This is a genomic window from Dactylosporangium sp. NPDC049140, from assembly GCF_040648435.1.
Genome location: NZ_JBEZDS010000023.1, coordinates 93,871 through 148,040, shown reverse-complemented (window position 1 = coordinate 148,040; position 54,170 = coordinate 93,871). Strand labels below are relative to the sequence as shown.

57 protein-coding genes, 11 tRNA genes and 1 pseudogene (1 of these 69 running past the window's edge) are annotated in these 54,170 nt (G+C 72.0%); 26 read left to right on the top strand and 43 right to left on the bottom strand.

Translation table 11 applies throughout. The features are described 5' to 3' along the window. The 3 genes in view from AB0B76_RS32020 to AB0B76_RS32010 are tightly spaced (at most 25 nt apart) and all read left to right on the top strand, a layout consistent with a single transcriptional unit that may run on beyond the window. Window positions 1-1,043: the 3' portion of a maltokinase gene (locus tag AB0B76_RS32020; protein ID WP_360382434.1), read on the top strand. The gene continues 295 nt to the left of window position 1, outside the view; the window shows 1,043 of its 1,338 coding nt (coding positions 296-1,338); its start codon lies off the left edge, out of view; the stop codon is at window positions 1,041-1,043. An 8-nt stretch (window positions 1,044-1,051) separates the two neighbouring features. Beyond that, complete coding sequence (gene glgB, locus AB0B76_RS32015) at window positions 1,052-3,160, top strand: 1,4-alpha-glucan branching protein GlgB (RefSeq protein WP_360382432.1); 2,109 nt, start codon at window positions 1,052-1,054, stop codon at window positions 3,158-3,160. A gap of 25 nt (window positions 3,161-3,185) precedes the next feature. Then, window positions 3,186-3,626, top strand: a complete 441-nt coding sequence (locus tag AB0B76_RS32010; RefSeq protein WP_360382430.1) for an SRPBCC family protein — start codon at window positions 3,186-3,188, stop codon at window positions 3,624-3,626. Window positions 3,627-3,691: 65 nt separating this feature from the next. On the opposite strand, the gene AB0B76_RS32005 is transcribed toward AB0B76_RS32010, so the two are convergent. Then, entirely contained in the window at window positions 3,692-4,534 is an 843-nt protein-coding gene (locus AB0B76_RS32005) for a nuclear transport factor 2 family protein (RefSeq protein WP_360382429.1), read from the bottom strand. A 21-nt stretch (window positions 4,535-4,555) separates the two neighbouring features. Here AB0B76_RS32005 and AB0B76_RS32000 point away from each other — a divergent pair, with 21 nt between their 5' ends. Both AB0B76_RS32000 and AB0B76_RS31995 read left to right on the top strand, forming a co-directional pair. Further along, window positions 4,556-5,371: a serine hydrolase gene (locus AB0B76_RS32000; RefSeq protein ID WP_360382427.1), complete on the top strand. Its 816-nt coding sequence runs from the start codon at window positions 4,556-4,558 to the stop codon at window positions 5,369-5,371. 10 nt (window positions 5,372-5,381) lie between these two features. Next, entirely contained in the window at window positions 5,382-6,209 is an 828-nt protein-coding gene (locus AB0B76_RS31995; protein WP_360382426.1) for a transglutaminase domain-containing protein, read from the top strand. Window positions 6,210-6,226: 17 nt separating this feature from the next. On the opposite strand, the gene AB0B76_RS31990 is transcribed toward AB0B76_RS31995, so the two are convergent. Further along, window positions 6,227-6,514, bottom strand: a complete 288-nt coding sequence (locus AB0B76_RS31990; RefSeq protein ID WP_360382424.1) for a GGDEF domain-containing protein — start codon at window positions 6,512-6,514, stop codon at window positions 6,227-6,229. A gap of 298 nt (window positions 6,515-6,812) precedes the next feature. Here AB0B76_RS31990 and AB0B76_RS31985 point away from each other — a divergent pair, with 298 nt between their 5' ends. The 3 genes from AB0B76_RS31985 to AB0B76_RS31975 are packed head-to-tail and all read left to right on the top strand — an operon-like array spanning window position 6,813 to window position 8,832. Further along, the gene (locus AB0B76_RS31985) at window positions 6,813-7,577 is read left to right on the top strand and encodes a C40 family peptidase (protein WP_360382422.1); all 765 of its coding nucleotides are present in this window, start codon (window positions 6,813-6,815) and stop codon (window positions 7,575-7,577) included. Between the two features lie 40 nt (window positions 7,578-7,617). Then, window positions 7,618-8,169, top strand: coding sequence for a hypothetical protein (locus AB0B76_RS31980; protein ID WP_360382421.1), 552 nt, complete (start codon window positions 7,618-7,620; stop codon window positions 8,167-8,169). A 24-nt stretch (window positions 8,170-8,193) separates the two neighbouring features. Beyond that, window positions 8,194-8,832, top strand: a complete 639-nt coding sequence (locus AB0B76_RS31975) for a GNAT family N-acetyltransferase (RefSeq protein WP_360382419.1) — start codon at window positions 8,194-8,196, stop codon at window positions 8,830-8,832. Window positions 8,833-8,842: 10 nt separating this feature from the next. Here the strand turns inward: AB0B76_RS31975 and AB0B76_RS31970 are convergent, their stop codons facing one another. Continuing rightward, window positions 8,843-9,541 carry an SDR family oxidoreductase gene (locus AB0B76_RS31970; protein WP_360382417.1) on the bottom strand — a complete coding sequence of 233 codons (699 nt, stop codon included), beginning with the start codon at window positions 9,539-9,541 and terminating at the stop codon, window positions 8,843-8,845. Window positions 9,542-9,586: 45 nt separating this feature from the next. Between AB0B76_RS31970 and AB0B76_RS31965 the strand changes: the two are divergent. The 3 genes and pseudogenes from AB0B76_RS31965 to AB0B76_RS31955 all read left to right on the top strand — a co-directional run. Next, window positions 9,587-9,949, top strand: a pseudogene (locus tag AB0B76_RS31965) (methyltransferase domain-containing protein); the annotation flags it as partial. 100 nt (window positions 9,950-10,049) lie between these two features. Further along, window positions 10,050-10,400, top strand: coding sequence for a hypothetical protein (locus AB0B76_RS31960; RefSeq protein ID WP_360382457.1), 351 nt, complete (start codon window positions 10,050-10,052; stop codon window positions 10,398-10,400). Between the two features lie 38 nt (window positions 10,401-10,438). After that, on the top strand, window positions 10,439-10,960 hold the full coding sequence (locus tag AB0B76_RS31955; RefSeq protein WP_360382416.1) for an LURP-one-related family protein: 522 nt from the start codon (window positions 10,439-10,441) through the stop codon (window positions 10,958-10,960). Between the two features lie 122 nt (window positions 10,961-11,082). On the opposite strand, the gene AB0B76_RS31950 is transcribed toward AB0B76_RS31955, so the two are convergent. The 12 genes from AB0B76_RS31950 to AB0B76_RS31895 form a co-directional block, all read right to left on the bottom strand. Further along, a tRNA-Cys gene (locus AB0B76_RS31950) sits at window positions 11,083-11,154 on the bottom strand. 5 nt (window positions 11,155-11,159) lie between these two features. After that, a tRNA-Arg gene (locus AB0B76_RS31945) sits at window positions 11,160-11,232 on the bottom strand. A 4-nt stretch (window positions 11,233-11,236) separates the two neighbouring features. Beyond that, window positions 11,237-11,318, bottom strand: a tRNA-Tyr gene (locus tag AB0B76_RS31940). 63 nt (window positions 11,319-11,381) lie between these two features. Beyond that, window positions 11,382-11,457 (bottom strand) — tRNA-Asn (locus tag AB0B76_RS31935). Window positions 11,458-11,463: 6 nt separating this feature from the next. Next, window positions 11,464-11,539: transfer RNA gene (locus tag AB0B76_RS31930), tRNA-Met, on the bottom strand. 2 nt (window positions 11,540-11,541) lie between these two features. Beyond that, window positions 11,542-11,614: transfer RNA gene (locus AB0B76_RS31925), tRNA-Lys, on the bottom strand. 4 nt (window positions 11,615-11,618) lie between these two features. After that, a tRNA-Glu gene (locus AB0B76_RS31920) sits at window positions 11,619-11,693 on the bottom strand. Between the two features lie 18 nt (window positions 11,694-11,711). Beyond that, window positions 11,712-11,785, bottom strand: a tRNA-Leu gene (locus AB0B76_RS31915). 3 nt (window positions 11,786-11,788) lie between these two features. Beyond that, window positions 11,789-11,866 (bottom strand) — tRNA-Gly (locus AB0B76_RS31910). A 19-nt stretch (window positions 11,867-11,885) separates the two neighbouring features. Next, a tRNA-Asp gene (locus AB0B76_RS31905) sits at window positions 11,886-11,957 on the bottom strand. 5 nt (window positions 11,958-11,962) lie between these two features. Next, window positions 11,963-12,034 (bottom strand) — tRNA-Ala (locus tag AB0B76_RS31900). A 140-nt stretch (window positions 12,035-12,174) separates the two neighbouring features. Further along, the gene (locus AB0B76_RS31895) at window positions 12,175-12,342 is read right to left on the bottom strand and encodes a hypothetical protein (protein ID WP_360382414.1); all 168 of its coding nucleotides are present in this window, start codon (window positions 12,340-12,342) and stop codon (window positions 12,175-12,177) included. A gap of 53 nt (window positions 12,343-12,395) precedes the next feature. Between AB0B76_RS31895 and AB0B76_RS31890 the strand changes: the two genes are divergently transcribed. Together AB0B76_RS31890 and AB0B76_RS31885 are read left to right on the top strand one after the other, a co-directional pair. Next, window positions 12,396-12,887 (top strand): HAD domain-containing protein, encoded by a 492-nt coding sequence (locus AB0B76_RS31890; protein ID WP_360382413.1) that lies wholly within the window; start codon window positions 12,396-12,398, stop codon window positions 12,885-12,887. A 25-nt stretch (window positions 12,888-12,912) separates the two neighbouring features. Next, entirely contained in the window at window positions 12,913-14,469 is a 1,557-nt protein-coding gene (locus AB0B76_RS31885; RefSeq protein WP_360382411.1) for an LLM class flavin-dependent oxidoreductase, read from the top strand. A gap of 28 nt (window positions 14,470-14,497) precedes the next feature. Here AB0B76_RS31885 and AB0B76_RS31880 read toward each other — a convergent pair whose 3' ends face one another. Both AB0B76_RS31880 and AB0B76_RS31875 read right to left on the bottom strand, forming a co-directional pair. Continuing rightward, on the bottom strand, window positions 14,498-15,457 hold the full coding sequence (locus tag AB0B76_RS31880) for an SDR family NAD(P)-dependent oxidoreductase (protein ID WP_360382409.1): 960 nt from the start codon (window positions 15,455-15,457) through the stop codon (window positions 14,498-14,500). Then, window positions 15,454-16,371 carry an SDR family NAD(P)-dependent oxidoreductase gene (locus tag AB0B76_RS31875; RefSeq protein ID WP_360382407.1) on the bottom strand — a complete coding sequence of 306 codons (918 nt, stop codon included), beginning with the start codon at window positions 16,369-16,371 and terminating at the stop codon, window positions 15,454-15,456. Before AB0B76_RS31875 ends, AB0B76_RS31880 begins: the two co-directional genes overlap by 4 nt. Before the next feature lie 97 nt (window positions 16,372-16,468). Between AB0B76_RS31875 and AB0B76_RS31870 the strand changes: the two genes are divergently transcribed. Then, the gene (locus AB0B76_RS31870) at window positions 16,469-17,038 is read left to right on the top strand and encodes a helix-turn-helix domain-containing protein (protein WP_360382405.1); all 570 of its coding nucleotides are present in this window, start codon (window positions 16,469-16,471) and stop codon (window positions 17,036-17,038) included. 9 nt (window positions 17,039-17,047) lie between these two features. Here the strand turns inward: AB0B76_RS31870 and AB0B76_RS31865 are convergent, their stop codons facing one another. Further along, a complete protein-coding gene (locus AB0B76_RS31865) occupies window positions 17,048-17,620 on the bottom strand; it encodes a histidine phosphatase family protein (RefSeq protein ID WP_360382404.1) in 573 nt (190 codons plus the stop codon). Between the two features lie 36 nt (window positions 17,621-17,656). On the opposite strand from AB0B76_RS31865, the gene AB0B76_RS31860 reads away from it, so the two are divergent. Further along, on the top strand, window positions 17,657-18,346 hold the full coding sequence (locus tag AB0B76_RS31860; RefSeq protein WP_360382402.1) for an HAD hydrolase-like protein: 690 nt from the start codon (window positions 17,657-17,659) through the stop codon (window positions 18,344-18,346). Here the strand turns inward: AB0B76_RS31860 and AB0B76_RS31855 are convergent. The 3 genes from AB0B76_RS31855 to AB0B76_RS31845 all read right to left on the bottom strand — a co-directional run bounded on the left by AB0B76_RS31855 (window position 18,327) and on the right by AB0B76_RS31845 (window position 21,135). Beyond that, a complete protein-coding gene (locus tag AB0B76_RS31855) occupies window positions 18,327-18,773 on the bottom strand; it encodes an Lrp/AsnC family transcriptional regulator (protein ID WP_360382400.1) in 447 nt (148 codons plus the stop codon). The two genes, AB0B76_RS31860 and AB0B76_RS31855, sit on opposite strands and share 20 nt — an antisense overlap. Window positions 18,774-18,803: 30 nt before the next feature. Further along, on the bottom strand, window positions 18,804-19,940 hold the full coding sequence (locus AB0B76_RS31850; protein WP_360382399.1) for an acyl-CoA dehydrogenase family protein: 1,137 nt from the start codon (window positions 19,938-19,940) through the stop codon (window positions 18,804-18,806). Window positions 19,941-20,022: 82 nt separating this feature from the next. Further along, a complete protein-coding gene (locus tag AB0B76_RS31845; protein WP_360382455.1) occupies window positions 20,023-21,135 on the bottom strand; it encodes a Xaa-Pro peptidase family protein in 1,113 nt (370 codons plus the stop codon). Window positions 21,136-21,281: 146 nt separating this feature from the next. On the opposite strand from AB0B76_RS31845, the gene AB0B76_RS31840 reads away from it, so the two are divergent. Together AB0B76_RS31840 and AB0B76_RS31835 are read left to right on the top strand one after the other, a co-directional pair. Continuing rightward, entirely contained in the window at window positions 21,282-22,232 is a 951-nt protein-coding gene (locus AB0B76_RS31840) for a sensor histidine kinase (RefSeq protein WP_360382397.1), read from the top strand. 10 nt (window positions 22,233-22,242) lie between these two features. After that, window positions 22,243-23,157, top strand: coding sequence for a 5'-3' exonuclease (locus AB0B76_RS31835; protein WP_360382395.1), 915 nt, complete (start codon window positions 22,243-22,245; stop codon window positions 23,155-23,157). Here AB0B76_RS31835 and AB0B76_RS31830 read toward each other — a convergent pair. The 3 genes from AB0B76_RS31830 to AB0B76_RS31820 form a co-directional block, all read right to left on the bottom strand. Then, window positions 23,149-25,626, bottom strand: a complete 2,478-nt coding sequence (locus tag AB0B76_RS31830) for a glycogen/starch/alpha-glucan phosphorylase (protein ID WP_360382394.1) — start codon at window positions 25,624-25,626, stop codon at window positions 23,149-23,151. The genes AB0B76_RS31835 and AB0B76_RS31830 overlap by 9 nt on opposite strands. 297 nt (window positions 25,627-25,923) lie before the next feature. Next, entirely contained in the window at window positions 25,924-26,901 is a 978-nt protein-coding gene (locus AB0B76_RS31825; protein ID WP_360382393.1) for an MHYT domain-containing protein, read from the bottom strand. A gap of 90 nt (window positions 26,902-26,991) precedes the next feature. Beyond that, window positions 26,992-29,733 (bottom strand): DEAD/DEAH box helicase, encoded by a 2,742-nt coding sequence (locus AB0B76_RS31820; RefSeq protein WP_360382392.1) that lies wholly within the window; start codon window positions 29,731-29,733, stop codon window positions 26,992-26,994. Between the two features lie 78 nt (window positions 29,734-29,811). Between AB0B76_RS31820 and AB0B76_RS31815 the strand changes: the two genes are divergently transcribed. Next, complete coding sequence (locus AB0B76_RS31815) at window positions 29,812-30,519, top strand: HAD-IA family hydrolase (RefSeq protein WP_360382391.1); 708 nt, start codon at window positions 29,812-29,814, stop codon at window positions 30,517-30,519. A 120-nt stretch (window positions 30,520-30,639) separates the two neighbouring features. Next, on the top strand, window positions 30,640-31,014 hold the full coding sequence (locus AB0B76_RS31810) for an Hsp20/alpha crystallin family protein (RefSeq protein WP_360382390.1): 375 nt from the start codon (window positions 30,640-30,642) through the stop codon (window positions 31,012-31,014). Between the two features lies 1 nt (window position 31,015). On the opposite strand, the gene AB0B76_RS31805 is transcribed toward AB0B76_RS31810, so the two are convergent. From AB0B76_RS31805 to AB0B76_RS31780, 6 genes are all read right to left on the bottom strand, one after another. Next, the gene (locus AB0B76_RS31805; protein ID WP_360382389.1) at window positions 31,016-31,909 is read right to left on the bottom strand and encodes a diacylglycerol kinase; all 894 of its coding nucleotides are present in this window, start codon (window positions 31,907-31,909) and stop codon (window positions 31,016-31,018) included. A gap of 63 nt (window positions 31,910-31,972) precedes the next feature. Next, complete coding sequence (gene tatC, locus AB0B76_RS31800; protein ID WP_360382387.1) at window positions 31,973-32,911, bottom strand: twin-arginine translocase subunit TatC; 939 nt, start codon at window positions 32,909-32,911, stop codon at window positions 31,973-31,975. An 80-nt stretch (window positions 32,912-32,991) separates the two neighbouring features. Next, window positions 32,992-33,258: a Sec-independent protein translocase subunit TatA gene (gene tatA / locus AB0B76_RS31795; protein WP_360382386.1), complete on the bottom strand. Its 267-nt coding sequence runs from the start codon at window positions 33,256-33,258 to the stop codon at window positions 32,992-32,994. A 191-nt stretch (window positions 33,259-33,449) separates the two neighbouring features. Continuing rightward, on the bottom strand, window positions 33,450-33,701 hold the full coding sequence (locus AB0B76_RS31790) for a hypothetical protein (RefSeq protein WP_360382384.1): 252 nt from the start codon (window positions 33,699-33,701) through the stop codon (window positions 33,450-33,452). Window positions 33,702-33,711: 10 nt separating this feature from the next. After that, window positions 33,712-34,659: a WYL domain-containing protein gene (locus AB0B76_RS31785; RefSeq protein ID WP_360382383.1), complete on the bottom strand. Its 948-nt coding sequence runs from the start codon at window positions 34,657-34,659 to the stop codon at window positions 33,712-33,714. Further along, the gene (locus tag AB0B76_RS31780) at window positions 34,656-35,654 is read right to left on the bottom strand and encodes a WYL domain-containing protein (protein ID WP_360382381.1); all 999 of its coding nucleotides are present in this window, start codon (window positions 35,652-35,654) and stop codon (window positions 34,656-34,658) included. Before AB0B76_RS31780 ends, AB0B76_RS31785 begins: the two co-directional genes overlap by 4 nt. 107 nt (window positions 35,655-35,761) lie before the next feature. On the opposite strand from AB0B76_RS31780, the gene AB0B76_RS31775 reads away from it, so the two are divergent. Then, window positions 35,762-36,844: a DUF3866 family protein gene (locus AB0B76_RS31775; protein ID WP_360382379.1), complete on the top strand. Its 1,083-nt coding sequence runs from the start codon at window positions 35,762-35,764 to the stop codon at window positions 36,842-36,844. 122 nt (window positions 36,845-36,966) lie between these two features. On the opposite strand, the gene AB0B76_RS31770 is transcribed toward AB0B76_RS31775, so the two are convergent. From AB0B76_RS31770 to rfbA, 5 genes are read right to left on the bottom strand one after another with little or no spacing between them, the layout of a single operon-like run. Continuing rightward, complete coding sequence (locus AB0B76_RS31770) at window positions 36,967-37,548, bottom strand: hypothetical protein (RefSeq protein WP_360382377.1); 582 nt, start codon at window positions 37,546-37,548, stop codon at window positions 36,967-36,969. Next, window positions 37,545-37,754, bottom strand: a complete 210-nt coding sequence (locus AB0B76_RS31765; RefSeq protein WP_360382375.1) for a hypothetical protein — start codon at window positions 37,752-37,754, stop codon at window positions 37,545-37,547. The genes AB0B76_RS31770 and AB0B76_RS31765 overlap by 4 nt, the downstream gene beginning before the upstream one ends. 36 nt (window positions 37,755-37,790) lie before the next feature. Next, window positions 37,791-39,149 (bottom strand): Pup--protein ligase, encoded by a 1,359-nt coding sequence (gene pafA / locus AB0B76_RS31760; protein WP_360382373.1) that lies wholly within the window; start codon window positions 39,147-39,149, stop codon window positions 37,791-37,793. A 35-nt stretch (window positions 39,150-39,184) separates the two neighbouring features. Then, entirely contained in the window at window positions 39,185-39,784 is a 600-nt protein-coding gene (locus tag AB0B76_RS31755) for a dTDP-4-dehydrorhamnose 3,5-epimerase family protein (protein ID WP_360382371.1), read from the bottom strand. 33 nt (window positions 39,785-39,817) lie between these two features. After that, window positions 39,818-40,687 carry a glucose-1-phosphate thymidylyltransferase RfbA gene (rfbA, locus tag AB0B76_RS31750; protein WP_360382370.1) on the bottom strand — a complete coding sequence of 290 codons (870 nt, stop codon included), beginning with the start codon at window positions 40,685-40,687 and terminating at the stop codon, window positions 39,818-39,820. Between the two features lie 95 nt (window positions 40,688-40,782). Here rfbA and rfbB point away from each other — a divergent pair, with 95 nt between their 5' ends. The 4 genes from rfbB to AB0B76_RS31730 are packed head-to-tail and all read left to right on the top strand — an operon-like array spanning window position 40,783 to window position 43,694. Further along, window positions 40,783-41,775 carry a dTDP-glucose 4,6-dehydratase gene (rfbB, locus tag AB0B76_RS31745; protein WP_360382369.1) on the top strand — a complete coding sequence of 331 codons (993 nt, stop codon included), beginning with the start codon at window positions 40,783-40,785 and terminating at the stop codon, window positions 41,773-41,775. Next, entirely contained in the window at window positions 41,772-42,617 is an 846-nt protein-coding gene (rfbD, locus tag AB0B76_RS31740) for a dTDP-4-dehydrorhamnose reductase (RefSeq protein WP_360382367.1), read from the top strand. Before rfbB ends, rfbD begins: the two co-directional genes overlap by 4 nt. Continuing rightward, window positions 42,614-43,006 carry a DUF2304 domain-containing protein gene (locus tag AB0B76_RS31735; protein WP_360382366.1) on the top strand — a complete coding sequence of 131 codons (393 nt, stop codon included), beginning with the start codon at window positions 42,614-42,616 and terminating at the stop codon, window positions 43,004-43,006. The genes rfbD and AB0B76_RS31735 overlap by 4 nt, the downstream gene beginning before the upstream one ends. Further along, the gene (locus tag AB0B76_RS31730; protein WP_360382364.1) at window positions 42,993-43,694 is read left to right on the top strand and encodes a glycosyltransferase family 2 protein; all 702 of its coding nucleotides are present in this window, start codon (window positions 42,993-42,995) and stop codon (window positions 43,692-43,694) included. The genes AB0B76_RS31735 and AB0B76_RS31730 overlap by 14 nt, the downstream gene beginning before the upstream one ends. Window positions 43,695-43,747: 53 nt before the next feature. On the opposite strand, the gene prcA is transcribed toward AB0B76_RS31730, so the two are convergent. The 5 genes from prcA to arc all read right to left on the bottom strand — a co-directional run bounded on the left by prcA (window position 43,748) and on the right by arc (window position 49,313). After that, entirely contained in the window at window positions 43,748-44,614 is an 867-nt protein-coding gene (gene prcA / locus AB0B76_RS31725) for a proteasome subunit alpha (RefSeq protein WP_360382362.1), read from the bottom strand. A gap of 50 nt (window positions 44,615-44,664) precedes the next feature. Further along, window positions 44,665-45,504, bottom strand: a complete 840-nt coding sequence (gene prcB, locus AB0B76_RS31720) for a proteasome subunit beta (RefSeq protein WP_360382360.1) — start codon at window positions 45,502-45,504, stop codon at window positions 44,665-44,667. Between the two features lie 146 nt (window positions 45,505-45,650). Then, the gene (locus AB0B76_RS31715) at window positions 45,651-45,866 is read right to left on the bottom strand and encodes a ubiquitin-like protein Pup (protein WP_360382358.1); all 216 of its coding nucleotides are present in this window, start codon (window positions 45,864-45,866) and stop codon (window positions 45,651-45,653) included. Window positions 45,867-45,912: 46 nt separating this feature from the next. Further along, complete coding sequence (dop, locus tag AB0B76_RS31710; protein WP_360382356.1) at window positions 45,913-47,430, bottom strand: depupylase/deamidase Dop; 1,518 nt, start codon at window positions 47,428-47,430, stop codon at window positions 45,913-45,915. Window positions 47,431-47,546: 116 nt separating this feature from the next. After that, window positions 47,547-49,313: a proteasome ATPase gene (arc, locus tag AB0B76_RS31705; RefSeq protein ID WP_360382354.1), complete on the bottom strand. Its 1,767-nt coding sequence runs from the start codon at window positions 49,311-49,313 to the stop codon at window positions 47,547-47,549. Between the two features lie 197 nt (window positions 49,314-49,510). Here arc and AB0B76_RS31700 point away from each other — a divergent pair, with 197 nt between their 5' ends. Then, entirely contained in the window at window positions 49,511-49,813 is a 303-nt protein-coding gene (locus tag AB0B76_RS31700; protein WP_360382352.1) for a ferredoxin, read from the top strand. A gap of 54 nt (window positions 49,814-49,867) precedes the next feature. On the opposite strand, the gene AB0B76_RS31695 is transcribed toward AB0B76_RS31700, so the two are convergent. The 3 genes from AB0B76_RS31695 to AB0B76_RS31685 are packed head-to-tail and all read right to left on the bottom strand — an operon-like array spanning window position 49,868 to window position 52,570. After that, entirely contained in the window at window positions 49,868-50,437 is a 570-nt protein-coding gene (locus AB0B76_RS31695) for a hypothetical protein (RefSeq protein ID WP_360382350.1), read from the bottom strand. Then, a complete protein-coding gene (locus tag AB0B76_RS31690; protein ID WP_360382348.1) occupies window positions 50,415-51,362 on the bottom strand; it encodes a tRNA (adenine-N1)-methyltransferase in 948 nt (315 codons plus the stop codon). The genes AB0B76_RS31695 and AB0B76_RS31690 overlap by 23 nt, the downstream gene beginning before the upstream one ends. Then, window positions 51,359-52,570, bottom strand: coding sequence for a site-2 protease family protein (locus tag AB0B76_RS31685; protein WP_360382347.1), 1,212 nt, complete (start codon window positions 52,568-52,570; stop codon window positions 51,359-51,361). The genes AB0B76_RS31690 and AB0B76_RS31685 overlap by 4 nt, the downstream gene beginning before the upstream one ends. 71 nt (window positions 52,571-52,641) lie before the next feature. Here AB0B76_RS31685 and AB0B76_RS31680 point away from each other — a divergent pair, with 71 nt between their 5' ends. Further along, the gene (locus tag AB0B76_RS31680) at window positions 52,642-53,487 is read left to right on the top strand and encodes a RecB family exonuclease (protein ID WP_360382345.1); all 846 of its coding nucleotides are present in this window, start codon (window positions 52,642-52,644) and stop codon (window positions 53,485-53,487) included. The last annotated feature ends 683 nt before the right edge of the window (window positions 53,488-54,170 follow it).

Genomic DNA, 54,170 nt, shown 5'->3' with positions numbered 1-54,170 from the left:
TCATCGACACCGGCGCGGTCGTCGACGGGGTCCGGTTCGTGCCCGAGCCCGGGGTGGCGCTGCCGGTCGACGCGCCCGCCCGCATCTCCGGCGCCGAGCAGAGCAACACGTCCGTCGTCTTCGACAGCGCCGCGATCCTCAAGGCGTTCCGCCGCGTCACCGCCGGGGTGAACCCCGACCTCGAGCTCAACCGCGTGCTCGCCCGGGCCGGCTGCCCCAACGTGGCCCGGCTGCTGGGCGCGATCGAGAGCACCACCCCCGAGGGTGAGCACCTGGCCCTGGCGATGGTGACGGAGTACGCGCAGAACTCCGCCGAGGGCTGGGCGATGGCCACCACCAGCGCCCGCGACCTGTACGCCGAGCACGACCTGAACCCCGACGAGGTCGGCGGCGACTTCGCCAGCGAGTCCAACCGGCTCGGCGAGGCCGTCGCGCACGTGCACGGTACCCTCGCCGCCGAGCTGGCCACGCAGAGCGCTCCCCCGCCGGTCGAGTCGATGCTGGCCCGCCTCGACAGCGCCATGCGCGTCGTGCCCGACCTCGAGCCGTTGGCCGGCCAGATCGCCGCCATGCTGCGCACCGCCGGCGAGGAGCCGGTGCGCACCCAGCGCATCCACGGCGACCTGCACCTCGGCCAGGTCCTGCGGACCCCCGAGTCGTGGTTGCTGATCGACTTCGAGGGTGAGCCCGGAGTGGCGGTGGAAGAGCGTCTGAAGCCGGATTCGGTACTGCGGGACGTCGCCGGCATGCTGCGCTCCTACGAGTACGCCGCCTTCCAGCTCCTGCTCGGCCAGGAGGACGACGAGGAGCTCGCCCGCCGGGCCCGGCAGTGGGTCGACCGTAACCGGGACGCATTCTGCGACGGCTATGCTGCCGCCGCCGGGTACGACCCGCGCGACGACCGTGCGCTGCTGCGCGCCTACGAGCTGGACAAGGCGGTCTACGAGAGCGCGTACGAGGCTCGGCACCGGCCGGGCTGGCTGCGGATCCCCCTGCAGTCGATCGAGCGCATGCTGAACGGTTCCGACCTGACGACAAGGTGAGCACTCCTATGAATCTCGACGACCTCATCGCCGGCCGGTCCCACGACCCGCACGGCATCCTCGGCGCGCACCCCGGCCCGGACGTGACAGTCATCCGGGCCGTACGCCGCGGTGCCGCGGACGTGGCCGCCGTCGTCGACGGCGAGCGCTACCCGATGACCCAGGTGCACGGCGAAGGGGTGTTCGAGGTCGAGGTGCCGGGGGTCGTCAGCGACTACCGCATCGACGCCGACGGCACGCTGACCGACGACCCGTACCGGCACCTGCCGACCCTCGGCGACCTCGACCTGCACCTCATCCAGGAGGGCCGGCACGAGCGGCTGTGGACCGTCCTCGGCGCCCAGGTGCGCCCCGGCGGTGTCGCGTTCGCGGTGTGGGCGCCCAACGCCCGCGGTGTGCGGGTCGTCGGCGACTTCACCGGCTGGGGCGCGCACGACGGGCTGCCGATGCGTTCGCTCGGCGGCAGCGGCGTGTGGGAGCTGTACGTCCCGGACGCGGGCGCCGGCCAGAAGTACAAATTCCGGCTCCTGACCCCCGACAACGACTGGGTGGAGAAGGCCGACCCGCTCGCCCAGCACACCGAGCTCCCGCCGGCCACCGCGAGCGTCGTCTACAGCTCGGCGTACGACTGGAAGGACGCCGACTGGATCGCCGCGCGCGCCGAGCGCCGCACACACGAGGAGCCGGTCAGCATCTACGAGGTGCACCTGGGCTCGTGGCGGCCCGGCCTGTCCTACCTGGAGCTCGCCGACCAGCTCACCGAGTACGTCAAGGACATGGGCTTCACGCACGTGGAGTTCCTGCCCGTCATGGAGCACCCGTTCGGCGGCTCCTGGGGCTACCAGGTCACCGGCTACTACGCCCCGACCGCGCGCTTCGGCTCGCCGGACGAGTTCCGCCACCTGGTCGACAAGCTCCACCAGGCCGACATCGGCGTCATCCTCGACTGGGTGCCCGCGCACTTCCCCAAGGACTCGTGGGCGCTGGCCCGGTTCGACGGGACGCCGCTGTACGAGCACGGCGACTGGCGCCGCGGCGAGCACCCGGACTGGGGCACGCTCATCTTCGACTTCGGCCGCAGCGAGGTGCGCAACTTCCTCGTCGCCAACGCCCTGTACTGGTGCGAGGAGTTCCACGCCGACGCGCTGCGGGTCGACGCCGTAGCCTCGATGCTGTACCTGGACTACTCCCGCGAGGACGGGCAGTGGGCGCCGAACCAGTACGGCGGCCGGGAGAACCTCGACGCGATCTCCTTCCTGCAGGAGGCGAACGCGACCGTCTACAAGCACCACCCCGGCATCATGATGATCGCCGAGGAGTCGACGGCCTGGCTCGGCGTCACCCGCCCGACCGACTCCGGCGGCCTCGGCTTCGGCTTCAAGTGGAACATGGGCTGGATGCACGACACGCTGACGTACGTCGCGAAGGACCCGATCTACCGCCAGTACCACCACAACCAGATGACGTTCGCGACCGTCTACGCGTGGAGCGAGAACTACGTCCTGCCGATCAGCCACGACGAGGTCGTGCACGGCAAGGGCTCGCTCGTGGGCAAGATGCCCGGCGACCTGTGGAAGAAGATCGCCAACGCGAGGGCGCTGCTGGCGTACATGTGGTCCTTCCCCGGCAAGCAGCTGCTCTTCATGGGCTGCGAGCTGGGCGACGAGCAGGAGTGGAGCGAGGAGCGCGGCCTGGACTGGGGCCTGGTGCAGGACCCGCTGCGCGGCGGCCTGCAGCACCTGGTGCGCGACCTCAACGCGGCGTACCGCCGCACGCCGGCCCTTTGGAGCCAGGACATCACGCCGGACGGCTTCCGCTGGATCAACAACGAGGACTCGGGCGGCAACGTGTTCTCGTACCTGCGCTGGGGCGGCGACGGCTCGGTCGTGGCGGTGGTGGTGAACTTCGCGGCGCACCCGCACTACGGCTACCGCATCGGCCTGCCGTTCACGGGCCGCTGGCTGGAGATCCTGAACACGGACGCGGACGTCTACGGCGGCTCGGGCGTGGGGAACATGGGCTCGGTGGAGGCGACGGGGCAGCCGCACAACGGCCTGCCGGCGTCGGCCGAGATCCGGATCCCGCCGCTGGGCGCCCTGTGGCTCAAGCTCGGTTAGTTCCGGCGGGTCGTACGCTGCCCTCATGAGCGTGGATTTCCGCGACACCATCACGATCGCGGCCCCGGCAACGGTGGCCGGCGACATCATGAAGGCGGTCCAGGACTGGCCGTCCTGGACCGCGTCGGTGTCCCATGTGGACCGCAAGGCGACGGGCCCCCTGACGACGGGCGAGACCGTGGTGGTGACCCAGCCGAAGCTGCGCCCGGGCACCTGGACGGTGACGAGGGTCGACTCCAACGGCTTCGAGTGGTCCTCGTCCTCGGTCCCGGGCGTACACAACATCGGCGGCCACTGGGCCGTCGACAACGGCGACGGAACGTGCACGGCCGAGCTGACCTTGTCCTTCGCGGGCCCCTTGGCCAGGGCGGTAACCGTCTTCTACGGCAGCCTGATCCGTAGATACATCCGGATGGAGGCCGAGGGCCTGCGCAAGGCCGCAGAGGCGGTGGCCGGCGGAGAGTGACGGTTCCGGACCGTCTTGCCCGCGAGCCTGGACCCGATGCCGATCTTCGGGGAGCTGTTCGCCGCTCAGCCGCCCGCCTGAGCCTCCATCCGCACCACGCGCCCCTCCACCACCGTGAAGACGTCCGTGGCCACGGCCGTGTGCTCGGTACCGTCGGCCAGCACCCCGTGCACGCGGTGCACGACGACGATGGAGTCCCCGGCGCGCGCCGCCGCCGGCGACGAGTGCAGCTCGCGCCAGCTGTCGTAGGACGCCTGCAGGTACCGGGCGACCGCTGCGCGCCCGTCGTGGCGGCCGCCGTCGGGGAACTCGTCGGGCTCGATCCACACCACGTCGGGGGCGAGGTCGCGCACGGCGGCGGCGATGTCGCCCGCGGCGAAGGCGGCGTAGGCGCGCAGCACGAGGTCGATGTCGGGGTCCATGGGCACAATGCTGTACGAGCCCTGCGGTGTCGTGTGCGCCGGCGCGGGCCGGTTCGTGTTCGCTGTGTGCGAATGCACCCGCGCGCCCGACGGGCCGCGGCGCGAGATGACCGGGAACGGGACGAGGCGGATCGGCGGCGGCGGTACCGTCAGGCGGCCCGACCCCCACCGCACCCACAGCGCCTCGCGCCCGGCGGCCGCCTCGGCGGCGAGCTTGTCCAGGGTGCGCCTCCGGTCGGCGTGGTCCACCTCGATGACGAGCGGCGGCGCGGACGGCCGGGCGACGCCGACGTCGACGACGGAGAACTGCTGCTCGTACGGCGGGGGCAGCGGCACGACACTGCGCGCCCGGCGGTACGCGCGCCAGCCCGAGGCCGTCGCCCACTCGACGGTCGCGGCGATGAGCAGCTCGGTGACCTCGTCGGTGCCGCGGTCGGCGAACGTGAGCCGGTCCAGGTGTTCCTGCAGCGCGGCCACGACGTCCATGGCAGGAACCCTAAACTGCCGATGATGGCCCTCGTTCACGTCCGCCGGGCGTACGCACGGCAGAAGCGCCGCGCGGGCGGGGACTGGCACGCCCGGATCACCCTCGGGTCCACCGTCGCGGTCGAGGACGACGACGAGCGGCTCATCAAGGGGTACAGCATCCAGAAACTGGCCCTCGCCTGCGCCCTGCTGGCCAAGGCCGACCGCGGCGAGCTGGATCCGGGCCGGCGCGTGCGCCTCGAAAGAGCCGACGTCATCGGCGGTTCCGGGTTGTACCATCTGCAGCCCGTCCACGGCGACGAGCTCACGGTCGCGGGCGTCCTCACGGCGCTGCTGCTCGTGTCCGACAACACCGCGGTGCGCCTGTGCGGGCGGCTCGTCCCGGGCCCGGAGGTCAACGAGATCCTCGCCTCGCTGGGGTTCGCCCGCACCCGTGTCGAGCCCACCGCCGACCCGGCCCGCTTCTTCCTCGGCGACACGACCGCGCGCGAGACCCACGACCTGCTCGCGCGCCTGGCCGCGGGCACGCTGCTGAGCCCGCAGAGCAGCGCGTTCATGCTGGGCGTGCTGCGCGCGGCGGCCGGCTACCACGACGGCGTGCGCCGCGACCTGTCCGGCCCGGCCCGCGCCCGCGTGGCCACGAAGCACGGCGCGGACCGCGACACCCGCGGCGCGGCCCGGCACGAGGCCGGCGTCTTCTTCGCGGAGGACGGCACCCCGGCCGTGGTGTACAGCCTGTTCGCGGACGGTCTGCCGGCCGCGGCCGACTACGGCCCGACCCACCCGGCCGTCCGCGCCCACGCCGCGCTAGGGCGGATCATGCTCGGGAGTTGCTAGGTTCATTTTTATGTTGCAGCGGTACCGCGAGCAGTCGCGCTTCAGCGACCCCGGCCGGTTCGGCGAGCTCCTTGACGAGCTGCCCACCGACGTGCCCGGGCTGATGGCGGTGGTGCGCAACCTGGTCGTGCACTACCGGGCGTCCGGGATCGCGTTCGACGGGGGGCGGCTCGCCGAGATCGACTCGCGCTGGGTCGCCCGGATGCTGGAGCTCGACCAGGGGCGGTTCCCGCTGCCGCTGCGCGAGCCGCGGCCCGTGGAGCAGCGGGTGCTGGGCTGCTGCCGCGACTTCACGCTGCTCACGATCGCGGCGCTGCGCCGGCGGGGGGTGCCGGCGCGCAGCCGGGTCGGGTTCTCGCCGTACTTCGCCGAGGACTGGAACTACGACCATGTCGTCGCCGAGTACTGGAACGGCACGCGGTGGGTGCTCGCCGACGCGCAGCTGGAGCCGGGAGATTACCCGTTCAACACCGCGGACCTCCCGCAGTTCATCACCGCCGCGCAGGCGTGGACGGCGCACCGGCGCGGGCTGATCGACGCGGACCGCTACGGCGTCGACCCGGCGCTGCCGTTCCACGGCCACCAGTTCCTGCTCGACTCGGTGCTGCTGGAGGTCGCCCACCGCCACGGCGACGAGGCGCTGCTGTGGGACCAGTGGGGGGCGATCACCGACCGTACGGCGGACGAGCTGGCCGAGCTGCTGCTGGCCGCGGACCGCGGGGACGCCTCGGCGGAGCGGGGCCTGGCGAAGCGGTACGAGACCGATCCGTCGCTGCGCCTGGCGAAGCGGGTGCACTGCATGTCCCCGAGCGGCTTCGACGGCTGGGTGTCGATCTAGCGAGGCCCCGGGCACAGCTAGAACGAGACGCGGCCCTTGCCGCCGGTCTTCACGGGGTACATGGCCTGGTCGGCGTCGTGCATGAGGGCGTCGATGGGCACCTCGCCGTCCCACCGGCTCACGCCGATGCTGGCGCGCGGGGTGCAGCGGACGGTGACGGTGCTGCCGCGGTGACCCTGGTAGGCGGTGTAGGGGGCGCAGCCGGGGTCGGCGGCGGGGCTCTCGGCGCCGGGGGTGCCGCACGCGGCGAGCGCGACGAGGGTCGCGGCTACGGCGGCGACCCTCGGTACCGCGGCCAGACCCATGAATGCCGCATAAGCGCGTAAAGCCTCCCGAATCAGGCGGGTCTGGGATGCGCAACCGGGACGTCCCAACGGCCGGAAAAGGTTGTCCGGTCGGTGCGGACAAATCCGTTGATACCCACCCAGGTGTGGGTGAGATAGGTGGTGAGGAATGTCACGAGGGGGTTCCGGCGCGTCACATCCGGCCTAGCGTCGCGAACGGCCCTGCTTGGGGCTGGCAGTACGAAAACAACCGTTTCGCCCGGTACTTCGGGTCAGCTCCGGCCACCACGTGCGGCGCCTCCGCCCGAGACACGCGAGAGTGCACCGGGCCGACCGTGGAGCCGAACTGAACGCACGCCAGCCGCTGCACCGCATTGCAGCAGGCACCGCTGCCCTTGCCCTTTCCGCCGTCTGGCTCGGCCCTTCCGCCTCTGCCGCGGCCCAACCCGCACCACCCGCACCACACGCGTCGACGCAGACGGAGTCGTCCGAGACGGCCCAGCCGGGCTCGCCCGCTCCGACGCTCGCCGAGCAGGAGGCCCTGCTCGCCGCCTACGAGCGCGTCGACCGCGCCCACCGCGACCAGTACGTCCGCCTCGCCGCCTCGGTGCGCGACGCGGCGGTCGCCCCGGCCCCGCCGCCCGCCCCGGCGCAGACCAAGACGACGACGCAGAAGAAGTCGACGACTTCGCAGAACAAGACCACGAAGTCCACGACGTCGTCGAAGACCACCACGTCGGTCGCTCCCCCTTCCGGGGCCGCCGGCACGGTGGTGTCGTTCGCGCTCGCGCAGGTCGGCAAGCCCTACGTGTACGCGAAGGCGGGCCCCGACGCCTACGACTGCAGCGGCCTGGTGATGGCCGCGTACGCCCGGGTCGGCATCAAGCTGCCGCACCAGAGCGAGCAGATCGCGGCCAAGGGCCGGCAGGTACCGGCCGGGCAGTGGATGCCGGGTGACGTCATCCACATGCCCGGGCACGTCGCCATCTACCTCGGCGGCGGCAAGATGGTCGAGGCGGCGAACCCGTCGGCCGGCATCCGCGTCGCCCCGGTGCGCGGCGGCACGGCGTACCGCTTCCTGTAGTCCGATCCGGTCCGGCCCGCGCGGCGCATTCTCCTCAGGAGTGTGCCCGCGCGGGCCGATCATCCTGCTCGACGGCTCCGCGTACTTCACCGACTCGCGGCAGGCGGTGCTGTACAAGGTGACGAACGGCCGCCACGCCGAGCTGCCGGAGTCGTTCACGACGCTCGCCCTCACCGGCGACTTCGTGCTCACGCCGGGCGTCAACAACCTCAACGGCATCGCCGCGACGCCCGACGGCCGGGCGCTGATCGCCGTGCAGTCCAACACCGGCCTGCTGTTCCGCATCGACCCGCGCACCGGCGCCACGCGCCGCATCGACACCGGCGGCCGCACGTTCGTCAACGGCGACGGGCTCTGGCTGGCCGGGCGCACGCTGTACGTGGTGCAGAACCGCGACAACACCGTGGTCGCGCTCGAGCTCGACCGCGCCGGCACGACGGGCCGCGTCCGGGCCCAGCGCAGCGACCCGCGCTTCGACGTGCCGACGACGATCGCGCAGTTCGGGCACCGGTTGTACCTGCCCAACGCCCGCTTCACCACGCCCCCGGCCGCGGACACGGCCTACACCGCGGTGTCCATCGCCGCGTTCTGACCACCCGTCTGCCAGGCTGGTCCGATGGGCGAAGCACTGGCGGACCTGCTCGACGCCGCCGCCGCGGGCCGTTTTCCCCCCGCGGACGGCGGCGTCACCTTCACGCCCCAGCCGAGCGCGCGCGACGCCGGCGTCATCGCGTTCACCGCGCACTCCGTGATCTTCGTCGACGAGGACCCGGACTGGCTGCGCGCCGAGCTCGCGGCGACGGGCAGCGACCAGCTCGCGGCCCCGATGCACCCCCGCTTCCTGGCCGCGCTGCTGCGGCGCACCGGCCGCCGGACCGACACCATCGACCTGCTGACCGTCGCCACCGCCCGGCCCGGGCCGCCGCCCCTGGCCCTGCGCGAGCTCGGCGACCCGGACCATCCGCGGGTGGTGCGGGCCCGCCACCACCGCGACGACGTGCGGGTCTGGTCCGCCGACGGCGGGCTGCTGGTGCTCGGGCGCGGGGTGGCGGGCCGGTGGGAGGCCGCCGTCGAGGTCGACGAGCGCGTGCGGCACCGGGGGCTCGGCCGGGCCCTGGCGGCCGCGGCCCGGCACCTGGTGCCGGGCGGGGCGCCGGTGTGGGCCCAGCAGGCGCCGGGCAACGCGCGCAGCGTCCGCGCCTTCCAGGCCGCCGGCTACCGCCCGGCCGGCGCCGAGGCTCTCCTGACCTACTGACCAGCTGACGTCAACCCAGCTGCGGGTACACCATCCGGACGTCCGCGGCCAGGGCCGCCTTCGCCTGCACCGCCGCGTCGTCCACGAGGATCTCCAGGTCGCCGCGCTCGATGCCGTCGGCGACCGCGGCCGCGACGAACTCCGGCGCGAGCTTGGGCACGTCCCACTGGCGCATCATGTCGGTGTCGGCCGCCCCGAGGTGCACCCCGCTCACGACCGTCCCCTGCGCGGCGAGTTCGAGGCGGACGCCGTTGGTCAGGCTCCACTCGGCGGCCTTCGCCGCGCTGTACGAGGTCGCGTGCAGGTACGTCACCCACGACAGCGCCGACAGCACGTTGACCACGGCCCCGCCACCGCCGGCCGCGAGCACCGGCGCGAACGCGCGCACCATGCGCAGCGTGCCGAAGTAGTGCGTCTCCATCTCCAGCCGCACGTCGTCGAGCGGGCCGTCGACGAGGTTCGTGAACGTCGCGACCCCGGCGTTGTTCACCAGCAGCGTCACGTCGGACGCGGCGGCGGCCGCGGCGTCGACGGACGCCTGGTCGGTCACGTCGAGCGGCAGCACGACGGCCCCCGGCACGTCGACCCCCGCGGGGTTGCGCGCGGTCGCGTAGACCTTGGCCCCGCGCGCGACGAGCTCGCGCGCGATGTGCAGCCCGAGCCCGCGCCCGGCCCCGGTGACCAGCGCGACGGCGGCGTTCAGCTCCATACGGTTACCTCCCGAGATGATCCCGTCACGCTAGGACATCGCCGCATGAACAACTTCGCCGTTCAGGTTCGTCCTGCCGCCCGGTTCAGACGGTGCCGGCAGGCCGTATGGGATCGTCGGGGCATGGACGAAGGGCTGCGGTTCGGCGAGGTGGCGGAGGTCTACGAGGACGCGCGGCCCGGCTACGCGCCCGGGCTGGCCGAAGCCATCGCCGCCTACCACGGCCGGGCGCCGCGCGACGTGCTCGAGATCGGGGCCGGCACCGGCAAGGGCACCGCGGTCCTGCACGCCCTCGGCGGGCGCCTGACCTGCGTCGAGCCCGACCCGCGGATGGCGGCCCGGCTGCGGCCGCGCTTTCCCGGGGCGACCGTGCTCGTCGCGCCGTTCGAGGACGCCGGCGCCGGGCCCGCCGACGTCGTCGGGTGCGCCCTCGCGTGGCACTGGCTCGACCCGGCGCGGCGCAACCGGCTGGCGTTTCGACGCGCTGCGGCCCGGCGGCACGCTCGCCGTGTTCGGCCACCGCTACGGCTACGCCGACCCCGCCCACGCGCGGGCGTTCGACGCGGCCTTCGCGACGGTGGATCAGACCCCCGCGGCGGTACGCGACGACGCCTGGGTCCACGCCGACGTCCTCGCGTCCGGGTTGTGGGGCGACGTGCGCGGGCACGCCACGAGCCGGACCCTGCCGATGGACACCGGGGCGTACCTGCGGCTGGTGCGCACGTTCGGGCCGTTCCGCGCCAAGAGCCCGGCCGCGCAGGAGCACACCCTGGAGGTCCTCGCCGCGACGCTTGACGCGCTCGGCGGCGGCACGGTGCTCGACCTGCGCGGCTTCCTGGTCCTGGCCCGCCGGGGCTGAGCCGGGCGGGAGTGGCGCCGCGGGCCGACAATTGACGCATGTATGTCATCAAGGAGCGCTTCTTCGACGTCGGCGACGACTTCGACGTCACCGACGACCACGGGCGCAAGGTCCTGCACGTCGACGGCAAGGTGCTGAGCCTGCGCGACCGGCTCGTCATCGAGGACCCGTCCGGCAACGAGGTGGCCTCCGTGCGCCGCAAGCTGATCGCGCTGCGCCCGACGTACCAGATCGAGATCGGCGGCGAGGAGGCCGGCGAGGTGCGCAAGAAGCTCTTCACGCCGTTCCGCGAGAAGTTCACCATCGACGTGCCGGGCCCGGACGACCTCACCATGTCCGGCGACCTCTTCGACCACGAGTTCACGGTGGAGCGCGGCGACCGCGAGGTGGCCCAGGTCTCCAAGCGCTGGCTGAGCATCCACGACAGCTACGCGGTGAACATCGCCGACGGCGAGAACCACCTGCTGGTCCTGTGCGCGGTGCTCGCCCTGGAGCTGGCGATCCAGCGCGACAAGGACGAGGAGCAGGAAAAGAAGGACCGGCGGGACGACGACGACTGAGCGGGAGGGTTTGTCGCAGGCCCCGGTGTCGATCCGGGCACTCCGCCCTTATGAGGGGCGGCCGAGCAGCCGACGCTCCGCCTGCGGTGGACGGTCCACAGTGGATGGCAACACGCGTTGAGAGGCCATAGCCGGATTCGAACCGGCATGTCTCGTTTTGCAGGCGAGCCCCTTGACCACTCGGGCATATGGCCGTGCGCGCCTCCGGCTGGATTCGAACCAGCGGCCTTCAGGTTCGGAACCTGATGCTCTCTCCGCTGAGCTACGAAGGCGAGGTGCGGGCGGAGGGATTCGAACCCCCTGAGCGCTTGCAACTGGGTTACGGCCAGTCCCGACTCTCCAGCGTCGGCGCGCCCGCGAGGGACGGGACCGGCCGGCCCCCCGTTAGAACGCGGCCGGCCCCGTCGCGGTGGTGCGATGGTGGCTCCGATGCCCGGATTCGAACCGGGACCTGGACGGTTAACAGCCGTCTGCCCTGCCGGTTGGGCGACATCGGAACGTAGAGGCAGGGGCGGGATTCGAACCCGCGGTTTCCGGCTTATGAGACCGGCGAGGACGACCGAACTCCTCCACCCTGCAAGTGCGCCGCCGGGGACTCGAACCCCGAACACGCCGATTAAGAGTCGGCTGCTCTACCCGTTGAGCTAGCGGCACGTCGAAGCGCGGACGGGACTCGAACCCGCAACGTTCCGGGGTGAAAACCCGGTGACTCTTCCCATTCGTCCACCGCGCCGTGTCACACGCGAACCAGTGCCCCCGGCGCGATTCGAACGCGCACCGTCGACGTCCTCAACGTCGTGCCTCTGCCTGTTGGGCCACGAGGGCGTGTGGAGCGGCAGCCGGGATTCGAACCCGGGGCCTCCGCCATGGCGAGGCGGCGCTCTGACCGGACTGAGCTACAACCGCATGATCACTACAAACTGCGCACCGTCGACCGGGTTCGAACCGGCGGCCTCGGCCTCGACAGGGCCTTGCTCTACCACTGAGCTACGACGGCAAAAGTGGACCCGAGCGGATTTGAACCGCTGACCGTCGGTCTGCCAGACCGATGCGCTACCGCTGCGCCACGAGCCCATTTGCGTGTGCCATCCACTGTGTATTTGTCAAAACGAACGAATGCACGAGGGCGCGCAGAATTGAATGGTGGCGAAAGGGTACGAAAAAGCCGCCCGGTCCCCGGTGGGGTGGGCGGCGGAGGCGTCGCTGACAGGCTGTCAGCCGCTCCACCGACCGGAGGTGTTATCGCCGTTCAGACAGGCATAACCGGCGACCGGAAGGACCAGGCCGCCCATGGCGTGCTTGGCTTCGAGTTCGCGGCGCCGCTGCATGGCTTCCTCCTTCTTCCGATCGTTCTTCCCGGTGCTGATGAATACGTTACGCATTCCCCGCGCCGCGCACAATGTATTTATCGCGGCCGTCGCGGTACCTTCCTTCCATGCAGGACGCAGCGCCGGTGTGGCTGCTCGACGTCGACGGGGTCATCAATGTCAAGCGCCCGGGCTGGGGCGCCGCGCCGTTCCAGGGCCGCGCGCACGCCCTAGGCGCGGAGTGGAAGCTGCGCTGGGCCCCGGGCCTCGTGCAGCGCATCCGCCGCCTGCACGGCGACGGCGTGGTCGAGGTGCGCTGGTGCTCGACGTGGTGCGCGTGGCCCGGCGAGGTCGAGCGGCTGTTCAAGCTGCCGGGCCTGGACCGGGCGTTCGGCGAGGTGCCGGACTTCTCGGTGGCCAAGCTCGCCGCGGCCCGGGCCGTGCTGCGCGAGGGTCGCCGGCTGGTGTGGACCGACGACGTCGAGGTGCCGGAGCCCGGGCCGCTCTACGACGAGCTCACGCGCGACGACCGGGCCCTGCTCATCCGGCCGGACCCGCGGCGCGGCCTCACCCCCGCACACTTGGACGTGATCGAGGAGTTCGCTAAGCTTTGCCCGTGAACCTTCTGCACGAAAGATTATCTGCATGACCGACTACGGCCACGACCTGCGCTTCGGGACCTTCCTGCCCGCCGAGGCCGCCAACGCCGCCGAGGCGCTGCGGCTCGCGGTGCGCACCGAGGAGCTCGGCCTCGACATGACGAGCCTGCAGGACCACCCGTACCAGGCCCGCTTCCTCGACTCCTGGACGCAGCTGTCGGTCATCGCCGCGCACACCGAGCGGATCACGGTGTTCCCGAACGTCGTCAACCTGCCGCTGCGCCCGCCCGCGGTGCTGGCCCGGGCCGCGGCGAGCCTCGACCTGCTCACCGGCGGCCGGGTCGAGCTCGGCCTGGGCGCGGGCGCGTTCTGGGACGCGATCGAGGGCATGGGCGGACCGCGGCGCACCGGCGGCGAGGCGCTCAAGGCCCTGGAGGAGGCGATCGCGGTCATCCGGGCGCTGTGGAGCGACGAGCGCTCGGCCCGCGTCGACGGCGAGCATTACCGGCTCCAGGGCGCGCACCCCGGCCCCGGCGCGGCGCACGACATCGGCATCTGGGTCGGCGCGATCAAGCCGCGGGCGCTCGCGCTCACCGGCCGGCTCGCCGACGGGTGGCTGCCCAGCTCGCCGTACGTGCCGCCGGAGCAGCTCGCCGAGTCCAACCGGCGCATCGACGAGGCCGCGGACGCGGCGGGCCGGCGACCCCGGGACGTGCGCCGCCTGTACAACATCGCCGGCACCTTCCGCGGCGACGGCCGCGAGTTCCTCCAGGGCCCGCCGAAGGTGTGGGTGGAGCAGCTCGCCGAGCTGGCGGTCACCGAGGGCATGAGCGCGTTCATCCTCATGGCCCAGGCCGGCGGCGACAGCGACCTGGAGCGCTTCGCGCTGGAGGTGGTGCCGGCCGTGCGCGAGCTCGTCGCGGCCGAGCGCACCCACCCCGGGACAACCGCGGCGGTGGTACCCCCGGAGCCCGCACCGGCGCCGATCGAGGTCCGCGCCCACAACGAGACCCTCGCGACGCCGACGCCCGACGACGGCACCCGGCGCTCGAGCGAGCGGCCCTGGGACGAGTCCGAACGCCCGACCGGCCCGGCGAGCGACCTCGCCGTGCGCTACAGCGCCCGCCAGCGGGCGTCGGGCCAGCACCTCATCGACGTACACAATCATCTGCGTGAGGAGCTGGCCCAGCTGCAGGATCTCGTCGAGCAGGTCGCGGCCGGCGCGATGGACCTCGGCCGGGCCCGCTCGATGATCAACACGATGGCGATGCGGCAGAACAACTGGACCCTTGGCACGTACTGCGAGAGCTACTGCCGCGTGGTCACGACCCACCACACGATCGAGGACCTGAGCCTGTTCCCGCGCCTGCGGGCGGCCGACCCCGGGCTGGTGCCGGTCGTCGACCGCCTCGAGGCGGAGCACCACGTGATCGCCGAGGTCCTCGAGCGGGTCGACCAGGCGCTGGTGGCGATGGTCTCCAAGCCCGAGGGCATCGTCGCGGTGCGCTCCGCGGTCGACCTGCTCACCGACACACTGCTGTCGCACCTGTCGTACGAGGAGCGGGAGCTGGTCGAGCCGCTGAGCCGCTACAACGTGATGTGAGCGGTCCGGAGCGGAGCGGAGGGGCCGCTCACCATGGGCTCAGCTCTGTCGCGTCGCCGCCGGAGCTTGCGGAGGCGGCGGCGCGGGTGGCGGTGGTGGACAGATCCCAGAGCCGGGCCGCGGCCTCCGGGTCGAGGGCGTAGGCGGCCACCCCGGTCCGCGTGCCGGGGCGGTTGGGCTCGGCCTCGTGGCAGTCCTCGTAGTATCGCCCGCCGACGCCGTCGGCGAGCGGCGAGCCGGCCAGCAGCGCCGAGGTCGCCGCGCCCTGCTCCGGGGTCTTCCACCGGATCGGCACCCCGCCGTTGGCCGCCGTCGCGGTCCGCACCAGCTCGTCGACGTCGACGTGGCGCTGCAGGTTGGTGCGGATGCCGCCCGGGTTGAGGGCGTTGACCCGGATGCCGTCGCCGGACCAGCGCCGGTCCGCCTCGACCGCGAAGAGCACGTCGGCCGTCTTCGACTGCCCGTAGGCCAGCCACGGCTCGTACTCGCGCCGCTCGAAGTGGATGTCCTCGAACACCACGGGCGAGCGCAGGTGCGCGGTCGAGCTGACCGCGACCACGCGCGCCCCGCCCGCGGCCCGCAGCGCCGGCAGCAGCCGGGCGGCGAGCGCGAAGTGCCCGAGGTGGTTGGTCGCGAACTGCAGCTCCCAGCCCTCCGGGGTGCGCCCGAGCGGCGAGGCCATCACGCCGGCGTTGTTCACGAGGATGTGCAGGGGGCCGTCCCACGCGTCGGCGAACGCCCGCACGGACGCCTGGTCGGCCAGGTCGAGGGGCGCCACGTGGACCACCCCCGTGAGCTCCGCGGCCACCCGCTCGCCCGCCGCGGTGTCGCGCACCGCGAGGGTGACCTCGGCCCCGGCCCCGGCGAGGGCGCGGGCGGTCTCGACCCCGATCCCGGACGCGCCGCCGGTGACGACCGCGCGGCGGCCGGCCAGGTCGACGCCCGCGAGGACCTCGGCCGCGGTGGACTCGAACCCGAAGCTGCTCATCGCTGCACCTCCTTGACGCTGACGTCCCACAGGCGCTCGGCGGCCGCGGGGTCCAGGGCGTACGACTCGACCCCGGTGCGGGTGTCCGGCAGGTGCGGACCGGCCTCGTTGCAGTCCTCGAAGTACTTCCCGCCGGCCGCGTCCAGCAGCGGCGAGGCGGCGAGCAGCACCGACGTGGCGGCGCCCTGCTCGACGGTCTTGAACTGCGCCACGGTGCCCGGGATCCGCTCGCGCAGGCGCTGCAGGTCGGCGGGGTCGACGTACCGCTGCAGGTTGGTCCGGATCGAGCCGGGGTGCAGCGCGTTGACGAAGATCCCGTCGCCGGACCAGCGCCGGGTCGCCTCGACCGCGAAGAGGATGTTGGCCGTCTTCGACTGCCCGTAGGCCGACCAGGGCTCGTACGCGCGGTGCTCGAAGTGGATGTCCTCGAACACCACCGGCGAGAACATGTGCGCGCTGGAGGACACCGACACGACCCGCGCGCCGTGCGCGGCCCGCAGCGCCGGCAGCAGGCCGGTGGCGAGCGCGAAGTGACCGAGGTGGTTGGTGGCGAACTGCAGCTCCCAGCCCTCGGGCGAGCGGCCGAGCGGGCGGGCCATGACCCCGGCGTTGTGCACCAGGATGTGCAGCGGCCCCTCCCACGCCTCGGCGAACTTGCGCACCGAGGCCTGGTCGGCCAGGTCGAGGGGCGCCACGTGGACCGCCCCCGTGAGCTCCGCGGCCACCCGCTCGCCCTCCGCGGTGTCGCGCACCGCGAGGGTGACCTCGGCCCCGGCCCCGGCGAGGGCGCGGGCGGTCTCGACCCCGATCCCGGACGCGCCGCCGGTGACCACGGCGCGCCGTCCGGCCAGGTCGACGCCCGCGAGGACCTCGGCCGCGGTCGACCCGGCCCCGAAGGGTGTGGTGATAAGCATGATCGTCTCCTTCAGCGGTACCATCAAACGGAGGAGCCTCCAGATGCTCCCACCGTAACCGGAGGTGCCTCCGCTTGACCCCCTCCCGGAGTGTGACGTGACCCACCCGGCCCGACCGCTGCGCGCCGACGCCCGCCGCAACCGCGACCGGCTGCTGGAGGCCGCCCTGGAGGCGTTCTCCCGCGAGCCGAGCGACGAGGTGACCCTGGAGCGCGTGGCCCGCGACGCCGGAGTCGGCATCGGCACCCTCTACCGCCATTTCCCGACCCGGGAGGCGCTGATCGAGGAGGTGTACCGCGCGGAGCTCGCCCGCCTGTGCGAGTCCGCCCCGCGCCTGCTCGCCGAGCTGCCCCCGGACGCCGCCCTGCGCGCCTGGATGGACGGCTTCATCGACTACTCCGCGGCCAAGCGCGGCCTGGCCGAGGCGCTGCGCACGGTCATCGCGGCGGGCGGGCACCCGTTCGCCGAGAGCCGCGCCCGGATGGAGGCCGCCCTGGGCGCGCTGCTGGCCGCGGGCGCGGACACGGGCCTGCGCCAGGACGTCGACCCCTACGACGTGCTGGTGGCCCTGAGCGCGGTCTCCCTGTGGGTGTCCGAGCCGGATCGCCGGGCCCAGGGCGGCCGGGTGCTGGACCTGCTGATGGACGGCCTCCGCCGCACGCGGTGACCCGGCCGGTCAGACCGGCGGGGCGTTCCACAGGCGCAGCGACGGGGCGTCGTGCTCGTGGCCGAGGACCGAGATCGTCGCGGTGCCCAGCGTCAGGTGCGCGCCGAACGCGATCGGCTGCTCCAGCCACCGCGCCGCCAGGGCCCGCGACGCGTGGCCGTGGCTCGTCACCGCCACGTCGCCGAGGACCAGCATCGGGCGCAGCTTCGTGATGAAGCGGTCGAGGCGGACCGTCACCTGCTCCGGGGTCTCGCCCCCGGGGCAGCCCTCGCGCCACAGGTCCCAGCCCGGAGCCTCGGCGTGGATCTCGGACGTGCTGCGGCCCTCGTAGGTGCCGTAGTCCCACTCGGCGATGTCGTTGTCGACCTCCGTGACGACCAGGCCGGCCAGCTCGGCGGTGCGCCGCGCGCGCCGGCGCGGGCTGCTCATCACCGCCACGAAGGCGCGGTTGGCCAGCACCCGGCTCAGGGACTTGGCGCCGTCCTCGCCGGCGGAGGTGAGGTCCAGGTCGGTCGTGGAGGTGTGCCGGCCCGCGGCGCTCCACTCGGTCTGCCCGTGCCGTACGACCACGATCTCGCCCATCTCCACATTGTGCCGGTTCCGGCTACGCTCCACCGGGTGGACGGGGTTCTGGTGCTCTGGGATGTGGACCACACGCTGGTCAACGTGGACGGCCTCGGGCGGGAGGCGTACGACCTGGCCTTCACGCGCCGGTTCGGGGTCGCGCCCGCGCACCAGCCGCCGATGGCCGGGCGGACCGACCGGGCGATCGCGAAGGACATGCTGCGGTTCAACGCGGTGCCGGTGACCGAGGGCAACCTCGAGGACCTGCGCGCGGGGGCCGAGACGGCGATGGACGAGCTCGCGCACCTGCTGCCCGTGCGGGCGCGGGCGCTGCCCGGTGCGGCCGCGGCGGTGGCCGAGGTGCGCACGCGCACGGTGCAGTCGCTGCTGACCGGCAACGTGCGGCACATCGCCGAGGTGAAGGTGGCGCCGTTCGGGTTCGCCGAGCACCTGGACCTCGACGCGGGCGCGTACGGGTGGAGCCACGAGGTGCGCGCCGAGCTGGTGGGGATCGCGCGGCGCAACGCCCACGGCCGCCATGGCCGGCACTTCGAGAAGGTCGTGCTGGTCGGGGACACGCCCGAGGACGTGCTCGCCGCGCTGAGCAGCGGCGCGGGCGTGGTCGCGGTGGCGACCGGGCGGTACACCCGCCGCGAGCTCGAGACCGCGGGCGCTCACGTGACCCTGGACGACCTGGCCGACCTGGATCAGGTGCTGGACGGCATCAGGCGGGCCGCGCGCTAGGCCGGTTCTCGTAGGGCGTCGACAGCACGACGGTCGTGCGGGTGGTGACGTTGGCGGCCGTGCGGATCTCCTGCAGCAGCCGCTCCAGGGCGAGCGGGGTCTCCACGCGCACGAGCAGCATGTAGAAGTCCTCGCCGGCCACGGAGTAGCAGCTCTCGATCTGCGGCAGCTTGGACAGCCGGTCGGGGGCGTCGTCGGGCTGCGACGGGTCGAGCGGGCGGATCGCGACGAAGGCGGTCATCGACAGGCCCAGCGCGTCGTGGTCGATCCGCGCGGCGTAGCCCTTGATGACGCCGCGCTGCTCCAGTCGCCGGACCCGCTGGTGCACGGCCGACACCGACAGCCCGACCCGCTCGGCCAGGTCGGTGTAGGACAGGCGGCCGTCGACGGCCAGGGCGGCCACGATCGCGCGATCGGTCTCTTCCACGAGCGAAACCCTAACCCGCGGTGCAAATCATTACAGGGACCGCGCGATCACCACCCGCTGGATCTGGTTGGTGCCCTCGAAGATCTGCAGGACCTTGGCCTCGCGCATGTACCGCTCGACCGGGTGGTCCGACACGTACCCGGCGCCGCCGAGCACCTGCACCGCGTCGGTCGTGACCCGCATCGCGGTGTCGGTGCAGAACAGCTTGGCCTTGGCCGCCTCGGCCGTGTGGGGGCGTCCGGCGTCGCGCAGGCGGGCGGCGGAAAGGTACAGCGCCCGGGCCGCGGCGATCTGCGTGGCCATGTCGGCGAGCATGAACCCGACGCCCTGGAATTCGGCGATCGGCCGGCCGAACTGCTCCCGCTCGCGGGCGTAGGCGGCCGCGTAGTCCAGGGCGGCCTGGGCGAGCCCGACGGCGCACGCGGCGATGCCGAGCCGGCCACCGTCCAGCGCGCTCAGGGCGATCTTGAAACCGCGGCCCTCCTCGCCGACCAGCCGGTCGCCGGGCACGACGGCGCCGTCGAAGACGAGCTGGGCGACGATCGAGGAGCGCAGGCCCATGGTCTTCTCCGGCGGCTGCGCCTCGACCCCGGCGGTGGCGGCGTCGACGAGCAGGCAGGAGATGCCGGCCGGGCCGGGGCCGCCGGTGCGCACGAACACGTTGTAGAAGTCCGCCCGCCCGGCGTGGGTGATCCAGGCCTTGGTGCCGCGCACCACGAAGCCGTCCGGCCCGGCGTCGGCGCGGGTCTTCAGCGCGGCGGCGTCGGAGCCGCTGTGCGCCTCGGAGAGGCAGTAGGCCCCGAGCAGCTCGCCGCCGAGCAGGTCGGGCAGCAGCCGCTTGCGCTGCACGTCGGAGCCGAACGTCGCCAGCGGGTAGCAGGCCAGGGTGTGCACCGAGACGCCCTCGGCCACGGCCAGCCAGCGGGCCGCCAGCTCCTCCAGGACCTGCAGGTACACCTCGTAGGGCACGCCGCCCCCGCCGTGCTCCTCCGGGTAGGGCAGGCCGAGCAGCCCGGCCCGGCCCAACACCCGGAACAGCTCGCGGGGGAAGCGGCGCTCGGCCTCGAACTCGTCGACGCGCGGCGCCAGCTCGCCGTCGGCGATCTCGCGGACGAGGCCGATGAGCGCCTCGCCCTCCTCGGTCAGAAACGGCCGATCGACGGTCATGCCGACGCCTCCGCTTCGCTCCGGCATCGACATTCATCCCGGGGACCCGGATGAGCGGCCACTCCGCTTCGCTTCGTACCGCTCATAGGATCACCAGCTCCGTGTCGATGGTGTTGAGCCGCTCGACGCCTCCGGCCGTGCACACGACGATGTCCTCGATCCGGGCGCCGTGGCGGCCGGCCAGGTAGATGCCCGGCTCGATCGAGAACGCCATGCCGGGCTCGAGCGGGGTGGCGTTGCCGGCCACGATGTAGGGGTCCTCGTGTCCGTCGAGGCCGATGCCGTGCCCGGTGCGGTGCAGGAACGCGGCACCGAACCCGGCCTGCGCGATGAGGTCGCGGGCGGCGGCGTCGACGGCCTCGGCGGTGACGCCGGGGCGCACGGCCGCGACCGCGGCCCGCTGGGCCTCGTGCAGCACGGCGTAGTAGGCGGCGAAGTCCGCGGGCGGCTCGCCGATGCAGTAGGTGCGGGTGGAGTCGGAGCAGTACCCGTCGGGCATCGCCCCGCCGATATCCACGACCACCGGCTCCCCGGCCCGGATCACCCGGTCGGAGACGCCGTGGTGCGGGCTGGCCCCGTCGGGCCCGGCGGCCACGATGGTGAACTCGACCGTGGCGTGCCCGGCCGCGCGGATGCCGGCCGCGATGTCGGCGGCGACCTCGGCCTCGGTGCGCCCGGGCCGCAGCCACTCCCCCATCCGCTCGTGGACGGCGTCGATGGCCCGCCCGGCCCGGCGCAGCGCGTCGACCTCGGCCGGGGTCTTGCGCAGGCGCAGGCCGCGCAGCACGGCCCCGGCCAGGGCCTGGGTGGCGTCGGGCAGCGCGTCGCGCAGGGCCAGCACCTGCTCGGCCCACATGCGGTCGCCGAGCCCGACGGCCTTGACCCGGTCGCCGAGCAGGCCCCGCACGATGTCGTACGGGTCGCTGCCGTCCTCGTGGTCGACCAGCCGCGCGCCGACGGACCGCGCCGGCGAGGCCTCCGCCGCGGGGCGCTCGAGGCGGGGGACGATGAGCACGGCCTCGCCGTCGGCGGGCAGCACGAGCAGGGTGAGGCGCTCCAGGGCGTGCGCGTCGTAGCCGGTCAGGTAGCGCAGGTCGGCGCTCGGGCCGATCAGCAGGGCGTCGAGCCCGGCCTCGGCCGTGGCGCGCCGGGCGGCGGCCAGCCGGTCGGGGGAATACAGCTCCACGAGCAACAGCTTAACGTTCGTTTGGTTTTCTGCGTGACGGCAGGGGCCCGAGTGGGCGGTGCCGTACCAATGGATAGGTGTTCCACCGCCCGTTATGCCGTAGTCTAGGTCCGATGTTTGAGTAAAGCCGAACCGAGACGAGCTGCCGCATCTCCATGAGCCGCCCCAGCGCGCCGCCGCCCAGCGACCGGGTCGCAGACCCGCTCGTGCACGAAGCGCTGCTGTACGACGGCGTGGTCGGTTTCCTCGACGGCACCATGAAGTTCATCTACGAGGGGTTCTCCCTCAACGAGCCCACGATAGTCGCGGCCCCGCCCGGCAACCTCACCCTGCTGCGGGAGCGGCTGGGCGCGTTCGCCGAGAGCGTCGAGTTCCTCGACATGACCGAGGCCGGGCGCAACCCGGGCCGGATCATCCCCTGGGTGCTGTGCAAGTTCATCGACCAGCACGCCGGCCACCGGGTGCGCATCGTCGGGCAGCCCATCTGGCCCGAGCGCACCACCGAGGAGTACCCCGGCTGCGTCCAGCACGAGGCGATGATCAACGTGGCCCTGGCCGGCCGCGAGGCGACGGTGCTGTGCCCGTACGACCTCGCCCACCTCGACCAGCGGCGCATCGGCGACGCGCACCGCACGCACCCGGTCATGGTCGACGACAACGGCGGCCGGTACGCGTCGGACACCTACGACCCCTACGGCGTCGCCGAGGAGTACAACGTGCCCCTCTCCGAGCCGCCGGCCGGCGCGACCACGCTGCGCTTCGAGCTGGAGAGCCTCGTCGAGGTGCGCCGCCGGGTGGCCGAGGTCGGGCTGGACGCCGACCTGGTGCCCGACCGGATCGTCGACCTGCAGAGCGCCGTCAACGAGCTCGCCACCAACAGCGTCCAGCACGGCGGCGGCTCCGGGACGCTGCGCACCTGGCACGACGACGAGCGCGTGGTCTGCGAGGTCCGCGACTTCGGCCACGTCACCAACCCGGTGACCGGCCGCCTGCGCCCGCCGGACGGCCGGGGCCGCGGCCTGGTCATGGTCCACTTCCTGGCCGACCTCGTGCAGCGACACACCAGCACGACCGGGACGGCCACGCGCATCCACGTCTTGCGCTAATCTCCGCCTGGTGGACCGCCCTCTGCTGCTGATCGACTCGGCCAGTCTCTACTTCCGCGCGTTCTTCGGCGTGCCCGAGGCCGCCGCGAAGGCGCCCGACGGCACCCCGGTCAACGCGGTGCGCGGCTTCCTCGACATGCTCTCCACCCTCATCAGGGGCCGCAAGCCCGACCGGATGGTGTGCTGCCTCGACGAGAGCTGGCGCCCGGCCTGGCGGGTCGCGCTGCTGCCCTCGTACAAGGCGCACCGGCTCACCCCGGCCGGCGGCGAGGAGGTGCCCGACGCGCTCTCCCGGCAGGTGCCGGTGATCCTCGAGTTCCTCGCCGCGCTGGGCATCACGGCCGTCGGCGCGGCCGACTTCGAGGCCGACGACGTCATCGGCACGCTCGCCCACCGCGAGCCCGGGCCCGTCGAGGTGGCCACCGGCGACCGCGACCTGTTCCAGGTCATCGACGACGCCAAGCCGGTGCGGGTGCTGTACTGCGGCCGCGGCGTCGCCAAGCTCGAGGTCCTCGACGACACGGCGCTGCACGGCAAGTACGGCGTGCCCGCGGCCGGGTACGCGGACCTCGCGGCCCTGCGCGGCGACCCCAGCGACGGCCTGCCCGGCGTCACCGGCGTCGGCGAGAAGACCGCGGCCCGGCTCGTGGACCGCTACGGCGGCCTCGACGGGATCCTCACCGCGCTCGACGACCCGGAGTCGGGCTTCGCGCCCGGGCTGCGGGCCAAGATCGAGGCCGGCCGGGAGTACCTCGCCAGCGCCCGCGACGTCGTAGCGGTCTCCCGCGCGGTGCCGCTGCCGGAGCTGCGGACGAAGCTGCCCACCGCCCCGGCCGACCCGGAGGGGCTCATCGCCCTGGCCGAGCAGTGGGGCCTGGCGGGGGCGTCCAAACGGATCGTGGACGCCCTGCAGGCCTCAGGCTGAGACGCGGACCGGCTCGACGCGCCAGATCCGGTCGCAGTAGTCGCGCACGGTCCGGTCGGAGGAGAAGAAGCCGCACCGGGCCGCGTTGAGCACCGACATGCGGGCCCAGCCGTCCTGGTCCCGCCACGCCCGCTCGACCCGCTCCTGGGCCTCGAGGTAGGGCCGGTAGTCGGCCAGGGACAGGTACTCGTCGCGGCCGAGCATCGCGTCGACGATCGGCGTGAACAGGGACCGGTCGCCCTTGGCGAACACGCCGTGCGCGATCGTGTCGATCGCCGCGCGCAGCTCGGGGTCGCTCTCGTAGTACGCCCGCGGGTTGTAGTCCCGGCGCATCTCGGCCGCGTGCGGCGCGTCGAGGCCGAACAGGAAGAAGTTGTCCGCCCCGACCCGGTCCCGGATCTCGATGTTCGCGCCGTCCAGCGTGCCGATCGTGACGGCCCCGTTGAGCGCGAGCTTCATGTTGCCCGTGCCCGACGCCTCCTTGCCGGCGAGCGAGATCTGCTCCGACAGGTCGGCCGCCGGGATGATCACCTGCGCGCGGGTGACGTTGTAGTCGGGCTGGAGCACGACCTTGAGCCGGCGCGACACCACCGGGTCGGTGTTGACCGCCTCCGCGACCGCGTTGACGAGCCTGATCAGCAGCTTCATGGAGTGGTACCCCGGCGCCGCCTTCCCCCCGAACAGCACCGTGCGCGGCACCACCTCGAGGTCCGGGTCGTCCCGCAGCCGGTTGAACAGCGTGATGACGTGCAGAAGCTTCAAATGCTGCCGTTTGTACTCGTGGAAGCGCTTGATCATCACGTCGCACAGCGCGTCCGGGTCGAGAACCACGCCCGTCGACTTCTCCACCAGCGTCGCGAGATCGGTCTTGTTCGCCCGCTTGACCGCGCGCCAGCGCTCGAGGAACGCCGGGTCGTCGGCGGCGGGCGCGAGGTCCTCCAGCCGGTCGAGGTCGGTGATCCACCTGTCGTCGCCGAGCCTTCCGGTGACCAGCTCCGACAGCCGCGGGTTGGCCATGCGCACGAACCGGCGCGGCGTGACCCCGTTGGTGACGTTGTGGAACTTCTGCGGCCACAGCTCGGCGAAGTCGCGCAGCGTCGTCTCGGCGAGCAGCTTCGTGTGCAGCTCCGCGACCCCGTTGACCGCGGTCGAGCCGACCACGGCCAGGTGCGCCATCCGCACCCGCTTGTCCGGCGCCTCCTGGATGATCGAGAGCCGCCGGACGCGCTCGGGATCGCCCGGGTACGTCGCCTCGACCTCCTGCAGGAAGAAGTAGTTGATCGCGTAGATGATCTCCATGTGCCGGGGCAGCAGCCGCTCCAGCAGCGCCACCGGCCAGGTCTCCAGGGCCTCGGGCAGCAGCGTGTGGCACGTGTAGTTGAACGTGCGCCGGGTGATCGACCACGCCTTGTCCCAGTCCAGCTTCTGCTCGTCGACGAGCAGCCGCATGAGCTCGGTGACGGCCATGACCGGGTGGGTGTCGTTGAGCTGGATCACGACCTTGGCCGGGAACGCGTCCCAGCCGGAGTTGCGCAGCCGGTACCGCCGGATGATGTCGCGCAGGGAGCACGCCACGAGGAAGTACTGCTGCTTCAGGCGCAGCTCGCGGCCCTGCTCGGTGCTGTCGTCGGGGTACAGGACCTTGGAGATGTTCTCCGCGCTCGTGATGTCCTCGACCGCCTCCTTGTACTGCCCCGCACCGAACCGCGACAGGTCGAAGGACTCGCGGCTGGCCCGGGCCTGCCAGAGCCGGATGATGTTGACGGTCTGCGTGCCGTACCCCGGCACGAGCATGTGGCTGGGCTCGCCCCGCACGGTCTCCCCCGGCGTCCACTGCCGCCGCAGTCCCGTCGGGTCGTCGAGCGCGGGCGCCGTGCCGCCGTAGAACCCGATGAGCTGCCGGTCGTCGGGCGCCGGAAACTCCCACGGGTTGCCGTAGAACGTCCAGTCGTCGGGCCGCTCGACCTGCGCGCCGTCCCGGAACGCCTGCTTGAAGATCCCGAACTCGTACCGGATGCCGTAGCCGACCGCCGGAATGTCGAGCGTCGCCATCGAGTCGAGCAGGCACGCCGCGAGCCGCCCGAGCCCGCCGTTGCCCAGCCCCGGCTCCACGTCGTAGTGCTCGAGGTCCTCGAGGCTGGTCCCGAGCTCGCTCGCGACCGTGCGCGCGAACCGCTCGGTGTCGGTGTAGAGCAGGTTCTGCCGCAGCTGCCGCCCGAGGAGGTACTCGGCGGACAGGTAGTACACGAACCGCGGGTTGGCGGCGTAGTGCGCGGCGGCGGTGCGCGCATACCGTTCGATCAGCCGGTCCCGGACCGTGAGCGCGAGCGTGTGGTACCCGTCGGAGCCGCTGGCGGACTCGAGCGTGGTGCCGCGCTGGAAGTACAGGTTGCTCAGGAGGTCTCGCTCGAAGTCCTCGAGCGTGTTGCCGACGGTGCGCATGCTGGGGCGGGGCCGGGCATCGGTCACCACCCCAGTATCCGCTTCGGACCCCCGCGCCCGCCGGGCTTCACGCCCACCCGGCCCGCTCGCCGTCGTCGTCGACGACCGCCGCTGCCGAAAACGCGGCCAAAAGGCATAACCGTGGGCAACAGCGAAAAAGGGGGCCGGAGGCTTCCGCGCACCATCGGCCGGGCGTTGTTTGTCTGCTTCTCGTCCGGCTAAGAATGCGCTCGGCACCCATTCAACCGGACATATCCCTCGTCAGGCGAAAAGTCCGATAAGTCGCGACGGGAAGCGCCCGACTTATCGCTCAACGCCAGCGAATCAACGCCCCCGATGCCGACGAGCGTCAGCGATCCCATTGGCCGCCCGAGCCGCAAAGGCCTGCCCCTTGCCGCCGCCCTGAGCCGGCGGCGCCGCCGAAGGCGAACCGCCGAACGTGCCACCCACCGCGTTGCCCGGCATCGGGGCGCCCCCGAACACCGCCCCCGACTCCGCGCGGATCGCCTGCCCCGCGGCGATCTTGTCGCGCACCGCCGCCGCCTCGGCCTGTTCGCGCTCCGACGGTACCGCCATCACGGCGCTGGCCAGGGCGATCACCACGACGAGGACGAAGAGCACGATCGGGGCCAGGAACCAGTTCACGTCTACGCCCGGCACGGTGTCGGTGCCGTGGGCGAGGTGGACCTGCATGGCGTACATGCCCGTGTAGTGCATGCCGCAGACGGCCACGCCCATCACGACCGCCGCGGCGGTCGTGGCGATCATGCCGCGCACGACGACCGTGAACCACAGGGCCACGGTCGCGGCGACGACGGCGATCGCGTAGGAGGCGATGTACAGGCTCGGCTTGTACTCGAAGCTGCCGTTGATGTTCATCGCCTTCATGCCCGTGTAGTGCATGAACGCGACCGACACGCCCGTGATCGGGCCGCCGATGAGGACCTTCCACAGCTTCGGCCGGCCCATCCCGACGATGAACAGGCCGAGGCCCACGGTGACGACCGCGATGATGAAGCTCGCGACCGTGATCGGCACGTCGAAGCGCAGCGGGCTGTCCTGCACGCTGAAGCCGACCATCGCCATGAAGTGCATGACCCAGATGCCGGTGCCGCCGATCGACCAGGCGGCCAGCACCAGCAGCCACGCCCGGCGGCGGGTGTCGGTGGCGATACGGGCCCGCGCGGTGCTCACCAGGCCCAGCAGGGAGCCCAGGAATGACATGGCGAAGGCGAAGATCGGCGTGATGGCGCCGTATGTGAAATGGTGCAGCTGACCCACAATGTCCTCCGTCCAGGGCACGCGCGCAGAATTGCACGGCGAGCCGGCCGGATCATCATTGCGGATCTGAACGCTTTTTGCGAATTCGCATCAGGTGAGAAAACGCCGAAATTATCCCATTAGGCTGTATGCAAGCACGCCCCGCGTGATCGCCGTCATCGCCTGCCGCGCCGTGCGCCGTACCGTTTCCGGGGCGCCGGAGGCCTCGGCAAGCTGCCCCAGCAGGTCGAGAACCTGGCGCGACCAGCGTACAAAGTCCCCGGCCGGCATGTCACCCTCCAGCCCGTGCACGCTGCCGAGCACCTTGGTGAGCGACTCGCCGCGGGCCCAGCGGTACACCGGCCACACGAACCCGAGGTCCAGCTCGCGGGTCAGCTGCAGGCCCCGCGAGTCCTCCTCGTCGCGCAGGTCGGCCCAGAGCTTCAGGGTCGCGTCGATGGCGTCGGTGACCTCACCCCGCGGTACCGAAGCCCGGTCCTCCGCTTCTCGCCGGGCCTCGTAGACCAGCACGCTGGCCGCCGCGGCCAGCTCGGCCGGGCCGAGCTTGTCCCACACCCCGCGGCGCAGGCACTCGGCGACGAGCAGGTCGGTCTCCGACCAGATCCGCGCCAGCATCCGCCCCGCGTCGGTGACCTCGCCGGCCTCGCTGAGGTAGCCGCGGTCGGTCAGCAGCCCGCAGACCCGGTCGAAGGTGCGCGCGAGGGAGCCGGTGCGGCTGGCGACCTTGCCGCGCAGGGCCTCGGTGTCGCGCTCGAGGCGGTGGCGGCGCTCGGCCCAGCGCGCGTGCTCCTCGCGCTCGGGGCAGCGGTGGCAGGGGTGGCGGCGCAGCGACGCGCGCAGCGACTCCAGCTCGTGGTCGTCGGCCGCGGCGGTGTTGCGGGAGCGCCCGGGGCGCCCGCGCTCCTCCGGCTCGAACTCGACGCGGCGCAGCTGGGAGGCGAGGTCGCGGCGGTCCTGGGCCGAGCGGAAGTTGAACTGCCGCGGTACCCGCACCCGCCCGATCGGCTCGACCGGACTGGTGAAGTCGGCGCCGGAGATGCGCCCGGCCCAGCGGTCCTCGGTGAGCACCAGCGGGCGCGGCTCGCCGAAGCCGCCGGTGCCCGGGTCGATCACGATCGCCAGGCCCGAGCGGCGCCCGGCCGGCACCCGGATCACATCGCCGGCCCGCAGCCGCTCCAGCGACTCCAGCGCGGCCGCCCGGCGCTGCTGGGCGCCCTGGCGGGCGATCGTCTTCTCGCGCTCGGCGATGGCGACGCGGATGGAGAAGTACTGCTCGAAGTCCCCGAGGTGGCAGGCCATCTCCCCGGCGTAGGTCGCCATGGTCTCGGCGTTGCGCTGCACCTGGCGGGCCAGGCCGACGACCGAGCGGTCGGCCTGGAACTGCGCGAACGAGCTCTCCAGCAGCTCGCGGGCGGCCGCCGAGCCGACGCTGCCGACGAGGTTGACGGCCATGTTGTACGACGGGCGGAAGCTCGACTTGAGCGGGTACGTCCGGGTGGAGGCGAGGCCGGCGACGTGCCGGGGATCGACCTCGGGCGCCCACACGACGACGGCGTGGCCCTCCACGTCGATGCCGCGGCGCCCGGCCCGGCCGGTCAGCTGCGTGTACTCCCCCGGCGTCAGGTCGACGTGCGCCTCGCCGTTGAACTTGACCAGCCGTTCCAGCACGACACACCGGGCCGGCATGTTGATGCCCAGCGCCAGGGTCTCGGTGGCGAACACGGCCTTGACCAGCCCGCGGACGAACAGCTCCTCGACGACCTCCTTGAACGCGGGCAGCATGCCGGCGTGGTGGGCGGCGAGGCCGCGCTCGAGGCCGTCGAGCCAGTCCCAGTACCCCAGGACCTGCAGGTCCTCGCTCGGGATGTGCTTGGTGCGCTCCTCGACGATGGTGCGGATCTCGGCGCGCTCGTCCGGTCCGGTCAGGCGCAGCCCGGCGCCCAGGCACTGCTGCACGGCGGCGTCGCAGCCGGCCCGGCTGAAGATGAACAGGATCGCCGGCAGCAGACCCTCGCGGTCGAGCCGCTCGACGATCTCCTGGCGGTAGGGGCCGGTCCAGCGGCCGCGTTTGCCGCGGCGCAGGTCGCCCCCGGCCAGTTCGACGCGGCGGAGCATTTCGCGGTGGTACCGCAGCAGCTCCGGATGTACATCGTGCTTCTGCGCCGCCTCCGCGTCGTGGAACAGGTCGAACATGCGCTTGCCCAGGAGCATGTGCTGCCACAGCGGCACCGGCCGGTGCTCGCTGACGACCACGGACGTCTCGCCGCGCACGGTCACGAGCCAGTCGGCGAACTCCTCGGCGTTGGAGACGGTCGCGGACAGCGACACGAGCATCACCGACTCCGGCAGGTGGATGATCACCTCTTCCCACACGGCGCCGCGGAACCGGTCGGCGAGGTAGTGCACCTCGTCCATGACCACGTACGACAGGCCCTGCAGCGTCGCCGACCCGGCGTAGAGCATGTTGCGCAGCACCTCGGTGGTCATGACCACCACGGGCGCGTCGCCGTTTATCGCGTTGTCGCCGGTGAGCAGGCCGACCCGCTCGGCGCCGTAGCGCGCGACGAGGTCGTTGTACTTCTGGTTGGACAGGGCCTTGATCGGCGTCGTGTAGAAGCACTTGCGCCCCTGCCGCAGGGCCAGGTGCACGGCGAACTCCCCGACGACCGTCTTGCCGGCGCCGGTGGGGGCGCACACCAGCACGCCCGTGCCGCGCTCCAGGGCCGCGCAGGCCTCGGCCTGGAACGGGTCGAGGGCGAAGTCCAGCTCCTCGATGAACTCGGTGAGCGCGGGCTGCTGCGAGGCGCTCTCGGCCCGCTGCCGAGCCGCCTCGTAGCGGTCTGCAGGGCTCATTCCAGACTCCTCAGTACCGCTCACGTCACCAAGGCTAGGCGAAGCACGCCCGGATCCGCTCATGGGTATCGTGCTGGCGTGCCGGAAAGCGATGAGTCACTCACTTCCCGACGGCCGATCGAGGCGGTGCTGCTGGACTTCCACGGGACGCTCGCGCAGGTCGAGGACGCGGTGCGGTGGGTGACCCGCGCCGCCCAGAGCCTCGGCGACACCCTCGAGCGCAGCAAGGCGACGGTGCTGGCCGACCGGCTCACCACGGCCGGCCGCGCCGGCGGGCCGAAGCCGCAGCGGGTGCCCGCGCACCTGGCCGAGGTCTGGGCCGACCGCGACCTGTCGGCCGACGCGCACCGCGCCTGCTACACGGGCCTGGCCGCGACCGTCGACGAGGGCCTGGCCACGCCGCTGTACGACCGGCTGCTGCTCGCCGACGGCTGGCAGCTCTACGCCGACACCGTGCCGACGCTGCAGGCCCTGCGTGCGGCCGGGGTGCCCGTCGCCGTGGTCAGCAACATCGGCTTCGACCTGCGCGCGCTCGCCCAGGATCTCGGCTTCGCCGACCTCGTGGACGCGTTCGTGCTCTCCTACGAGGTCGGGCTGATCAAGCCGGACCCGGCCATCTTCTGGAACGCGTGCGCGGCCCTGCGCGTCGACCCGGAGCGGGCGCTGATGGTCGGCGACACGCCGGCGGACGCGGGCGCGGCGGCGGCCGGCTGCCCGGTGCTCGTCCTCCCGGAGAGTGAACCGGGCAAGGTACACGGACTGGGAGGAATCCTGCGGTTGTTGTGAGCTGGGATTGAATTCCGGCCGCGCCGGGAAATCAGTGTCGCAACATCGGCTCTGTGCTTGTCGCGGCCGATTCCGCCGACGACAGTGCAGGCAACTTCTTTCAATTTGCGGAGGTACGTCATGCCGTTGAACCGCTGGGACCCCACGAACGCGCTCGCCCGCCTGGAGCAGGACATGGGCAGCGCCGCGCAGCACGCCCACGCCGCGTCGGTGCGCACCGCGACCGACGGCGACGATCTCGTCATCACCGTCGAGGGCATCGACCCGTCCGACGTCGACGTCCAGGTCTCCGGCGGCCGGCTGACCATCAAGGGCTCCGGCGGCAGCAGCACCTCGGAGAGCCACGACGCCGGCGGCGCGCATTTCTCGTCGTCCTCGTCGAGCTCGTCGTCGTTCTCGCGCAGCTTCTCGGTGCCGGACGGCGTCGAGCAGTCCGACGTGTCGACCGAGCCGTCGGGCAACGGCGTGAAGGTGCGCATCCGCAACGCGGCCTGACCTACTGGGCCAGTCGCAGCGCTCCGGGTACACAAGTGATGGTCACGGGGAGTGGGCAGATCCGCTCCCCGTCGGCGTATGCGGTGATCCCCGCCCCGTCGAGCTCGACGACCCGCGCGCGGTGGGTGCTGACCCGCCGGTCGCGCACGTGGGTGCCCTTGAGCACCTTGGGCCGCAGCCGCATGAGCGTGAGCCGCCCGAGCGGCTCGGCGACGACGACGTCGAGCAGCCCGTCGGTGGGGTCGGCGCCGGGCGCGATCCGGAACCCGCCGCCGTAACTCTCGGTGTTGCCGATCGCGACGAGAACGGACTCGAAGACGGTCTCCGTCCCGTCCAGTTTCATGGTGTACCGCCGCGGCCGCAGCGCCAGCAGTTCCTCGACGATCGCCCGGTTGTACCGCTGCGGCCCCTTCGGCCACCGCATCCGGTTGGCGCGCTCGTTGACGAAGGCGTCGAACCCGGCCGCGAGCACCGCCCCGAACCACACGCTCGTCCCGTCGCCCCCTTCGAGGCGCGCGAGGTCGATCGCCCGCACCCGCCCGTCGCGCAGCGCGTCGGCGACGCTCCCGGCCGCCGCGACGGGCGACGGCGGCACCCCGAGCCGCACCGCGAAGTCGTTGCCGGTCCCGGCGGGCACGATCCCGAACGGCACCCCGGTCCCGGCCACGGCCTGCAGCCCGAGGTGCACGGTCCCGTCCCCGCCCATCGCCACCAGCGCGTCGCACCGTTTTTCGGCGACCGCGCGGCGCGCCTGCTCCTTGACCTCGGCGGCGCTGCTCCCGGACACCAGCGTGACGGAGTCCCCGCCGGCGCCGAGCCGTTCACGGACCGCGGGCAGCAACGCGGCGCGCCGCCCCTTGCCGGCGGTGGGGTTCGCGAGCAGCGCGATGTTCACGGCCGAGACTGTAAACGTTCACGGCGCCCCGGTGCCAGAGCATCCGGGGCGCCGTGCCTTCGCTTACGTGACGTCGTCGAAGCGGGCGTCCAGCGGCTTCGGCCGCTCGACCGACGTCGGGGCCGCCACCGGGGTCGGGGCGTCGACCGGGTCGTACCCGTCGATCGGGCTCGCCGCCTCCACCGGTTCGACCTCGTAGTCGTCCAGCGAGGAGACCTCGTCGTCGCCGATGCCCGCGTACGACGGCCGGTTGCGACCCCGGCGCTTGTCGTTGACCAGGGCGAAGATGACCGCGCCGAAGTAGAGGACCGACATGCACAGCGCCAGGAACGTCATGCCGAACGGGTCGGCGGTCGGGGTCGCGATCGCGGCGAAGACGAAGAAGATGAAGACCGCGATGCGCCACCAGCCCAGGAGCCGCTTACCCGTGGCGATGCCGGCGATGTTGGCCAGCATGATGCCGAGCGGGAACTCGAAGGCGACGCCGAAGACGAGCATCATGCCGGTGACGAAGTCGACGTACGACATCGCCTCCAGCAGCAGCGACGTCGACGGTGGCATGAAGTTGATCAGGAACTCGAGGCCCTTCGAGACCACGATGAACGCGAGCACCGCGCCGGCCGCGAACAGCGGGGCGGCGAGGCCGGCGAACACGTAGGCCCATTTCCGCTCGCTGCGATGCAGGCCGGGGGCGACGAAGGCCCACAGCTGGTACATCCAGAAGGGCGACGCGAGAATCAGGCCGGTGTACAGCGAAATTTTCAGCGTCAGCAGCAGCGGGTCGGTCACCTTCAGGGCCACGAACTGGCACTGCCAGCCGGCCGGCAGGTTCCCGTGGTTGGCCTGCCGGACCTGCTTCTCGGACAGCAGGCAGTACGGATCCTGCAGGATGTGCAGGATGTAATTGTGCAGCAGGTATCCAATGATGAGGCCGATCACGATGGCGATCGACGCTCGGAAAAGCCGTGTCCGGAGCTCCCGCAGATGCTCCAAAAGGGTCATGGAGCCATCTGCGGCACGCTCGAATTTCGACGGCTGCTTATCCCGCCGCCGGGCGAGGATGCTCACGACCGGAGCGCGCCTCAGCGCTCGCGAGCGTGGTCAACAGGATCGACGCGGGGAGTCGGCGACGGCTGGTTGTCGGCGATCTCGCCCTGGAGCGGCTGCCGGCCCGACTGCGCCTCGGCCTTGGCGTCGACGTCGTCGTCGGCGAGGCCCTTGGTCTCCGCCTTGATGATCCGCATCGAACGGCCGAGCGAACGCGCCGCGTCAGGCAGGCGCTTCGCGCCGAACAGCAGGATCAGCACCACCACCAGGACGATGATGTGCCACGGCCTTACTGCACCCATGTGAAGCCACCTCACTGTATTCGAGCTGCCGCACCCATCCTACTGACCACCGGAGGGTGAGGGCAGTGGCCGGGGTTTGCGGATAGTGGTCCGGCCGCTGAAGTCCTGACGAGTGTTGACGCTGCTCCGCCCGGACGTCAACCATCCGTCCGGTCAAAGGTGCGCTATGCCGGGTTTATCCGCCAGGATTGTTAACTGTTCTCGACCGCGCGCTGGGCGGCCTGCTGCGCCGCCATGGCCTCCAGCTGCGGCACCATCTGCTCGACGGTCTGCTGCAGCGCGGCCAGGCGCGGCTCGACCCGGCGCTGCCCGTCCTCCAGGCGCGCCTGCATGGCCCGGGCCGCGTTGTCGAACGCGCGCAACCGGCCCATCACGCTCACCGCGACGAGTACGAGGACGACGAGCGCGAGCAGGACGATGCCGCCCGAGATCCACCACAGCACGTGACCGACCTTAACGCACGTAGGCCGCGAGCGCCGCGTTCGCCTCGGCGACGACGGCCGCGGCGAGCGCGGCCGGGGCGACGACGGTGACCTCGGCGCCGAGGCGCAGCACGAGCCGGCGGGCCCAGTCGAGGTCGGAGGCGCGCAGGGAGACCGTCCAGAACTCGCCGGGGCCGCGCTCGACCGTCTCGCACGGGTACTGCTCGGTGATCCACCGCGCCGCCCGCCCCACGCGCAGGGTCACCAGCGGCAGGTCGGGCGTCGGGGTGAACAGCGTGCCGGTGCGCGTGTCGGTCGGCCGGGCCTGCCGCGGTACCTGCGCGGCCTCGTCGAGCTCGGTCGAGGCGTCGATGCGGTCGACCCGGAACAGCCGGACGGCCTCCGCGCGGCGGCACCAGGCCTCGAGGTAGGCCCACCGGCCCACCACGAGCACGCGCATCGGGTCGACGACGCGCTCGGTGGTCTCGTCGCGGGTGGCCGAGTAGTACGTGATCCGCAGCGCCCGCCGCCGGTCCACGGCCCCGCGCAGCTCCTCGAGCCGGTCGGAGGCGCCGGGCAGCCGCACCGCGACGGGCGCGTCGGCGAGGTCCCCGGCCGCGTGCTCGATCTTCGTCAGGGCCCGGTGGACGCCGTCGCCGGCGGTGACCCCCGGGGTCTCGGCGAGCATCCGCAGCGCCACGATGAGCGCGAGCGCCTCGTCGGGCGTGAGGCGCAGCGGGCGGCCGATGCCGGCGTCGTAGGTCAGCGTCACGCTGTCGCCGGAGAACGCCATGTCGATGAGGTCGCCGGGGCCGTACCCCGGAAGCCCGCACATCCACAGCAGCTCGAGGTCCTCGCGCAGCTGACGGTCGGTGATGCCCTGGTCCGCGGCCGCCTCGGCGATCGTGATGCCGGGGCGGGCCTGCAGGTACGGCACCAGGTTGAGCAGCCGGGCGAGGCGGTCCGCGGAGTTCGTCACGCCGGCACCCCGATCTGGGCGGCCGCCGGGTCGTAGGCGGCGGCGATGGCCCGCAGCCGGCGCACGACCTGGTCGCGCACCTCGGGCGGGTCGAGGACGAGCAGATCGGCGCCGTACCCCACCAGCCACCCGGCGAACAGATCCGCGTCGGAGTAGCTCAGGGTGAGCCGGTCGCCGTCGGGCCCGGGGACGCAGTCCTCGGCCCAGCGTCGTACCCCCGCGGCCCTTCCGGTCTTCACGAGGACCGTGGCGCGCCCGACGCGCTCGACGGGGCCGCTGAAGCCCGCGACCTTGGCGATGAGGTCGGTCCGGGGCGGCTCGTAGGCGCCCCGCCGGCCGAGCCGGCGCACCCCGCTGACGATCCGCGACAGGCGGAAGCAGCGCTCGGCGGCGCGGTCGAGGTCGTGGCCGACGACGTACCACCGGCCGCGCCAGCACACCACGCCCCACGGCTGCAGCCGGCGCACCCCGGCGCCGTCGCGCTCGGGGACCTCGTAGGAGAACGTGACCGCCTGGCGGTCGCGGACCGCCGCGGTGAGGGGCTCGAAGGCCGGGTCGACGGTGACGACCGCCTCGACGCCGAGGGTGGCGTGCGGGTCCACGTCGATGCCGCCGGCGCGCAGCTTGGCCAGGCCCGAGGACGCCGCCGCGGCCAGCCCGGTCTGCTGCCACAGCCGCACGGCGATCCCGACCGCGGCCGCCTCGTCGGGGGCCAGGTTGATGTCGGGCAGCGCGTACTCCCGGCGGGCGATGCGGTAGCCCTGCTCGTTGTCGAAGATGCTCGCGGTGCCCATCTCCAGCGGCACGCCGAGCTCGCGCAGCTCCGACTTGTCGCGCTCGAACTTGCGCTGGAACGCCTCGTGGTCGCGCTCGTCGTTGGGATCATGCTCGTAGCCGGGGACGATCGCGGCGATCTGCTCGGCGGTCAGGAAACGCCGCGTAGCGAGCAGGCAGATCACCAGATTCACCAGGCGCTCGGTTCGAGGACGCGACACGGAAGCGAACGTACCAGCCCGAACGCCCGTCCTGCGCCACCCCTGCGGTTGGCGTTTCACACCGTCACCGCGGCGGCGCGCTGTGTCGCTGCGTTACTGTGTGCGCCGTGATCCGCTGGCGCTGGGGAACCGTCGTGCAGTCCCGCCGCGAGTGGCGCGGCAGCCTGGAGCTCGACGTCACCGTCGAGAAGCGACGAGCGGAAGATCCCGGTTCGGTACGCGCACTGGCCTACCCCGCCCTCGTGGGCACCCCGCAGCCGGGCGACCGGGTACTGCTGAACCTGAACGCGCTCGCGCTCGGCCTCGGCACGGGCGGGTACGCGCTCGTCGTGGCGGTACCGGACCGGCTGCCCGACGACGTGGACGTCCCCGGCCACGTGGTCAAGGCGCGGTACACCCCGCTGCAGGCGATCGTGCTCGCCGCCGACGAGGAGGCCTCCCCCCTGCGCGCGGACCTGGCCGGCGCGGTGGACCTCGGCGGCATGCCGGTGGTCGTGGCCGACCTGCACTCGGCGCTGCCCGCGGTGCTGGCCGGCGCCCGGGCCCAGCGGCCGGACCTACGCGTCGCGTACGTCATGACCGACGGCGGCGCCCTGCCCGCCTGGTTCTCGCGCACGCTGGACGGCCTGCGCCCGCTCCTGGCCGGCACCGTAACCACGGGTCAGTCCTTCGGCGGCGACCTCGAGTCGACGAACGTACACAGCGGCCTGCTCGCGGCCCGGCACGGCCTGCGTGCCGACCTGGCCGTCGTCACCCAGGGCCCGGGCAACCTCGGCACCGGTACGAGCTGGGGCTTCTCCGGCGTCGCGGCCGGCGAGGCGGTCAACGCGGTGGCGGCGCTGGGCGGCCGCCCGGTGGCGGCCCCGCGCATCTCCGACGCCGACCCGCGCCCGCGCCACCACGGCGTCTCGCACCACAGCCTGACCGCCTTCGGCCGCGTGGCGCTGGCCCCGGCCGACCTGGTGATGCCGTCGGACCTGGCCCCGGCCCTGGCCGAGGTGGTACGCGCGGCGCTGGCCGCCCTGTGCCCGCCGCACACGCTGGTGGAGGTGCCGTCGGCCGACCTGGCGGCGGCGCTGGGCGAGCTGCCGGTGAAGCTCTCGACGATGGGCCGCGACCTGGCGGCCGACACCGCGTACTTCCTGTCGGCCGCGGCAGCGGGCCGTCACGCGGCGACTATCGCGGTTTAGCACGAAAAGTCGGGCGCTCCGCGCCGCGACTTTTCGGATTTATACCCCGTCGGGCGATAAATCAGATATGTCGGGGCGGGCCGGCGCCCGGCATATCGAGATCGACTTCCGCGGCGCGAAGGTCAGGCCTTCGACAGCGCCGTGTTCGCCACCGAGCGGAGCTGCGACAGATGGTCGGCCTCCGGAGCCGCCGCCACCACCAGGTACACCGCCACGATCGCCTTTCCCCGGCGCGTCAGCAGCGTCTTGGACTTGTCGCTCAACGCCGCCTCCCCCACCCCGCCCACGGCCTCCAGCGACGCGATGGTCGTCCACAGCTTCTGCGCCTGCGCCGGGTCCGTGAACGTCAGGGCCACCACGGTCACCTGGTCGCCCGCGGGGCTGCCGAACGGGCACATGCGGGCGCGCGCGTTGAGGCCGAGGGTCTGCACGGCCTGGCCGTACTGCGCCACGGCCGCGGCGCCGTCGCCCTGGCTCGGCTGGACCGGCAGGCCGGTGGACTGCTGGACCTGGGTGGCGCCGATGAGGCCCTGGCAGCCGTCCGAGTTGACGACCGGGGGCAGGGTCGGCGAGGCCAGCGGCTGGTGGGAGACCTCCGCGCCGCCGGTCGGGCCGGCCGGCAGCGGGGTGCGCTTCGGGCCGTCGTCGGTGCAGGCGGACAGGCAGGCCGCGAGCAGGACGACCGCGGCCAGGCGGCGGATCATGCGTACATCACGATCAGGGTGAAGAACACGATGACCGCGATCAGCACGAGGGCGAGCAGCCAGGTCGGGTACTTCGGGCCGATCGTGCGGTTCCGCTCGACCTCTTCGCGGATGCGCTGCAGGCGCCGGCCGAACCGGTTCGTGGCGGGGCGGTCCGGGTTGAAGTCGGCGTTGAGCTTCGGGGGCGGGTCCGGCAGGTTGTCCATAACCCGGCCAGAATAACGCCCCCGAAGCGCAATGCGTTACATGCTCGCGATCAGCCGGTCGACCCGCTCGTCGTAGGCGCGGAACGGGTCCTTGCACAGCACGGTCCGCTGCGCCTGGTCGTTCAGCTTGAGGTGCACCCAGTCGACGGTGAAGTCGCGGCGGCGCTCCTGGGCGTGGCGGATGAACTCGCCGCGCAGGCGGGCCCGGGTCGTCTGCGGCGGGGTCTCCTTGGCCTCGAAGATCTCCAGGTCGGTGGCGACGCGGTCGACCGAGCCGCGCTTCTCCAGCAGCCCGTAGAGGCCGCGGCCGCGGCGCAGGTCGTGGTAGGCGAGGTCCATCTGCGCCACCCGCGGGTGGGACAGCGGCAGGTCGTGCTTGGCCTGGTACCGCTCGATCAGCCCGAGCTTGGTCACCCAGTCGACCTCGCGCTCGACCTCCTTGTGGTTGCCGCTCTCCACGGCGCCCAGCACGCGGCCCCACAGGTCCATGACCCGCTTGGTGGCCGCATCGGCGCCGCGGCGGTCCAGGAACTCGGTGGCCTTGTCGTAGTACTCCTGCTGGATCTCCAGCGCCGAGATCTCCTTGCCGCTGGCGAGGCGCACGCGGCGGCGGCCGGTGATGTCGTGCGACACCTCGCGGATGGCCCGGATCGGGTTCTCCAGCGAGAGGTCCCGCATGGCCACGCCGGCCTCGATCATCCGCAGAACGATGTCCGCGGTGCCGACCTTGAGCAGCGTGGTGACCTCGTTCATGTTCGAGTCGCCGACGATGACGTGCAGGCGGCGGTACCGCTCGGCGTCCGCGTGCGGCTCGTCGCGGGTGTTGATGATGGGCCGGGACCGGGTGGTCGCCGAGGACACGCCTTCCCAGATGTGCTCGGCGCGCTGCGAGAGGCAGTACACGGCGCCGCGCGGGGTCTGCAGCACCTTGCCGGCGCCGCAGATCAGCTGGCGGGTGACCAGGAACGGGATGAGGATGTCGGCGAGGCGGCCGAACTCGCCGTGCCGGCTGACCAGGTAGTTCTCGTGGCAGCCGTACGAGTTGCCGGCGGAGTCCGTGTTGTTCTTGAACAGGTAGATCTCGCCCGCGATCCCCTCGTCGTGCAGCCGGCGCTCGGCGTCGACGAGCAGACCCTCGAGGATGCGCTCGCCGGCCCGGTCGTGGGCGACCAGGTCGGGCACGGAGTCGCATTCGGGCGTGGCGTATTCCGGGTGGGAGCCCACATCAAGGTAAAGGCGCGCGCCGTTGCGCAGGAACACGTTGCTGGAACGGCCCCACGACACGACGCGCCGGAACAGATAGCGGGCGACCTCGTCCGGCGACAGGCGGCGCTGTCCCCGGTAGGTACACGTGACCCCGTATTCGGTCTCAAGGCCGAAAATTCGCCGGTCCATGTACAGACATTAGCCGCCTGAACGCCGATTCGAACCTATTGGGAGCGGAGACTTTCGGTATACCTCTGGCAGGTGGCGTAGTCCGGCAGGCGCCCTTCCTCGAGGCGCTGCGCGAGCGTGGGGGCCTTGGCATCGCGGGCCGACAGCAGCGGCTCGGCGACGGGCCACGCGATGGCGAGGTCGGGGTCGAGCGGGTGCAGGTCGTGCTCCCCCGACGGGTTGTAGGTCTCCGACACCAGATAGGTGAGCGTGGCGTCGTCGGTGAGCGCGCAGAATGCGTGGCCGAGGCCTTCGGAGAGGTACACGGCGCGGCGGTCGACCTCGTCGAGCTGCACGCTGTCCCACTGCCCGAAGGTGGGCGAGCCGACCCGGAGGTCCACGGCCACGTCGAGCACGGCGCCGCGGATGCAGGTGACGTACTTCGCCTGCCCGGGCGGCACGTCGGCGTAGTGGACGCCGCGCACCACGCCGCGGGCCGAGACCGACAGGTTGCCCTGGGCCAGCCGCAGCGGGTGGCCGACCTCCTCGGTCAGGTGGTCGAAGCGGTAGAACTCGGTGAACAGGCCCCGGGGATCCCCGTGCAGGACGGGGGTGATCTCCCAGGCGCCGCCGATCGAGAGCTGTCGGATCTTCACGTGCTCACTCCAGCGTGTCGGTCTTGTGCGGTGTCAATTCTGCCAATCGAGGAGGTCGAGCAGGTACTCCCCGTATCCGCTCTTGCGCAGCGGCTCGGCGAGCTCGCGCAGCCGGTCGTCGTCGATGAGCCCGGCGCGCCAGCAGACCTCCTCGACACAGCCGATCTTGAAGCCCTGCCGCTCTTCGATCACGCGCACGAACTCGGCCGCCTGGACCATGGTGTGGAACGTGCCCGTGTCCAGCCAGGCGGTACCGCGGTCGAGGACGCCGACGTGCAGCTCGCCGCGCTCGAGGTAGGCCGCGTTCACGGCGGTGATCTCGAGCTCGCCGCGGTCGCTGGGCTTGAGGTCGCGGGCGATCTGCACGACGCGGTTGTCGTAGAAGTACAGACCGGGCACCGCGTAGCGGGACTTGGGCCGGATCGGCTTCTCCTCGATCGAGAGCACCCGCCCGTCGGGGGCGAACTCGACGACGCCGTAGTCCTGGGGGTTGGACACCGGGTAGGCGAAGACCCGTCCGCCGGTGATCTCGGCGTTGTCGGCGAGCCGCTGGCCGAGCGCGCCGCCGTGGAAGATGTTGTCGCCCAGCACCAGCGCCACGCTGTCGCCGCCGATGAAGTCGGCGCCGATGATGAACGCCTGGGCCAGGCCCTCGGGGCGGGGCTGGGCCGCGTACTGCAGGTTGAGCCCCCACTGGGAGCCGTCGCCGAGCAGCCGGAGGAACTGGTCCTGGTCCTCGGGGGTGGTGATCACGAGGATGTCGCGGATGCCCGCCATGACGAGGGTGGTGAGCGGGTAGTAGATCATCGGCTTGTCGAAGACGGGCATCAGCTGCTTCGACACGGCCTTGGTCAGGGGCCACAGACGTGAGCCGGTCCCACCGGCGAGGATGATGCCGCGCACCCGGTCACCGTACGGGACGGGCAACACCGGGGTCGACCCGGACGCGCCCAGGGTCAACCGGGGAACCAGCGCGGGTCCACTAGACTCTCGAACCCGTGAGAATCCTCGTCACCGGCGGAGCCGGTTTCATCGGCTCCCATTACGTGCGCACCCTGCTCAGCGGCGGTTACCCCGCGTACGCGGGCGCGGCCGTGACCGTCCTCGACAAGCTCACCTATTCGGGTAACCGGGCGAACCTCGCCCCGGTTCAGCACGACTCCGCGCTCACGTTCGTGGAGGGCGACATCTGCGACACCGAGCTCGTCACCGGGCTCATGCCCGGCCACGACGCCGTCGTGCACTTCGCCGCGGAGTCCCACGTCGACCGCTCGATCCTCGGCGCCGGCCCGTTCGTGACCACCAACGTGCTGGGCACCCAGGTGCTGCTCGACGCGGCCCGGGCGGCCGGGGTCGGGCGCTTCCTGCACGTGTCCACCGACGAGGTGTACGGCTCGATCCAGGAGGGCTCCTGGACCGAGGAGTGGCCACTGGCCCCGAACTCGCCGTACTCGGCCTCGAAGGCCGGCTCGGACCTGCTCGCCCTGGCCTACCACCGCACCCACGGGATGGAGGTGGTGGTGACCCGCTGCTCGAACAACTACGGCCACTACCAGTTCCCCGAAAAGGTGATTCCGCTCTTCGTCACCAACCTCATCGACGGCGGGACCGTCCCCCTCTACGGCGACGGCGGCAACATCCGCGACTGGCTGCACGTCTCCGACCACTGCGCCGGCATCCAGCTCGCGCTGGAGAAGGGCCGGGCCGGCGAGGTCTACAACATCGGCGGCGGCCGCGAGCTGACCAACCGGGAGCTGACCGAGGTCCTGCTCGGCGCCACCGGGCGGGACTGGGACTCGTCGGTGCGCTACGTCGAGGACCGCAAGGGCCATGATCGGCGGTACTCGCTGTCGATCGACAAGATCAGCAACGAGCTCGGGTACACCCCGCAGGTCACGTTCGAGCAGGGCATCGCCGAGACGGTCGCCTGGTACCAGGGCAACCGCGCGTGGTGGGAGCCGCTCAAGGCGCAAGCGGCGCTGGGCTCATGACCCGCTTCCTGGTTACCGGCGCCGGCGGGATGCTGGGCCGCGACCTGCTGGCCGTGCTCGACGGCCGGGAGGTGACCGCCGCAACCCGGGCGGAGCTGGACATCACGGACGCGGCGCAGGTCCGGTCCGTGGTCGAGGGCCACGACGTGGTCCTCAACGCCGCGGCCTGGACCGACGTCGACGGCGCCGAGGCCGACGAGGCCGGCGCGACAGCGGTCAACGGCACCGGCGTGGCCGTCCTGGCCGCCGGGTGCGCCGCGGCCGGGGCCCGGCTCGTGCACGTCTCCACCGACTACGTGTTCCCCGGCGACGCCGCCGAGCCCTACGCCGAGGACGCCCCGACGGCGCCGATCAACGCCTACGGCCGCAGCAAGCTCGTCGGCGAGCGGGCCGTGCTCGACGCGCTGCCCGGGACCGGGTACGTCGTGCGGACCGCCTGGCTCTACGGCGAGCACGGCCGCAGCTTCGTGCGCACGATGCTGCAGCTGGCCCGGGAGCGCGACTTCGTCGAGGTCGTCGACGACCAGGTCGGGCAGCCGACGTGGTCGCGCGACCTGGCCGAGCGCCTGGTGGCGCTGGCGGAGTCGGGGGCGCCCGCCGGGGTATACCACGGCACCGCCTCCGGCCGCGTCTCCTGGCACGGGCTCGCCGAGGCGGTGTTCGCCGAGTCCGGGCACGACCCGGCCCGGGTGCGCCGCACCACCAGCGCCGCGTACGTGCGCCCGGCGCGGCGGCCCGCGTTCAGCGTGCTCGGCCATGAGCGCTGGGCCGGGGCCGGGCTGGCCCCGATGCGCGACTGGCGTGCCATGCTGCATGACATGGTGTCCGGAGGTGCCCGGTGAAGCTCACGATCGTCACCGGTCTGACCGCGCTGGCGGTGCTCGCCTTCATGGTCGAGCTGCTGCGGCGGCGGCAGCTGCAGGAGAAGTACGCAATCCTCTGGCTGGCCGTCAGCATCGTCATGCTGCCGCTGGCGTTCTTCCCGTTCATCACCGACCGCACGGCGAAGCTGCTGGGCATCGCCTCCGGCGTGAGCCTGGTGCTGTTCCTCGGCATCGTCTTCCTGCTGCTGGTCACGGTGCACCTGAGCTGGGAGGTCAGCCGGTTGGAGGAGGAGACCCGGACACTGGCCGAGGACCTCGCGCTGCTGCGCAGCGAGCTGGGGCGCCCGAAGCCGCAGGACGAGATCCCGCACGAGGCGATCGAGGCGGCCCGCGATGATCAACGGTAAGAAGGTCCTGATCATCATCCCGGCGTGGAACGAGTCGGGGTCGATCGCCGAGGTGGTCCGGGAGGTACACGGCGAACTGCCGTCGGTCGACATCATCGTGGTCGACGACGGCTCCACCGACGACACCGCGATCAAGGCCGCCGACGCCGGGGCGATCGTGGCGAAGCTGCCGTTCAACCTGGGCGTCGGCGGGGCGATGCGCACCGGGTACCGCTACGCCCGCGACCACGGCTACGACGTGGCGATCCAGGTCGACGCGGACGGGCAGCACGACCCGCGGTACATCCCGAAGCTTGTCGACGCGCTCGACGATCACGACCTGGTGATCGGGGCCCGGTTCGCGGGCGAGGGCGGCTACAGCGTCAAGGGTCCGCGCCAGTGGGCGATGAAAATGCTTTCGGCGGTACTGTCGCGGCTGTCGCGAACGCGACTGACCGACACGACGTCGGGGCACCGCGCGTGCAACCGGCGCACGATCGAGTTCTTCGCGCACTGGTACCCGGCCGAGTACCTCGGCGACACGATCGAGGTGCTGGTCCGGCTGGCGCGCAACGGCTTCCGGATCACGCAGATCCCGGTCGCGATGCGCCCGCGGATGGCCGGGACGCCGAGCAACTCCCCCGTCAAGGCGACGATCTACCTCGGGCGGGCGTTCATCGTGCTGCTCCTGGCGATCATCCGGGCCTGACGCCTTCGCCTGGCGATGATGGTGGGGTCCGGCCGGACCCCACCATCAAGGCGCTACTCGTCCTCGGACTTGCTCTCCTCGGACTTGCTCTCCTCGGGCTTGCTGCCCTCGGCCGGGGCCTCGGTGCCGCCGGAGGCGTTGTCGGCCGGCGTGCTCGGCGAGGCCGGCGGCTGCGGCTTGTCCTCCAGGCCCTCCTCGACGTCCTGGGCGCCCGCGGCCGAGGTGTCCTCGAGGATGGCGGTCAGGGCGAGGCCGGTGAGCCGGCGGAACGTACGGCCCGGGCGGTTGCGGTCGAGGACCGCGACCTCGAGCTGGTGGGCCGCCATCTTGCGCGGCTGGCCGCCCTCGCCGCCGACACTGCCCAGACCATCCACCGCGAGCTTCAGGGCCTCAGCGAGCGTCTGGTCGGGCCGCAGGCGGCTTTTCACGGCGGTGGCGATGGCGTCGGACTGTCCGCCCATGGTCACCATGCCCTGCTCGTCCTGGACGGAGCCGTCGTAGGTGATCCGGTAGAGCTCGTCGTCCTCCGCGGTGAGGCCCGCCTCGGCGACGCAGATCTCCACCTCGTACGGCTTCTGCTCCTGGGTGAAGATCGCCCCGAGGTTGCGCGCATAGAAGTTGGCGATCTGCCGGCCGGTCACGTCGCCGCGGGCGTAGGAGTACCCGTGCAGGTCCGCCAGGCGCACCCCGGCGGAGCGCAGGGCCTCGAACTCCGGGTAGCGCCCGACGGCGGCGAAGCCGATGCGGTCGTAGATCTCACTGACCTTGTGCAGCGCGGTGGAGAGGTTCTCGGCCACGAACAGCACGCCGCCCTCGTAGCTGAGCACCATGACGCTGCGGCCACGAGCGATGCCCTTGCGGGCGTACTCCGAGCGGTCCCGCATGATCTGCTCGGGCGAGGCGTAGAACTGCATGGCCACGGTGGCGGGTTCTCCTTCGCTGGTGGTGGGGCGGGCTGCTGGGGCTGGGTTCAGATGCCGGGGTTGTCGCGCCGCTCGGCGATGATCTGCTCGGCGACCGCGCGGGTCTCGTCGTCGCTGAGCCGCCGCGTGCCCTCGACCGTCGCGGTCATGATCACCGGGAAGATGTTGCGCAGCAGGTCGGGGCCGCCGGTGGCGGTGTCGTCGTCGGCGGCGTCGTAAAGCGCCTCGACGGCGAGCTTCACGGCCTCGTCGGTGGTCACGCCGGGCCGGAAGCGCTTCTTCAGCGACGACTTGGCGAACAGCGAGCCGGAGCCGATCGAGTCGTACCCGCGCTCCTCGTACACCCCGCCGGCGACGTCGAAGCTGAAGATCCGCCCGGCCTTGTCGATGGTCTTGGCGTCGGTGTCGAAGCCGGCGAAGAGCGGCACCACGGCCAGGCCCTGCATCGCCGCGCCGAGGTTGTTGCGCACCATGCTGGCCAGGCGGTTGGCCTTGCCCTCGAGGGAGAGCATGCTGCTCTCGATCTTCTCGTAGTGCTCGAGCTCCACCTGGAACAGCCGGATCATCTCCAGGCCGAAGCCCGCGGTGCCGGCCATGCCGACGAGCGAGTAGGCGTCGGCCGCGAACACCTTCTCGATGTCGCGCTGCGCGATGAGGTTGCCCATCGTCGCGCGCCGGTCGCCGCCCATGAGCACGCCGTCGGAGCAGGTGATGGCGACGATTGTCGTGGCGTGGGCGCTCACGTCGGCCGCCATCCCCGGCGGCAGCGGCCGCCGGCCCGGGAGCATCTCCGGTGCCACGCTCGACAGGAACTCAGTGAAGGACGAGGTCCCGGCAGCGTGGAACGCGGCGGGCGGGCGCCCTGAGTGGTCAAGACCCGACGGCAACGGAGCCCCTCCTTGGTTGCGTGGTGATCGACTGTGGTGCGCCAACAATACGCCGCGGCCGCGCCGTTGAGCGGCGCGCCACAACGCTGTGGGCGAACAGGCGCCGCCCGCCCGGCGTGACCCGGACGGGCGGCGTCGTGGTGCGGCTACTCGCCGCCCTTCTGCACGTATCCGCGGACGAACTCTTCGGCGTTCTCCTCGAGCACGGAGTCGATCTCGTCAAGGAGGTCATCGACGTCCTCGCCGATCTGCTCGACCCGTTCGGCCGTCTCCGGGTTGACCTCGGGCGCAGCGACATCCTCTTCCTCGTCGCGCCGGGACTTACCGGACTGGGACTGCCCACCCGTATCCCTCGTAGCCATGCCTCATCCTCCTCGGGGGGACCACCATAGAACCGCTGCTTCGAACTTACCCGGAAGTGATCGCTTCGAGCAGATCCTTCGCGCTCGGGCATTTGTCGAACAGCGCGCCGACATGTTTCTTCGTCCCCCGCTCGGGCTCCATCATCGGCACCCGGACGAGGGACTCGCGGCCCACGTCGAAGATGACGGAGTCCCAGCTGGCGGCCACCACCTCGGCTGGGTACTTGGCCAGGCAGCGCCCGCGGAAGTAGGCGCGGGTGTCGTCCGGCGGCTCGACGATCGCGCGCTGGACCTCTTCCTCGGTGAACAGCGTCGCCATCGAGCCACGGGCGACCAGGCGCTGGTAGAGGCCCTTCTCGGGGCGCACGTCGGAGTACTGCAGGTCGACGAGCTGCAGCTTGTGCGAGCTCCAGCCCAGCGACTCGCGCTCGCGGTACCCCTCCAGCAGGCGCAGCTTGGCGACCCAGTCGAGCTCGCCGGCGCACAGCATCGGGTCGCGGCCGAGCTTGTCGAGCGCGTCCTCCCAGCGGTTGAGCACGTCGAGGGTGATCTCGTCGGCGTCGTCGCCCTCACGGCCCTCGACGAAGGCCCGGGCCCGCTCGTAGAACGCCCACTGGATGTCCAGGGCGGTGAGGCGGCGGCCGTCACGCATACGGATGAGGTGCTTGAGCGACGGGTCGTGGCTGACCGACCGCAGCTCGGTGACCGGGTCGGCGATGCCCAGGTCGCCCGAGAGCACCTTGTCCTCGATCATCGCGAGGATGAGCGACGTGGTGCCGACCTTGAGGTACGTCGAGATCTCCGACAGGTTCGCGTCGCCGATGATCACGTGGAGCCGGCGGTACTTGTCCGCATCGGCGTGCGGCTCGTCGCGCGTGTTGATGATGGGCCGCTTCAGCGTCGTCTCCAGCCCGACCTCGACCTCGAAGAAGTCGGCGCGCTGGGAGATCTGGAAGCCCGGGCCGGTGCCGTCCTGCCCGATGCCGACCCGCCCCGCGCCGCAGACGATCTGCCGCGTGACGAAGAACGGGGTGAGGTGCATGACGATGTCGGCGAAGGGGGTCTGCCGGCGCATGAGGTAGTTCTCGTGCGCGCCGTAGCTGGCGCCCTTGTTGTCGGTGTTGTTCTTGTAGAGGTGGATCGGCAGCGTGCCGGGGATGGTGGCGGCGCGCCGGGCGGCCTCGGCCATCACCCGCTCGCCGGCCTTGTCCCACAGCACGATGTCGCGGGGGTTGGTCACCTCGGGCGTGGAGTATTCGGGGTGGGCGTGGTCGACGTAGAGCCGGGCGCCGTTGGTCAGTATCACGTTGGCCAGGCCGAGGTCCTCGTCGGCCAGCGCCTCCGCCGGATCGTAGAGGGCACCTGAGTAGGTGAACCCCCGGGCGTCGCGCAGCGGCGACTCCTCCTCGTAGTCCCAGCGGGCGCGTCCGCCCTTGGTGAGCTCGGGCCGCGCCCCGTAGGCGTTGACCACCTGGGAGGACGTGACCATGGGGTTCGCACCCGGCTGGCCGGGCACGGACACGCCGTACTCGACCTCGGTGCCCATCACGCGCCGCACACTCATGAGACAACCCTAGTCGTATCGTCGGCCGTCCGGCCCACTCGGACGGGCCAGCTTGCCTGCAAGCTTAAGCGGGCGGTGACCAAAAGGTCACCGCCCGCTCATCGGCACATCGTGAACTACAGGTATTGGCCGGTGTTGGTGGCCGTCTCGATCGAGCGGCCGGCCTCGGCGCCCTTACCGCCGGAGACGAGCGTGCGGATGTACACGATCCGCTCGCCCTTCTTGCCGGAGATGCGGGCCCAGTCGTCGGGGTTGGTGGTGTTGGGCAGGTCCTCGTTCTCCCGGAACTCGTCGACACACGAGTCCAGCAGGTGCTGCAGGCGTACGCCCTTGGACCCGTTGGAGAGGAAGTCCTTGATCGCCATCTTCTTGGCCCGGTCGACGATGTTCTGGATCATCGCGCCCGAGTTGAAGTCCTTGAAGTACAGGACCTCCTTGTCGCCGTTGGCGTAGGTCACCTCGAGGAAGCGGTTCTCCTCGGTCTCGGAGTACATCCGCAGCACGACCGCGTCGATCATGGCCGCGACCGTCGCGTCCTTCGAGTCGCCGTGCTCGGTGACGTCGTCCTTGTGCAGGGGCACGTCGGTCAGGATGTACTTCGAGAAGATGTCCTTGGCCGCCTCGGCGTCCGGTCGCTCGATCTTGATCTTCACGTCGAGCCGGCCGGGGCGCAGGATCGCCGGGTCGATCATGTCTTCCCGGTTGGACGCGCCGATGACGATGACGTTCTCCAGGCCCTCCACGCCGTCGATCTCGCTGAGCAGCTGGGGGACGATCGTGTTCTCCACGTCGGAGGAGACGCCGGAGCCGCGGGTGCGGAACACGGAGTCCATCTCGTCGAAGAACACGATGACGGGCGTACCCTCGCCGGCCTTCTCCCGAGCGCGCTGGAAGATCAGCCGGATGTGCCGCTCGGTCTCGCCGACGTACTTGTTGAGCAGCTCGGGACCCTTGATGTTGAGGAAGTAGCTGGTCTGCCGCTCCTCGCCGCGCCGCTCGGCGATCTTCTTCGCCAGCGAGTTGGCCACCGCCTTGGCGATGAGGGTCTTGCCGCAGCCGGGCGGGCCATAGAGCAGCACGCCCTTCGGCGGGCGCAGCTTGTGCTCCCGGAACAACTCGGCGTGCAGGAAGGGCAGCTCCACCGCGTCGCGGATCATCTCGATCTGCGAGGACAGTCCGCCGATGTCGTGGTAGTCGACGTCGGGCACCTCCTCCAGGACGAGCTCCTCGACCTCGCTCTTGGGAATCCGCTCGTAGGCGTACGCCGACCGCGGCTCGATCATGAGCGAGTCGCCGGCGCGCAGCGGCGCGTCGGCGATGGTGTGCGCCAGGTGGACGATCCGTTCCTCGTCGGCGTGCGAGACGACGAGAGCCCGGTCACCACCCTCGAGGACCTCCTTCAACATGACGACCTCACCGACCCGCTCGTAGCCGAGCGCGTCGACGATGTTCAGGGCGTCGTTGAGCAGGACCTCCTGGCCTCGGCGCAGCTCCTCGGTCTCGATCGCCGGGGAGACTGCCACGCGCAGCTTGCGCCCGCCGGTGAACACGTCGACGGTGCCGTCGTCGTGGCGGGCGAGGAAGACGCCATATCCGCTCGGCGGCTGTGCCAGGCGGTCGACCTCCTCCTTCAGCGTCACGATCTGGGCTCGGGCCTCCTTGAGGGTGGCTACGAGCCGCTCGTTGTTTTCGGTCAGCCGAGCAATCTGCGCCTGCGCCGCGGCGAGCCTCTCCTCGAGCTGTCGCACGTGTCGAGGCGTCTCCGTCAGCTTGCGCCGCACCAGGGCGAGTTCCTCCTGAAGAAACGCGACCTGCGTGGAGAGATCGTGGGCGTCCTTCTCCCATCGTGCGGCGCGCGTCTCCGCGTCGTCGCTGCGTGCCACGTCCCACCTCCCCGGGGGCTTTGAACGTTGTGCTCTAACACTAACTGCTGATCGGCGGTTCAGGCCCCCTCGAACACGTGCGCCACAGGGTGTTTACAAATCCGGGATGCTCGAAGGGCCCTATGCACGCCCTTTTCCGGCCCGCTGCGGCGTGTGTCACGGTCCTGTGCACCGCCCCGGCGGTGTCGGGTAGCGTCATGCTGGTGAGCGTGGAGACTTCCCAGGACAGCCTGCAGGTGTGGGTCGACCAGGACCTGTGCACCGGCGACGGGCTGTGCGTGCAGTACGCCCCGGAGGTCTTCGAGTTCGACGTGGACGGCCTGGCCTACGTGAAGGGCGACGACGGCGAGCTGCAGCTGGCGCCCGGCAGCCGGGTCGGCGTGCCCTCCCACCTGCGGCTCGAGGTCATCGACGCGGCCAAGGAGTGCCCCGGCGACTGCATCCACGTGCACCGCGAGGCCGACGACGCGCCCGTGGCGGGCCCCAACGCGGAGGACTGACCCGGGGCGTTTCTCCCCGGCCGGCCATGCGTGAGTGAAGCTGAATGAAATTTCTTACAGCATAGGTTTGCCGACCAGGGAGCTCACCAGCCGCGCGAACTCCTCCAGCCGGGCGATCTGGCCCGCGCCGCCGTCGTCGAGGGTCTTGCCGAAGCGCAGCGCGTCGTGACGGATCACCGAGCCCGCATCCTCGGCCGCCACGTTGGCCTCGTCGAGGGACGTGAGCAGCAGGTACACGTCGACGCTGTCGACCCGGTGGGTGCCGTTCGGGTTGCGGCTGATGCGCCGGCGACAGCCGACCTCGGTCACCGCGGAGAGGGCCACCACCCGCAGCGACGAGGTCATCGAGCCCGGCGGCGCCTCCTCCGGCGGGATGTCCTCGCCGTGCCAGAGGATCAGCCGGTTGCCGTCGCAGACGACGACCTCCTGCCAGACCCCGTTCACGTCGTTGACGAATCGCTCCAGGGTGAAGCCCAGCACGCTCTGGCCGCGCAGGACGCCGGCCATGGCGTCGAGCGCGATGTCCGGATCGCGCAGGTATGCCCGGGCCGCCGACTCGAGGTCCGGGTACGGCGACCAGTCGGGAAAGACCGCGGGTAGGTCACTGAAGCTCGGTCGGCTCATGCCCCTCGGCCTCCTCGTCTGCCCGTGCGGCCGCGGCGGCCGCCAGCCGCCGTGCCGCGTACGCCTCGGCCCCCTTGCTCGGTTTGCGCCGGCGCGGCGGCGCGGTGACGCCCGGCGCGAGCTTGCGGGCGCTGACCAGGAACGCCGTGTGCGCGATCATGCGGTGGTCGGGCCGCACGGCCAGGCCCTCCGCGTGCCAGTCACGCACCAGACTCTCCCATGCACGAGGCTCGGTGTACCCGCCATCCTCGCGCAAGGCCTCCACCAACTCCGACAATTGGGGTGTAGTTGCCACATAGCCGATGAACACCCCGCCGGGGATCAGCGCCCGCGACACGAGCGGCAGGATCTCCCACGGAGTGAGCATGTCCAGGATTATCCGATCAAACCCGTCGTCTTCGCAGCCGGCCACGTCGCCGACCCGCAGGGTCCACCCGGGCTGCGGGCCGAGGAACGCCTCGACGTTGCGCCGGGCGATCGCGGCGAAGTCCTCGCGCATCTCGTACGACGTCACGCTGCCCCCGGGCCCCACGGCCCGCAGGAGTGAGCAGGTCAGCGCGCCGGAGCCGGCCCCGGCCTCGAGCACGCGGGCGCCCGGGAAGACGTCGCCCATGGCCACGATCTGGGCGGCGTCCTTGGGGTAGATCACCTGGGCGCCCCGGGGCATGGACAGCACGTAGTCGCTCAGCAGCGGGCGCAGGGCGAGGTAGGCGGTGCCGCCGGTGGAGCTCACCACGCTGCCGTCGGGCGCGCCGATGAGCTCGTCGTGGGCGAGTCGCCCGCGGTGGGTGTGGAACTCCTTGCCCGGCTCCAGCACGATCGTGTGCATCCGGCCCTTGGGGTCGGTGAGCTGGACCCGGTCGCCGGGGACGAAGGCGCCCCTACGGACGGCGGACGGGGTCTGGGCGGGGCTTTCCACGGTCACGTGCTGTTCCTCCGGGAGGTCGGCCGGCGTGGCCGCCGATCTGCGGCCACGAGGGAGACGAGCTCGGCGCCGCGCAGGACGCCGTGCACATCCTCCCCGGTGACCACCAGGTAGTCGCCGCCCGGGTCGTCCCTGATCGCCGCGAGCAGGTCGGCGCCGCGCAGATCGCCGGGGAGCACGTGCTCGCGGTCGATACGCCGGGTGACGTCACCGAGCGGCACCCAGGGCCGCCGCTCGGCCGGCACCGCCCGCGCCGAGGCGCCGTGCACGAAGCCCAGCAGGCTGCCGCTGGACTCGACGACCGCGACCACCGGCCGGCCGTCGTCGCCGAGGGCCGCGATCCGGTCCGCCTCCGACAGCGGGGTGTGCGCCCTCAGGGCCACCAGGGGCCGGGCCAGCTCGCGGGCGCTGAACGGGGGCAGGCGGCCCACCACCTTCGCGTGCCGTATCGCCTGACCGGCCCCGACCCACATGGTGAGCGCGACCAGGAGGGTGAACAGGACGCCGAAGTACCCCTTGACCAGGGGCGAGAACAGCAGGAGCACGGCCACGGCGGCGGTCGCCACGGCGAGCAGCCGCCCGACCCAGCCGGCCACGATCCGGCCCGTGTTCGGGTCGCCGGTCAGCTTCCAGACCAGCGCCTGCAGGGCCCGTCCGCCGTCCAGCGGCAGCCCTGGCAGGGCGTTGAAGACCGCGACGACGATGTTGGACAGGGCCAGCTGGAACGCGAACGTCTCCGGGATGCCGCCAGGCGGCAGGACGGCGGCCGCGGCCGCGGCGAGCAGGCCGAGAACGAGGGAGACGGCCGGCCCGGACAGCGAGACGTACAGCTCGATGCCAGGGCGCGGGGCCTCGCGCTCCATCTCGGTGTAGCCGCCGAGCATCTCCAGGGTGATCCCCCGCACACCGATGCCGCTGTGCCGGCTGGTGACGGCGTGGCCGAGCTCGTGCAGCAGCACCGAGACGAGCAGGCACACGACGAAGCCGAAGCCGACGGCGAGCCCCGCGGTGAGGGTGAGCCGGCCGGAGCGGGCCGAGAGGTACTGGCCGTACGTGATCGTGATCAGGGCGGCGAGCAGCAGCCAGGAGGGCGCCAGGGAGATCGGGACGCCGGCGATCCGGCCCAGCGGGATCCCCGCGCCCCGCTCCCGGGGCTGCGGGCGGGCCGCCGGCGACGCCGGCGCGGATGCCGTGCGGTGTTCGTCCATTGCCCCCGATGCTACGGGTTCGGCGGTTCGCGGCGACTTTTCTGTCGTACCCCCCGTTTAACCTCTTGGACATGACGGTGCCCGTTACCTCCGCCCTGCCAACCCTGTCGCCGTCGCGCGCCGCCGACTTCAAGACGTGTCCCCTGCTGTACCGCTTCCGCAGCATCGACCGCCTGCCGGAGCGCCCGACCCCCGACCAGGCCCGGGGCACCCTCGTCCACGCCGTGCTCGAGGTGCTCTTCGACAGCCCGGCCGGGGAGCGCACCCCCGACCGGGCGGCGGAGCTCACGGCGCCGCAGTGGGCGCGCCTGGTCGAGGAGGAGCCGGAGCTGGCGTCGATCTTCGCCGGGTCGCCGCTCACCCTGGACGAGTTCCTCCACGAGGCCCGGGAGCTGCTCGGCGGGTATTTCGCGCTCGAGGACCCCAACCGGCTGGAGCCGGCCGACCGCGAGGCCTACGTGGAGGCGCAGGTCGACGGCCGCCTGGTGATCCGCGGGATCATCGACCGCCTCGACGTGTCCCCGGCCGGCGACGTGCGGGTCGTCGACTACAAGACGGGCGGGGCGCCCCGCGAGGCGTTCGAGGCCCGCGCGATGTTCCAGCTCAAGTTCTACGCCCTGGTGCTGTGGCGGACCCGGGGCGTCGTGCCACGGGTCCTGCGGCTGATGTACCTGCGGGACCAGGAGGTGTGCGACTTCGCCCCGGACGCCGACGACCTGGAGCGCTTCGAGCGGACGCTGCTCGCGCTGTGGGAGGCGATCTCGGCGGCGACGGCGGCGCAGGACTTCCGGGCCAAGCCGTCGCGGCTGTGCGGGTGGTGCGCGCATCAGGCGCTGTGCCCGGCCTACGGGGGGACGCCGCCGGCGTTTCCGGCGGTCGCCTCGGACTCGGGGGCGGTGGTGGTCGAGCGGGACTGAGAGGTCACCTGCGTCGCTGGGGCGGCGGGTCGAGCGGAACGGAGAGGTCAGCGAGGTCAGCTGGGGCGGCGGGTCGAGCGGGACTGAAGCGTCGGCTCGGTCTCCTGGCCTTCTGCGCGGTCCGCATCGCGCCGGCGGCGGTCGTCGCCGTGCCAGGTCCGGATCGGCGCGACGGACACCGCCGGCCCAGAACGCCCTGCCAGCTGTGTCTCGTGCGCGTCCCGGCGGCGGCGGTCGTCGCTGCGCCAGGTGCAAATCGGCGATTCGGGCGCCCGGACCGCCGGGTCGGCGCGGCGGCGGGCTGACCCGCGGCGCCCATCCGAGCCGGCGCGCCCTCACCGGCCCGCAGCGCCCAGCCCGACCCGGCGCGGCCACCGACCAGCCCGCAGCACCAGTCCAACCCGACCCGGCGACCGACCAGCCCACCGCCCGCGGCACCAGTCCGGGCCGGCTCGGCGACCGACCACCCCGCAGCCCACCGCCCGCGGCCCCAGTCCGACCCGACCCGGCCCAACCCGGCGACCGACCAGCCCACAGCGCCAGTCCGACCCGAGCCCGCGCGACGACCGATCGGCCCACAGCCCCCGCGCCAGTCCGACCCGAGCCCGCGCGACGACCGATCGGCCCACAGCCCCCGCGCCAGTCCGACCCGAGCCCGCGCGACGACCGATCGGCCCACAGCC

Excerpts from the sequence above, each read along its gene's own strand:
- glgB (WP_360382432.1), top strand. The coding sequence starts at position 1,052 with ATGAATCTCGACGACCTCATCGCCGGCCGGTCCCACGACCCGCACGGC.
- AB0B76_RS32010 (WP_360382430.1), top strand. The coding sequence starts at position 3,186 with ATGAGCGTGGATTTCCGCGACACCATCACGATCGCGGCCCCGGCAACG.
- AB0B76_RS32005 (WP_360382429.1), bottom strand. The coding sequence starts at position 4,534 with ATGGACGTCGTGGCCGCGCTGCAGGAACACCTGGACCGGCTCACGTTC.
- AB0B76_RS32000 (WP_360382427.1), top strand. The coding sequence starts at position 4,556 with ATGATGGCCCTCGTTCACGTCCGCCGGGCGTACGCACGGCAGAAGCGC.
- AB0B76_RS31995 (WP_360382426.1), top strand. The coding sequence starts at position 5,382 with ATGTTGCAGCGGTACCGCGAGCAGTCGCGCTTCAGCGACCCCGGCCGG.
- AB0B76_RS31990 (WP_360382424.1), bottom strand. The coding sequence starts at position 6,514 with ATGGGTCTGGCCGCGGTACCGAGGGTCGCCGCCGTAGCCGCGACCCTC.
- AB0B76_RS31975 (WP_360382419.1), top strand. The coding sequence starts at position 8,194 with ATGGGCGAAGCACTGGCGGACCTGCTCGACGCCGCCGCCGCGGGCCGT.
- AB0B76_RS31970 (WP_360382417.1), bottom strand. The coding sequence starts at position 9,541 with ATGGAGCTGAACGCCGCCGTCGCGCTGGTCACCGGGGCCGGGCGCGGG.
- AB0B76_RS31955 (WP_360382416.1), top strand. The coding sequence starts at position 10,439 with ATGTATGTCATCAAGGAGCGCTTCTTCGACGTCGGCGACGACTTCGAC.
- AB0B76_RS31895 (WP_360382414.1), bottom strand. The coding sequence starts at position 12,342 with ATGCGTAACGTATTCATCAGCACCGGGAAGAACGATCGGAAGAAGGAG.
- AB0B76_RS31890 (WP_360382413.1), top strand. The coding sequence starts at position 12,396 with ATGCAGGACGCAGCGCCGGTGTGGCTGCTCGACGTCGACGGGGTCATC.
- AB0B76_RS31885 (WP_360382411.1), top strand. The coding sequence starts at position 12,913 with ATGACCGACTACGGCCACGACCTGCGCTTCGGGACCTTCCTGCCCGCC.
- AB0B76_RS31880 (WP_360382409.1), bottom strand. The coding sequence starts at position 15,457 with ATGAGCAGCTTCGGGTTCGAGTCCACCGCGGCCGAGGTCCTCGCGGGC.
- AB0B76_RS31875 (WP_360382407.1), bottom strand. The coding sequence starts at position 16,371 with ATGCTTATCACCACACCCTTCGGGGCCGGGTCGACCGCGGCCGAGGTC.
- AB0B76_RS31865 (WP_360382404.1), bottom strand. The coding sequence starts at position 17,620 with ATGGGCGAGATCGTGGTCGTACGGCACGGGCAGACCGAGTGGAGCGCC.
- AB0B76_RS31850 (WP_360382399.1), bottom strand. The coding sequence starts at position 19,940 with ATGACCGTCGATCGGCCGTTTCTGACCGAGGAGGGCGAGGCGCTCATC.
- AB0B76_RS31840 (WP_360382397.1), top strand. The coding sequence starts at position 21,282 with ATGAGCCGCCCCAGCGCGCCGCCGCCCAGCGACCGGGTCGCAGACCCG.
- AB0B76_RS31820 (WP_360382392.1), bottom strand. The coding sequence starts at position 29,733 with ATGAGCCCTGCAGACCGCTACGAGGCGGCTCGGCAGCGGGCCGAGAGC.
- AB0B76_RS31810 (WP_360382390.1), top strand. The coding sequence starts at position 30,640 with ATGCCGTTGAACCGCTGGGACCCCACGAACGCGCTCGCCCGCCTGGAG.
- tatC (WP_360382387.1), bottom strand. The coding sequence starts at position 32,911 with ATGACCCTTTTGGAGCATCTGCGGGAGCTCCGGACACGGCTTTTCCGA.
- tatA (WP_360382386.1), bottom strand. The coding sequence starts at position 33,258 with ATGGGTGCAGTAAGGCCGTGGCACATCATCGTCCTGGTGGTGGTGCTG.
- AB0B76_RS31770 (WP_360382377.1), bottom strand. The coding sequence starts at position 37,548 with ATGATCCGCCGCCTGGCCGCGGTCGTCCTGCTCGCGGCCTGCCTGTCC.
- AB0B76_RS31765 (WP_360382375.1), bottom strand. The coding sequence starts at position 37,754 with ATGGACAACCTGCCGGACCCGCCCCCGAAGCTCAACGCCGACTTCAAC.
- pafA (WP_360382373.1), bottom strand. The coding sequence starts at position 39,149 with ATGGACCGGCGAATTTTCGGCCTTGAGACCGAATACGGGGTCACGTGT.
- rfbD (WP_360382367.1), top strand. The coding sequence starts at position 41,772 with ATGACCCGCTTCCTGGTTACCGGCGCCGGCGGGATGCTGGGCCGCGAC.
- AB0B76_RS31730 (WP_360382364.1), top strand. The coding sequence starts at position 42,993 with ATGATCAACGGTAAGAAGGTCCTGATCATCATCCCGGCGTGGAACGAG.
- AB0B76_RS31715 (WP_360382358.1), bottom strand. The coding sequence starts at position 45,866 with ATGGCTACGAGGGATACGGGTGGGCAGTCCCAGTCCGGTAAGTCCCGG.
- dop (WP_360382356.1), bottom strand. The coding sequence starts at position 47,430 with ATGAGTGTGCGGCGCGTGATGGGCACCGAGGTCGAGTACGGCGTGTCC.
- AB0B76_RS31700 (WP_360382352.1), top strand. The coding sequence starts at position 49,511 with ATGCTGGTGAGCGTGGAGACTTCCCAGGACAGCCTGCAGGTGTGGGTC.
- AB0B76_RS31695 (WP_360382350.1), bottom strand. The coding sequence starts at position 50,437 with ATGAGCCGACCGAGCTTCAGTGACCTACCCGCGGTCTTTCCCGACTGG.
- AB0B76_RS31685 (WP_360382347.1), bottom strand. The coding sequence starts at position 52,570 with ATGGACGAACACCGCACGGCATCCGCGCCGGCGTCGCCGGCGGCCCGC.
- AB0B76_RS31680 (WP_360382345.1), top strand. The coding sequence starts at position 52,642 with ATGACGGTGCCCGTTACCTCCGCCCTGCCAACCCTGTCGCCGTCGCGC.